The 57671-nt window shown below is 65.9% G+C and carries 49 protein-coding genes and 1 pseudogene (1 of these 50 running past the window's edge); 30 read left to right on the top strand and 20 right to left on the bottom strand.

Annotated elements, in window-relative coordinates; translation table 11 throughout:
* The 3 genes in view from holB to mltG are tightly spaced (each overlapping or abutting the next) and all read right to left on the bottom strand, a layout consistent with a single transcriptional unit that may run on beyond the window.
* A protein-coding gene (gene holB / locus FHP89_RS16225) for a DNA polymerase III subunit delta' (protein WP_144178711.1) crosses the window boundary here: on the bottom strand, window positions 1–551 show its 5' portion. Its footprint begins 496 nt before the window's first position; only the first 551 of its 1047 coding nucleotides appear in the window; it begins with the start codon at window positions 549–551; its stop codon lies beyond the left edge, outside the window.
* Window positions 548–1180: a dTMP kinase gene (gene tmk / locus FHP89_RS16220; protein ID WP_144178710.1), complete on the bottom strand. Its 633-nt coding sequence runs from the start codon at window positions 1178–1180 to the stop codon at window positions 548–550. Before tmk ends, holB begins: the two co-directional genes overlap by 4 nt.
* Window positions 1177–2190: an endolytic transglycosylase MltG gene (gene mltG / locus FHP89_RS16215; protein WP_144178709.1), complete on the bottom strand. Its 1014-nt coding sequence runs from the start codon at window positions 2188–2190 to the stop codon at window positions 1177–1179. The genes tmk and mltG overlap by 4 nt, the downstream gene beginning before the upstream one ends.
* Before the next feature lie 133 nt (window positions 2191–2323).
* Here mltG and ygfZ point away from each other — a divergent pair, with 133 nt between their 5' ends.
* The 3 genes from ygfZ to FHP89_RS16200 are packed head-to-tail and all read left to right on the top strand — an operon-like array spanning window position 2324 to window position 4397.
* A complete protein-coding gene (gene ygfZ / locus FHP89_RS16210) occupies window positions 2324–3370 on the top strand; it encodes a CAF17-like 4Fe-4S cluster assembly/insertion protein YgfZ (protein WP_260851641.1) in 1047 nt (348 codons plus the stop codon).
* Window positions 3367–3645 (top strand): DUF4936 family protein, encoded by a 279-nt coding sequence (locus FHP89_RS16205; RefSeq protein ID WP_144178707.1) that lies wholly within the window; start codon window positions 3367–3369, stop codon window positions 3643–3645. The genes ygfZ and FHP89_RS16205 overlap by 4 nt, the downstream gene beginning before the upstream one ends.
* A complete protein-coding gene (locus FHP89_RS16200) occupies window positions 3636–4397 on the top strand; it encodes an NRDE family protein (RefSeq protein ID WP_144178706.1) in 762 nt (253 codons plus the stop codon). Before FHP89_RS16205 ends, FHP89_RS16200 begins: the two co-directional genes overlap by 10 nt.
* A 4-nt stretch (window positions 4398–4401) precedes the next feature.
* Here FHP89_RS16200 and FHP89_RS16195 read toward each other — a convergent pair whose 3' ends face one another.
* From FHP89_RS16195 to tadA, 3 genes are read right to left on the bottom strand one after another with little or no spacing between them, the layout of a single operon-like run.
* Window positions 4402–4827 (bottom strand): GNAT family N-acetyltransferase, encoded by a 426-nt coding sequence (locus FHP89_RS16195; RefSeq protein WP_144178705.1) that lies wholly within the window; start codon window positions 4825–4827, stop codon window positions 4402–4404.
* On the bottom strand, window positions 4824–5300 hold the full coding sequence (locus FHP89_RS16190) for a L,D-transpeptidase (protein WP_144178704.1): 477 nt from the start codon (window positions 5298–5300) through the stop codon (window positions 4824–4826). Before FHP89_RS16190 ends, FHP89_RS16195 begins: the two co-directional genes overlap by 4 nt.
* A gap of 1 nt (window position 5301) precedes the next feature.
* On the bottom strand, window positions 5302–5769 hold the full coding sequence (gene tadA / locus FHP89_RS16185; protein ID WP_144178703.1) for a tRNA adenosine(34) deaminase TadA: 468 nt from the start codon (window positions 5767–5769) through the stop codon (window positions 5302–5304).
* Between the two features lie 111 nt (window positions 5770–5880).
* Between tadA and FHP89_RS16180 the strand changes: the two genes are divergently transcribed.
* Complete coding sequence (locus FHP89_RS16180; RefSeq protein ID WP_186300335.1) at window positions 5881–8745, top strand: PAS domain S-box protein; 2865 nt, start codon at window positions 5881–5883, stop codon at window positions 8743–8745.
* Window positions 8746–8786: 41 nt separating this feature from the next.
* Here FHP89_RS16180 and FHP89_RS16175 read toward each other — a convergent pair whose 3' ends face one another.
* The 3 genes from FHP89_RS16175 to gcvA form a co-directional block, all read right to left on the bottom strand.
* On the bottom strand, window positions 8787–8990 hold the full coding sequence (locus tag FHP89_RS16175; RefSeq protein ID WP_144178701.1) for a DUF6116 family protein: 204 nt from the start codon (window positions 8988–8990) through the stop codon (window positions 8787–8789).
* A 52-nt stretch (window positions 8991–9042) separates the two neighbouring features.
* Window positions 9043–9336: a hypothetical protein gene (locus FHP89_RS16170; protein ID WP_144178700.1), complete on the bottom strand. Its 294-nt coding sequence runs from the start codon at window positions 9334–9336 to the stop codon at window positions 9043–9045.
* Window positions 9337–9897: 561 nt separating this feature from the next.
* The gene (gene gcvA / locus FHP89_RS16165; protein WP_144178699.1) at window positions 9898–10815 is read right to left on the bottom strand and encodes a transcriptional regulator GcvA; all 918 of its coding nucleotides are present in this window, start codon (window positions 10813–10815) and stop codon (window positions 9898–9900) included.
* A gap of 210 nt (window positions 10816–11025) precedes the next feature.
* Here gcvA and FHP89_RS16160 point away from each other — a divergent pair, with 210 nt between their 5' ends.
* The 12 genes from FHP89_RS16160 to FHP89_RS16105 all read left to right on the top strand — a co-directional run bounded on the left by FHP89_RS16160 (window position 11026) and on the right by FHP89_RS16105 (window position 25233).
* Complete coding sequence (locus FHP89_RS16160; protein ID WP_144178698.1) at window positions 11026–11880, top strand: transketolase; 855 nt, start codon at window positions 11026–11028, stop codon at window positions 11878–11880.
* Window positions 11877–12878, top strand: a complete 1002-nt coding sequence (locus FHP89_RS16155; RefSeq protein WP_144178697.1) for a transketolase family protein — start codon at window positions 11877–11879, stop codon at window positions 12876–12878. Before FHP89_RS16160 ends, FHP89_RS16155 begins: the two co-directional genes overlap by 4 nt.
* A 29-nt stretch (window positions 12879–12907) precedes the next feature.
* Complete coding sequence (locus tag FHP89_RS16150) at window positions 12908–13672, top strand: SDR family NAD(P)-dependent oxidoreductase (RefSeq protein ID WP_144178696.1); 765 nt, start codon at window positions 12908–12910, stop codon at window positions 13670–13672.
* Window positions 13673–13796: 124 nt separating this feature from the next.
* Complete coding sequence (locus FHP89_RS16145; RefSeq protein WP_186300334.1) at window positions 13797–14765, top strand: TRAP transporter substrate-binding protein; 969 nt, start codon at window positions 13797–13799, stop codon at window positions 14763–14765.
* Window positions 14765–15328, top strand: a complete 564-nt coding sequence (locus FHP89_RS16140) for a TRAP transporter small permease (RefSeq protein ID WP_144178694.1) — start codon at window positions 14765–14767, stop codon at window positions 15326–15328. The genes FHP89_RS16145 and FHP89_RS16140 overlap by 1 nt, the downstream gene beginning before the upstream one ends.
* Window positions 15325–16584 (top strand): TRAP transporter large permease, encoded by a 1260-nt coding sequence (locus FHP89_RS16135; protein WP_144178693.1) that lies wholly within the window; start codon window positions 15325–15327, stop codon window positions 16582–16584. Before FHP89_RS16140 ends, FHP89_RS16135 begins: the two co-directional genes overlap by 4 nt.
* A 13-nt stretch (window positions 16585–16597) precedes the next feature.
* Window positions 16598–17476: an NAD(P)-dependent oxidoreductase gene (locus tag FHP89_RS16130; RefSeq protein ID WP_144178692.1), complete on the top strand. Its 879-nt coding sequence runs from the start codon at window positions 16598–16600 to the stop codon at window positions 17474–17476.
* A 99-nt stretch (window positions 17477–17575) separates the two neighbouring features.
* Window positions 17576–19555 (top strand): transketolase, encoded by a 1980-nt coding sequence (tkt, locus tag FHP89_RS16125; protein WP_144178691.1) that lies wholly within the window; start codon window positions 17576–17578, stop codon window positions 19553–19555.
* Between the two features lie 23 nt (window positions 19556–19578).
* Window positions 19579–20544: a D-2-hydroxyacid dehydrogenase gene (locus FHP89_RS16120; RefSeq protein WP_144178690.1), complete on the top strand. Its 966-nt coding sequence runs from the start codon at window positions 19579–19581 to the stop codon at window positions 20542–20544.
* Window positions 20544–21806, top strand: coding sequence for a glycerate kinase type-2 family protein (locus FHP89_RS16115; protein ID WP_144178689.1), 1263 nt, complete (start codon window positions 20544–20546; stop codon window positions 21804–21806). The genes FHP89_RS16120 and FHP89_RS16115 overlap by 1 nt, the downstream gene beginning before the upstream one ends.
* A 400-nt stretch (window positions 21807–22206) precedes the next feature.
* Window positions 22207–24990: a phosphoenolpyruvate carboxylase gene (ppc, locus tag FHP89_RS16110; protein ID WP_144178688.1), complete on the top strand. Its 2784-nt coding sequence runs from the start codon at window positions 22207–22209 to the stop codon at window positions 24988–24990.
* A gap of 33 nt (window positions 24991–25023) precedes the next feature.
* Complete coding sequence (locus FHP89_RS16105; RefSeq protein WP_144178687.1) at window positions 25024–25233, top strand: AEC family transporter; 210 nt, start codon at window positions 25024–25026, stop codon at window positions 25231–25233.
* A 460-nt stretch (window positions 25234–25693) separates the two neighbouring features.
* On the opposite strand, the gene FHP89_RS16100 is transcribed toward FHP89_RS16105, so the two are convergent.
* The 7 genes from FHP89_RS16100 to FHP89_RS16070 form a co-directional block, all read right to left on the bottom strand.
* Window positions 25694–26068 carry a hypothetical protein gene (locus tag FHP89_RS16100; RefSeq protein WP_144178686.1) on the bottom strand — a complete coding sequence of 125 codons (375 nt, stop codon included), beginning with the start codon at window positions 26066–26068 and terminating at the stop codon, window positions 25694–25696.
* Between the two features lie 154 nt (window positions 26069–26222).
* The gene (locus tag FHP89_RS16095; RefSeq protein ID WP_144178685.1) at window positions 26223–27245 is read right to left on the bottom strand and encodes a YeiH family protein; all 1023 of its coding nucleotides are present in this window, start codon (window positions 27243–27245) and stop codon (window positions 26223–26225) included.
* 47 nt (window positions 27246–27292) lie between these two features.
* Complete coding sequence (locus tag FHP89_RS16090) at window positions 27293–29746, bottom strand: efflux RND transporter permease subunit (RefSeq protein ID WP_144178684.1); 2454 nt, start codon at window positions 29744–29746, stop codon at window positions 27293–27295.
* A gap of 21 nt (window positions 29747–29767) precedes the next feature.
* Window positions 29768–30811, bottom strand: coding sequence for a WD40/YVTN/BNR-like repeat-containing protein (locus FHP89_RS16085; RefSeq protein ID WP_144178683.1), 1044 nt, complete (start codon window positions 30809–30811; stop codon window positions 29768–29770).
* Between the two features lie 100 nt (window positions 30812–30911).
* A complete protein-coding gene (locus FHP89_RS16080; protein WP_144178682.1) occupies window positions 30912–32261 on the bottom strand; it encodes a DUF1329 domain-containing protein in 1350 nt (449 codons plus the stop codon).
* Window positions 32262–32275: 14 nt separating this feature from the next.
* Entirely contained in the window at window positions 32276–33967 is a 1692-nt protein-coding gene (locus tag FHP89_RS16075; RefSeq protein ID WP_144178681.1) for a DUF1302 domain-containing protein, read from the bottom strand.
* Window positions 33968–34256: 289 nt separating this feature from the next.
* Window positions 34257–36965, bottom strand: a complete 2709-nt coding sequence (locus tag FHP89_RS16070) for a LuxR C-terminal-related transcriptional regulator (RefSeq protein ID WP_144178680.1) — start codon at window positions 36963–36965, stop codon at window positions 34257–34259.
* Window positions 36966–37240: 275 nt separating this feature from the next.
* On the opposite strand from FHP89_RS16070, the gene FHP89_RS16065 reads away from it, so the two are divergent.
* The 13 genes from FHP89_RS16065 to FHP89_RS16005 all read left to right on the top strand — a co-directional run bounded on the left by FHP89_RS16065 (window position 37241) and on the right by FHP89_RS16005 (window position 53677).
* Window positions 37241–37555, top strand: a complete 315-nt coding sequence (locus tag FHP89_RS16065; RefSeq protein ID WP_144178679.1) for a Rieske (2Fe-2S) protein — start codon at window positions 37241–37243, stop codon at window positions 37553–37555.
* A gap of 31 nt (window positions 37556–37586) precedes the next feature.
* Complete coding sequence (locus FHP89_RS16060; RefSeq protein ID WP_144178678.1) at window positions 37587–38609, top strand: universal stress protein; 1023 nt, start codon at window positions 37587–37589, stop codon at window positions 38607–38609.
* A gap of 42 nt (window positions 38610–38651) precedes the next feature.
* Window positions 38652–39632, top strand: coding sequence for a quinone oxidoreductase family protein (locus FHP89_RS16055; protein WP_144178677.1), 981 nt, complete (start codon window positions 38652–38654; stop codon window positions 39630–39632).
* Window positions 39633–39648: 16 nt separating this feature from the next.
* Window positions 39649–40506, top strand: a complete 858-nt coding sequence (locus FHP89_RS16050; RefSeq protein ID WP_144178676.1) for a TauD/TfdA dioxygenase family protein — start codon at window positions 39649–39651, stop codon at window positions 40504–40506.
* Between the two features lie 84 nt (window positions 40507–40590).
* A complete protein-coding gene (locus FHP89_RS16045) occupies window positions 40591–41649 on the top strand; it encodes a BKACE family enzyme (RefSeq protein WP_144178675.1) in 1059 nt (352 codons plus the stop codon).
* A 137-nt stretch (window positions 41650–41786) separates the two neighbouring features.
* Window positions 41787–43097 (top strand): MFS transporter, encoded by a 1311-nt coding sequence (locus tag FHP89_RS16040; protein ID WP_144178674.1) that lies wholly within the window; start codon window positions 41787–41789, stop codon window positions 43095–43097.
* A 29-nt stretch (window positions 43098–43126) separates the two neighbouring features.
* Window positions 43127–43720, top strand: a complete 594-nt coding sequence (locus tag FHP89_RS16035; RefSeq protein WP_144178673.1) for an RBBP9/YdeN family alpha/beta hydrolase — start codon at window positions 43127–43129, stop codon at window positions 43718–43720.
* The gene (locus tag FHP89_RS16030) at window positions 43717–44358 is read left to right on the top strand and encodes a DsbA family oxidoreductase (RefSeq protein ID WP_144178671.1); all 642 of its coding nucleotides are present in this window, start codon (window positions 43717–43719) and stop codon (window positions 44356–44358) included. Before FHP89_RS16035 ends, FHP89_RS16030 begins: the two co-directional genes overlap by 4 nt.
* An 81-nt stretch (window positions 44359–44439) precedes the next feature.
* Window positions 44440–46452, top strand: coding sequence for an acetoacetate--CoA ligase (locus tag FHP89_RS16025; protein WP_144178669.1), 2013 nt, complete (start codon window positions 44440–44442; stop codon window positions 46450–46452).
* Between the two features lie 119 nt (window positions 46453–46571).
* The gene (locus FHP89_RS16020) at window positions 46572–48221 is read left to right on the top strand and encodes a fatty acid--CoA ligase (RefSeq protein ID WP_144178667.1); all 1650 of its coding nucleotides are present in this window, start codon (window positions 46572–46574) and stop codon (window positions 48219–48221) included.
* Between the two features lie 23 nt (window positions 48222–48244).
* Complete coding sequence (locus FHP89_RS16015; protein ID WP_144178665.1) at window positions 48245–50641, top strand: 3-hydroxyacyl-CoA dehydrogenase/enoyl-CoA hydratase family protein; 2397 nt, start codon at window positions 48245–48247, stop codon at window positions 50639–50641.
* 21 nt (window positions 50642–50662) lie between these two features.
* Entirely contained in the window at window positions 50663–51862 is a 1200-nt protein-coding gene (locus FHP89_RS16010) for an acetyl-CoA C-acyltransferase (protein WP_144178663.1), read from the top strand.
* 12 nt (window positions 51863–51874) lie between these two features.
* Complete coding sequence (locus tag FHP89_RS16005; protein ID WP_144178661.1) at window positions 51875–53677, top strand: acyl-CoA dehydrogenase C-terminal domain-containing protein; 1803 nt, start codon at window positions 51875–51877, stop codon at window positions 53675–53677.
* 147 nt (window positions 53678–53824) lie between these two features.
* Here FHP89_RS16005 and FHP89_RS16000 read toward each other — a convergent pair.
* The 4 genes and pseudogenes from FHP89_RS16000 to FHP89_RS15985 all read right to left on the bottom strand — a co-directional run bounded on the left by FHP89_RS16000 (window position 53825) and on the right by FHP89_RS15985 (window position 56941).
* Window positions 53825–53968 (bottom strand): annotated as a pseudogene (locus FHP89_RS16000) (putative quorum-sensing-regulated virulence factor).
* 470 nt (window positions 53969–54438) lie between these two features.
* Window positions 54439–55077, bottom strand: a complete 639-nt coding sequence (locus FHP89_RS15995) for an SOS response-associated peptidase (protein ID WP_144178655.1) — start codon at window positions 55075–55077, stop codon at window positions 54439–54441.
* Between the two features lie 123 nt (window positions 55078–55200).
* The gene (locus FHP89_RS15990; RefSeq protein ID WP_144178653.1) at window positions 55201–56490 is read right to left on the bottom strand and encodes a Y-family DNA polymerase; all 1290 of its coding nucleotides are present in this window, start codon (window positions 56488–56490) and stop codon (window positions 55201–55203) included.
* 4 nt (window positions 56491–56494) lie between these two features.
* Window positions 56495–56941, bottom strand: coding sequence for a LexA family protein (locus FHP89_RS15985; protein ID WP_144178651.1), 447 nt, complete (start codon window positions 56939–56941; stop codon window positions 56495–56497).
* A gap of 193 nt (window positions 56942–57134) precedes the next feature.
* Between FHP89_RS15985 and FHP89_RS21385 the strand changes: the two genes are divergently transcribed.
* On the top strand, window positions 57135–57374 hold the full coding sequence (locus FHP89_RS21385; RefSeq protein WP_144178647.1) for a helix-turn-helix domain-containing protein: 240 nt from the start codon (window positions 57135–57137) through the stop codon (window positions 57372–57374).
* The last annotated feature ends 297 nt before the right edge of the window (window positions 57375–57671 follow it).

Genomic DNA, 57671 nt, shown 5'->3' with positions numbered 1-57671 from the left:
GCGTCGGCGTCGGGGCGACCGAAATCCCATTGCTGGCAGCGGCTGCGGATGGTGGGCAGCAGACGGCGCGGGGCGGACGAGACCAGCACAAACACCGTGTGCTCGGGCGGCTCTTCAAGCAGCTTGAGCAAGGCATTGGCGGTATTGCCGTTCATGGCTTCGGGCGGGTCGATAATCACCACCCGGTCACCGGACTGATGGCCGGTAACGGTGAGCTGTTCGCGCAACTGGCGCACCTGCTCAATCACGATCTGGGTCGAGGGTTTGGTTTTGCTGGACGAAGTCGTCTCGATCGGCTCGGTCTGATCGGCCTCGGGGATCAGGCGGCGAAGGTCGGGGTGGTTACCCGACAAGCGCAACCGGCAACCGGTGCACTCACCGCAGGCGAAGCCATCGGCGCCGGGCGCGGCACACAGCACATGCGCGGCATAGGCCTCGGCGAACACGCGCTTGCCCTGCCCCGGCAAACCGGCCAGCAAAATGGCGTGCGCCCGGCGCTCATCGGTGGCGACAAGGCGATGCCACAACGCGGTATGCCAGGAATGAATCATGCGAAAAAGCGCTCGGCCAGCGTGGCACCGATCTGGGCGGCGATGTCGGCCGGCGGCCGGCTGGCGTCGATCACGCAAAAGCGCTCGGGCGCCGCCGCGGCGCGTGCCAGATACGCGGCACGTACGCGCTCGAAGAAATCGCGCTGCTCGCGCTCGAACCGATCAGGCGCCGCGCCGGCGCTGGCCACGCGGGCAGCCGCAATGGCCGGATCGAGGTCGAACAGAAAGGTCAGGTCGGGTTGAAAATCCGGATGAACCCAGGCCTCAAGCGCGGCGAATTTCGCCGCATCCAGCCCCCGCCCGCCAACCTGATACGCGTAAGTGGCATCGCTGAAACGATCCGACACCACCCAGCGCCCGGCCGCCAGTGCCGGTGCAATACGCTGCGCCAGATGCTCACGCCGCGCAGCGAACATCAGCATGGCTTCGGTTTCAATATGCATGGCTTCATGCAGCAGCAAGCCACGCAACTGCTCGCCCAGTGGCGTGCCGCCGGGCTCGCGGGTCTGCTCCAGCGAGATGCCGCGCGCTTCGAGCCAGGCGCAGGCACCGGCGATCTGGCTGCTCTTGCCCGCGCCGTCGATGCCTTCAAACGTAAGAAACCGCCCTGGCGCGCTGGCACCGCTCATGAACCCTTCCTTTTCTGTGAGAGTTGAAACTCGCGCACCGCCCGATTGTGTTGCGCCAGATTTTTCGAGAACTCCGAACTGCCGTCGCCACGCGCCACAAAATAGTAGAACTCGGACTCGGCGGGGTTGAGCGCCGCTTCAATGGCTGCGCCGCCGGGCATGGCAATGGGGGTGGGCGGCAAGCCGGCGCGAGTATAGGTGTTGTAGGGTGTGTCGGTTTCAAGGTCGCGCCGGCGCAGATTGCCGTCGAATTTTTCACCCATGCCGTAGATCACGGTCGGATCGGTCTGCAAGAGCATGCCGACGCGCAAGCGGTTGATGAACACCGAAGAAATCAGGGGGCGATCGGCGCCCTGCCCGGTTTCCTTTTCGATAATCGAGGCCAGAATCAAGGCCTCGTAAGGCGACTTGAGCGGCAGGCCTTCGGCCCGCTTCGACCACAGGTCGTTCAGGCGCGATTGCATCTGGCCATAGGCCTGACGCAGCAAATCGAGATCGGAGGTGCCGCGCTCGAAGTGGTAGGTGTCGGGGAAAAACAGACCTTCGGGGTGCGCCTCGGAGGCGCCAATCTGGCGCAGCAACTCGTCCTCATCCATGCCCTTGCTGTCGTGCGTCAGATCGGCATGGCCGTCGAGCAGTGCCCTGACCTGGCGAAATGACCACCCCTCGATCAAGGCCAGGCTTTGCAGCAGCACATCGCCGCGCACCAGTTTTTCGACAATCTGTCGCGGCGAGACGCCGTTCTCGAAAGCGTAGCTGCCGGCCTTGATCCGATTGGCGTGACCGCCGATACGGGCAAACCAATACAGGGTCGAGGGGCTGACCGACACGCCGGCATCGGCCACGGCGTTTGCCGCCTGGCGCATGCTGGCGCCGCGGGGAATCTGGACTTCGACGCGCTGGTTCGCGACAGTCAAGGGCTGGTCAATCAACCAGACAAGGGATGCGGCAGCGGCGGCGATGACCAGCACCGGCAACATCAAGGCCAACAGGATCAGGCGTTTTTTCATTCACGTCTGTCCGGGCATTGCAGCCCCGACTTTTCAAGCACATCAGAAAGGAAAAGCGCGGCGGAAAGATGCCGACGCGCAGTGCGCCCTATAATATCGCATTCATTCCCGCACCGAGCGTATGCAGACCACCATGGACCACTGGACTCAACTTCTCGCAAGTACCGATCTCCACCTCGACGGCACTGTCGTTTGCAGCGCCAAGCCGTCGGTCGATGTGGTGCGCGCACGTGACGGCGACGTCATGGTGCCGATGACCCACCTGGGCCTGATCGACGCCGTCGGCGACGACGCCACGGTGTTCCTGCACAACCTGTTTTCGAACGACGTCAAAAAGCTCGGGCCCGACGCCGCCCACTGGACCAGCTTCAACAGCCCCAAGGGGCGCATGCTGGCGAGCATGCTGCTGTGGCACGGTGAAGCCGGTTACCGCCTTGCGCTGTCGGCCGATCTGCATCCGGCCCTGCTCAAGAAGCTGTCGATGTATGTTTTGCGCAGCAAGGTCAAACTGAGCGACGGTCGTGCGCAACGCGCGCTTATCGGCCTGAGCAGCGCGATGCTGTCGGACCGGCTCGGCGCCGCCAAACTGCCCGTGCCAGCCGCGCCCATGCGCACCGCCAGCCGCGATGGCGTCACGGTCATCCGTCTGGATGCGCGGCGCGCGCTCATCGATGCACCGGTCGATCGACTCGGCGACGTCTGGGGCGCACTCGGCGCTGCCGGCGTGGTACCGGCGGCGACGCAGGCCTGGCAATGGCTCGACGTGCAGGCCGGCATTCCGGTGATCACCGAACTGACGCAGGACGACTTCGTCGCGCAAATGCTCAACTACGAGCTGATCGGTGGCGTGAACTTCCAGAAAGGCTGCTATCCGGGTCAGGAAATCGTCGCGCGCACGCAGTATCTGGGCAAGCTCAAGAAACGCATGTACCGCCTGACCGCTCCCGCCAGCGCCACGCCGAGCATCGGCGACGAACTCTACGCACCGGCCTTTGAAAGCCAGGCCGTCGGCAAGCTGGTGACGGTGGTGCCGTCGCCCAATGGCGGCTTCGAGGCCTTGGCGGTGATGCAGATGCAGGCAGCCGAGGGTGGTGAAATCCACCTCGGCGCCGTCGACGGCCCCAAACTGCGCCTGGCCACCCTGCCCTATGCGCTCGATGTGGCCCAACGGGACGCATGACGGATCTGTATGTGTATTACCGGGTGGCCCGGCCTCGTCTGACTGAGGCCCGGGCTGCCGCGGCCGCTGTACTCGATGCGATGGCCGCGTCCAGCGGCATCACCGGCACGCTGCATCAGCGGGCTGACGATGCGCTCACCTGGATGGAGGCGTATCGGAATATCCCCGACGCGGATTCGTTCCTCGTCACGCTCGATGCCGCTGTCGACATCGCCGGCCTGATGGTCTGCCTCGACGGCGAGCGCCATGTGGAGCGCTTCGTGCCATGTGCCTGATCGCCATCGCCTGGCAACAACACCCCGACTATCCGCTGATCGTCATTGCCAATCGCGATGAGTTTTTTGACCGCCCCGCGGCCCCGGCACACTGGTGGCCGGACCCCGCTGGTTTGCTGGCCGGCCGCGACCTGCGCGGCGGCGGTACCTGGCTTGGCGTGGGCCGCAATGGGCGCTTCGCCGCGCTCACCAATTATCGCGACCCCAAGCAAAACCGTGCGGATGCGCGCAGCCGGGGCGACCTCGTGGTACGCGTGGCCACAAACGACCAGTCGGCCGCTGCCTTCGGCGCGCAGGTCATCGCCGAGCGCGAAGACTACAACCCCTTCAATCTGCTGGTGTCCGACGGCGACGCCCTGGTCGCGGTCGAGAGCGTCACCGGCCAAAGCCATACGCTGCCGCCCGGCGTTCACACCCTGAGCAATCATTTGCTCGACACGCCCTGGCCAAAAGCCCTGGCCGCCCGCCGGGGGCTGGAAGCGGCCATTCGCAGCGAGCCCGACATCGACGCATTGATCAATATCCTGCGCGATGATCGCCCTGCGCCGGACGCCGCACTGCCGGATACCGGCGTGCCGCTGGCGTGGGAGCGGATGCTGTCGAGTTGTTTTATTCGCGCCCCCGGTTATGGCACCCGCTGCACGACCATCGTGATGCGCTCGAATCACGGGCAGATGCGATTCGTCGAAGCGCGCTGGCACACCGATGGCGCGCCAGATGGCCGGACTGACGAGCAGTTCGATATCGCTTAGAAGCTCACGCCGGGCGCAAGACCCGGCGCATGCTCACATGCGGCAAACCCGCCTCCATGAACACCTCGCCGGCTTCGACAAAACCATGGCGACGGTAAAAATCGCAGGCATGCGTTTGCGCGTTCAGGCACACCTCGGCCATCCCGAGGCGCGCGGCCTCGTCCATCAAAGCGGTGAGCACCTGACTCCCCAGGCCCGAACCCCGATGCGCGGCGGCGACCGCCATGCGCCCGATATGGCCATCCGGCAACAGGCGCCCGGTGGCAATCACCTCATCATTCGCGCCATACAACGCGGCATGGCGCGACACCGCATCAAAGGCGTCCCGCTCAATACTGGCGGGCACGCCTTGCTCGACCACAAACACCGCCTCGCGCAACGGCATGACGCGCGCCTGGGCGGCCGTCCAGTCCAGTACGTCGAGTTTCATCGAATATCCACCTCGGTCGACGTATCGACCAGTTCGAACAACTCCACCACATCGCGATTGCGCATCCGCACACAGCCGTGTGAGCGCGGCTCGCCCATCGGCTCGGAATCGGGCGTGCCGTGGATGTAGATGTAGCGCTGCATGCTGTCGACCTCGCCAAGGCGATTGCACCCCGGTTCGAGCCCCGACAACCACAGAATCCGGCTCAGAATCCAGTCCCGCGCCGGCTGCGCCGCCGACAAGGCGTCCGACCAGATTTCACCCGTCGGGCGCCGCCCGACAAACACCGACCGGATCGGCAAGCCGCCACCAATCCGCGCCCGGATGCGGTGACGCCCGCGCGGTGTGCAGCCCGAGTTTTTGCACTCACCGGGACCATTGAGCGCCGTGGACACGCAGTAGCGGCGCAGCACCGTCCCGTCTGCGTCGTGCAGCCTCATGGTCTGGCTGGCCAGGTCGATGACGAGCTTCATCTCACACCTTCTGCCGGGCCATGGCACGGCGCAGCGCAAAAAATTCGGACAACATGCGACTGCACTCATCCGCCAGCACGCCACCTTCGATGCGTGCATGGTGATTGAGGCGAGTCTCTTCGAACAGATCGAGCACGCTGCCCGCGACGCCGGTTTTGGGATCGCGCGCACCATAAACGATACGACCGATGCGCGCATGCATCATCGCGCCCGCGCACATCATGCAGGGCTCCAGCGTCACAAACAGCTCGCAGCCCGGCAGTCGATAGTTGCCCACGCGCGCGGCGGCGTCGCGCAAGGCGACCACCTCGGCGTGTGCGGTGGGATCATGCCGGCCGATCGGCTGATTGAAGCCGCGGCCGACCACTTCGCCCTGACACACGACGATCGCACCGACCGGCACCTCACCCGCATCGGCTGCCTGACGGGCCAGATCCATTGCCATCGCCATGTACGCTTCGTCATGCATTGCTCAAGTTCGCCCCAAATAGTTCGTCATTTTACCCATAGTGCCGCCCGCGCATCCGCGCCTGCGAGGCTACACTGAACCACTTTGGCATGTGTCCACGGTATCGACGCATTGAAAACCTTCGCGCCATTCAATCCATTCGTCGTGCTCGGTCTTGTCTGGGGGCTGTGGCTCGTCGCCCAGCTCCTGCTGCCGCACGCCGCGGGCGTCGCCTTGACGCTGTTGCCCGTTGCGATCTCGTGGCATTGGCTGCGGCCCGATCCGCAACGCGGCGCCAACGCGTCGGCCACAACCGAGTCGTCCGGACCCAACACCGTTCAAGCGGCGCGCGCCGACACCCTGGCCAGGGACGTTGACGAAGCGCTCGCCTGCCGTGGGCATATCCTCTACCGCCTCGACCTGCGCCGAAAAGCCTACGACTATATTTCCCCCAACGTCGAAGCCTTGGTCGGCCAGTCACCCGCGGTACTGACCGACGACGGCGGCTGGTCGCATATTCAAGCACGCATTCCGCCTGGCGACGCGGCACACATCCGCTCGCGCATTCGCACCGCCCTGAGCGAGACACCGACCGGCCCATGCGACATCGAGCTCGAATACCGCCTACGCGATGCCCAAGGGCAAACCCGCTGGCTGCGCGACTCGGTGCGTCTGGTGCGTGATGACAGCGGGCGTGTTTGCCATACCACCGGCGCCGCCATTGAAATCACCGAAACCAAAACCGCCGAACAACGTGTGCTCGTCACCCTGCGCGCCATCGGCGACGCGGTCCTGGCGACCGATATCGAGGGCCGGATTACGCTTTTCAATCCCGGCGCCACCGCGCTGACCGGATGGCAAGAGACCGAAGCCGTCGGCCGCCGCCTCAGTGAGGTACTCGCCTTCGCCCCCACCGTCGACCATCGGCCCGCAGCGCTGCCAGTCGACGCCGTCCTGAAAACCGGCGTTGTCATGCGCTGCCCTGAGGCGATGATGCTGATCGCGCGAAACGGGCGTCGCATCCCGGTGCTCGACAGCACGGCGCCCATCCAGATGGCCGGAGACCCCGCCCCTGTCGGGGTGGTGATCGTGCTGCGCGACGAACGTGCCAGCAGCGAATCGCTGCGCCGGCTCAATGAGAGCGAAGCGCGGTATCGAACCCTGGTCGAGAGCTCGCCGGTCGGCATCTTCCACTTCGACCGCGAGCACCACATCACCTTCGTCAATTCGCGCTTCTCCGACATCCTCGAACGCAGCGCCGAACAATTGATCGGGCTGGACCTGAAAACCCTCGCCGATGAGTCCGTTCTGCCGGCGGTGCGCGCTGCGCTCGAAGGGCATCAAGGCCGGTACGAAGGCCCCTATCACGACCGAGAGAGCGCACGGGACATTCGCTTTTCCATTCGCACCGCGCCGGTGTTTGACACCCCGGGCAATGTCGTCGGCGGGGTCGGCATCGTTGAGGACTACACCGCCCGCTACGATGCCGAGCGCAAGTTACGCGAGAGCGAAACCCGCTACGCGCTCGCCATGCGCGGCACCAATGAGGGCCTGTGGGACTGGAATCCGCTCACCATGGAGCTCTTCCTGTCGTCGCGCCTCATGGCGCTGCTGGGCGAAGCGGCCGAATCGCTGCGCACCACCAGTGACGCCTGGTTGGCCCGCATGCACCCGGACGACCGGGATGTGTATTACCTGCGCATGGTGGCTCATCTCAAAGGCGAAACCCAGCACTTCGAGCTGGAGTTCCGCATGGCCACCCGCGACGGCAGCTACCGCTGGTTCCGCTCGCGCGGCATCGCCCAGCGCGACGAACAGGGCAACGCCTACCGTATGGTCGGCTCGATGGGTGACATCACCGCCCGCAAGCGTGCCGAAATGCAGCTCACCAACGAGCTGGCCTTCTCCCGCACCCTGGTCGACAGCCTGCCGGTCGGGCTATGCGTTGCGCAACGCGACGGCAGCCTGACCCTGCTCAATCCCTATCTATGCCGCATCACGGGCTATACGGCGGACAATCTCGGCGCACTGGCGCTCACCGACCTGATCATCGCCGAAGACCGCCCGGTCATACAGCAACGCCTGGAGCGCGCCTACGACGAAGGCGCTGCCTGGGCCGAGACGCAAGTCGAATCGCGCGATGGTCGCCATCTGCCGGTCAGCTTTCTGGCCCGGCGCGTCACGCTGCACGATGTCGATCAACTGCTGTGCATCACCACCGACATTTCGGAACGCAAAAACGCCGAGCAGCAGATGCGCAATCTCAACCGGGAACTCGAAAGCCGCGTCACCGACCGCACCGCTCAGCTGGCGGCGGCCGTCAAGGAGCTGGAGACCTTCAGCTACTCCGTGTCACACGATCTGCGCTCGCCGCTGCGCGCCATCGACGGCTATGCCCGCATTATTCGCGACGACTACCGCGAAGCCTTCACCCAGGAAGCACATGTCCTGTTCGAGCGCATGCTCGCCGCCGTCGCACGCATGAGCGATCTTATCGACGACCTGCTGGAACTCTCCCACGTGTCGCGGCGACCGCTCAACCGCAATGCCATCGATTTGAGTGCCATGGCCGAACAGGTAGTCGAAACCCTCGCGCAAGCCAACCCCACCCGCCTGGTCAGCATCCATATCGACCCCGGCATGACGCTTTTTGCCGACGCCAAACTGCTGCATATCGCTATTGAGAACCTGCTCGGCAACGCCTGGAAATTTACCGCCAAAGTCGCTGACGCCGAGCTCCGCTTCTTCAGTTTCAAGGAGAACAAAGAGGCTGTTTTCTGCGTCGAAGACAACGGCGCCGGCTTCGACATGCGCTATGCGGACAAACTGTTCGGCCCCTTCCAGCGCCTGCATACCGATCGCGACTTCGAAGGCACCGGCATCGGCCTGGCCACGGTATCGCGCATCATCCAGCGTCATGGCGGCCGAGTGTGGGCGGAAGGTCAGGTGGGGCGCGGAGCACGCTTCTACTTTACCCTCGGCGCCATCGACACCTAAAACGACACCCAGCGGCCGAAGCCCAACGAAAACCCCTGAATTCACCGCCGATCATCGCTGCCGCGGCCTTTGCGCCATAGCCCAAAGAGAATTGTCAGCAAGCCGAAAAGAATCTCGTCGGCAAACGGCAAGGGGTCCGGCACCAAGAGGTCAACAACGAACACCGCCGCCGTCAGCAAAAATATCTGAGGAAAACGTAAACGCGCCACCCGGTTCAGCAGCGCGTCTATGAATGGTGTCTTCATGCTCGGCCAGTGTCATCCGTAAGGTCAGGTAGCGACCCTATCAGACACACCCTCAATCGTCATCGTCACGCATGTTGCGCTGGCCGTCCCGTCGCGTATTTCTCGGCATCGGCCGATCGCCGAACGCCGCCCGAAACACTTCGGCCGCAGTAAAGCGACACTCCGGGTGTTCGGACAGTATGTCCAGCATCGCCGTGTCCGGCTTTGTGCGAATCCCGACCTGCGCCTGAATCTGTGTGCGAATCTGCTCACAAGACGCCATGGACGGCGTTTGCGCCAACGCTGAAGCGGACAGCCCGATGCCCAGACCGACGATGACAAACGACTTGAATGCGAAGGTATTCATGATTGACTCCCGTGCAGTGATTGACGGAAGTACTTTGCGCGCCGGCGCGTGAACCGCGACTGAAGCACGCATTCATCCTGCATTCATCACAAGAAAACCCCCGCTGGCAATGCACCAACGGGGGTTTCGTACTAACAACCCGCGATCAGCGAACGCCTGTGGCGATCATATCGGATGGCTGAAACCCTGCGCAGATGCGGGATTTCTGACTGTCTAGATGCATGTTTGCCGTCACATTTAGCGTCTCAAATTAAGTGTTGTCACTGGCGCTGACAGACGGGGGTCCGGCCTTATGTGGATCAACTCGCCCCATTGATAGCGCATATCACCGCCACATTCGCCGGTCCGGCTCTCTTGGCCGTCCAGGTTTTTGAACGCCCCAACCGAGCGTGATGCTGTCGCGCTCGTTGTCCAAAGCCGGTCAAGCCGCTGCAATATCCGCTGAAACGCCCCAACACTCTCGCCAAACGGCTCTAGTGCCATAACCGAGGGGGAATATGCCGAATCGCCCTTTTTTGTCGGCTCGCAGCGCTCGTGGGTGGAAACGCTCATCGATTCAGCTCAGTTTTGAGGTCCAACGTTCGCACCATCTTCGGCAAGCTCACTAAAGAGCCAATGCTGAAAGCTCCGAATCTTCGGCAGATCGATCTTCGATTTCAGCACGTTGAACGTATAGGCCTGCACTTGCAGACCGACACGGCCAAAGGGTGCAATCAAGCGCCCGCTCTCCAGTTCGCGCTCAACCAGAAGCAGGCTGTCCAGACACACGCCGAGTCCATCCACCGCTGCGCTGATGGACATGAACGAACGATCAAAGCGCAGCCCACGCGAGATATCGAGCTTCACCTTGCGATGCTGCCGCATCCAGTCGCGCCAGGTCACCAGGCAACGCACACTGTGGATCAGCATGTGGTGGCTCAGATCCTCCATGGCGTCGAGGGGCCGCTCCGCAGTGATGAGGCCCGGCGCGCACAACGGCACGATGGTCTCCCGCGGGAGCGGCAGCACCAGGGTGCCGGCCGGCTGCAACTGGCGCATGCCGTAGCGGATGTCCACATCAAACTCTTCCTGCATCAGATCTACCGGTGAGACCGAGGCGTTGAGCCGTACATCCACATCCGGTTGCAGCGCGCTGTAGCGCGCCAGTCGTGGCATCAGCCACTGGGTCGCGAAGCTCGGCGTGCAGTGGATGGCGAGAACGTCGCTTTTCTCCGCGCCCACCACATTGCGCGTCGCCGCGTCGATGCGGGCAAAGGCCGCCGAGATCTCTTCAGCGTACTTGCGGCCGGCGTCGGTGAGCACCACCGCCCGATGTACGCGATGGAACAGCCGCACCCCGACGAGCTCCTCCAGCAACTTCACTTGATGGCTGATCGCCGACGGTGTGACGAACAGATCATCGGCCGCGAGCGCGAAGGATTCGAAGCGCGCTGCGGCTTCAAAAGCCTGTACCGCCTTCAGGGAGATTCGATTGTGCATCGCAACGTATTCATAAATTGAATTCACTCATCTAGCGTTTTTATTCGTTTGAGCGATTTTTTTCAAGCCCGTAAGCTGTTTTCCACTGACCGACGCCACCGAGACCCTCGTGTCTTGCAGGTATCGGCAACCGGGAAAACACCCCGTCAAAGACAAGCCATACCGTGGCGCCGACCTCAGCAGGCCGAGCTTCGGAACAAGGAGAAATGAATGAACACACCCAGCGACACCGGCCGCCAGGCCAAGCTCGCCGAGCACGCCTACCGCCTCCGCCGCTTCGCGCTGCGGATGGGTGAGGTGCAAGGGCAGGGCTATGTGGGGCAGGCCCTCGGCTACGCCGACGTGCTCGCCGTGGCCTACTGCCATGCCATGAACTTGCGCCCCGACACGCCGGAATGGGAAGGCCGCGACCGCTTCCTGCTCTCGCATGGTCACTACGCCATCGCCTTCTACGCGGCCCTGATCGAGGCCGGCATCATCCCCGAAGACGAGCTGGAGACTTACGGTTCCGACGACAGCCGCCTGCCCATGTCCGGCATGGCGACTTACACGCCGGGGATGGAAATCTCGGGCGGCTCGCTGGGGCAGGGTCTGCCGATCGCCGTGGGCATGGCGCTGGGCCTGCGTCTCAAGGGCAACCCGGCCTTTGTCTACAACTCCATGTCCGACGGCGAGTTGGACGAAGGCTCGACCTGGGAAGCGGCCATGGGCGCCGCCCACCACGGCCTGGGCAACCTGATCTGCCTGGTGGACATCAACAACCAACAGGCCGACGGCCCCTCCAGCAAGGTGATGGGCTTCGAGCCGCTGGCCGACAAGTGGGCGTCCTTCGGCTGGCATGTGCAGCGGGTGGACGGCAACGACCTGCCCGCCGTCATCACCGCCTTCGATACCGCCCGCGCGCTGACCGAGGCCAAGCCGCGCGTCATCCTCTTCGACACCCTCATGGGCAAGGGCGTGCCCTTCCTCGAAGCGCGCGAGAAGAACCACTTCATCCGCGTCGATCCGCCCGAGTGGCAGCAGGCCCTCGACATTCTCGACCAAGCGCAGGGAGCCGCCCGATGAGCACCGCCACCGCCAAGAAACCCCGCCTGACCACCTCGGCGATGATCGCCTCGATCGCCTCCGAAGGGCAGCGCACGATCGCCGCCCCCTTCGGCAAGGCCCTCGTCACACTGGCCGAGCAACGCCCCGAGATCGTCGGGCTGACCGCCGACCTGGCCAAGTACACCGACCTGCATCTGTTCGGCCAGGCCTTCCCCGAGCGCTTCTTCCAGATGGGCATGGCCGAGCAGCTGCTGATGGCCGCCGCCGGCGGCATCGCCAAGGAAGGCTTCATGCCCTTCGCCACCACCTACGCGGTATTCGGCACCCGGCGCGCCTTCGACTTCGTACATCAGGTGATCGCTGAGGAGAACCTCAACGTCAAGCTGTGCTGCGCGCTGCCGGGCCTGACCACCGGCTACGGCCCGAGCCACCAGGCCGCGGAAGACCTGGCGCTGGTGCGCGCCATTCCGGGCATGACGGTGATCGACCCGTGCGATGCGCTCGACATCGAGCAGGCTGTGCCGGCCATCGCGGCCCACAACGGCCCGGTCTACATGCGTCTGCTGCGCGGCAACGTGCCGCTGGTGCTCGATGAGTACGACTACAAGTTCGAGCTGGGCAAGGCCAAACTGCTGCGCGGCGGCAACGATGTGCTGCTGATCGCCTCCGGCATCATGACCATGCGCTCGCTCGAGGTTGCCAGCGCGCTCGCCGCCGACCAGGTGGACGTGGCGGTGCTGCATGTGCCCACCATCAAGCCGCTGGACACCGCCACCATCCTCGCCGAAGCGAGCCGCTCGGGCCGGCTGGTGGTCGTCGCCGAGAACCACACCACCGTGGGCGGCCTGGGCGAAGCGGTAGCCACCGCACTGCTGACCGCCGGCGTGAGCCCGCAGTTCCGCCAGATCGCCCTGCCCGACGCCTTCCTCGACGCCGGCGCGCTGCCCACCCTGCACGACCGTTACGGCATCTCGACCGATGCCATGGCCAAGACCATCAAGACGTGGCTGGCCTGACACCCCCGACCCCAACCAAGGACTCCACCATGACTCAACCCCTGCTTCTCCAGGACAAGGTCGCCATCGTCACCGGCGGCGCCGGCCGCAACGGCCTGGGCTACGCTTCGGCCAGGATGATGGCCGCCCACGGCGCCCGTGTCGCGATTCTCGACCTCGAACAGGCCGACCCGGCCGCTGCTGCCGCCGAACTGGGCCCGCAACACATCGGCCTGGTGGCCGACGTGACCAACAAGGCCTCGTGCGTGGCCGCCGCCGGCGAGGTGCTCAAACGCCTGGGCCGCATCGACGTCCTGCTCAACAACGCCGGCATCACCCAACCGATCAAGACCCTCGACATCACCGGTGCCAACTACGATGCGGTGCTCGATGTGAATCTGCGCGGCACGCTGTACATGTCGCAGGCGGCCATCCCGGCCATGCGCGAGCAGAAATCGGGCGCGATCGTGTGCATCTCGTCAGTCTCCGCCCAGCGCGGCGGCGGCATTCTCGGCGGCCCGCACTACTCGGCCGCCAAGGCCGGCGTGCTCGGCCTGGCCAAGGCCATGGCGCGCGAGTTCGGTGCCGACAACATCCGCGTCAACTGCATCACCCCGGGCCTGATCGCCACCGACATCAACAAGGGCAAGATCCCCGAGGACAAGCGCGCCGCCATCCTCGACTCGATCCCGCTGGGCTGCATCGGCGAGCCCAATGACGTGGCCGGTTGCGTGGTGTTCCTCGCCAGCGACCTGTCCAAGTACTGCACCGGCATCACCGTCGACGTCAATGGCGGCATGTTGATTCACGGCTGATGCTGGTCAGCCGGAGACTCTGGCCCCTCCTCCGCCAGAGCCTCCATCCGATCCCAACGGACCAGCAACGGGTCGGCCGGGGCAACAGGTCCGCCACACTTCAGAAAGAGAACGGAGACACATGATGAAAAAAACACTGATCGCACTGGCCGCCACCCTGGCCATGACCTCCTCCGCTGCGTGGTCGCAGACCGTCCTGCGCCTGTCGCACAATGCCGCCCCCGGCAACCCCAAGGCCGAAGCCTCGCTCAAGTTTGCCGAGCTGGTGGCGCAGAAAACCGGCGGCCGGGTGAAGGTCGAGGTGGGAGGCAGCGCGCAGTTCGGTGACGACGCCGAATCCCTCACCAACATGCGCCTGGGCACCATGGCCTTCAGCGCCAACTCCCAGGGCACCACGTCGAACATCGTGCCGGAGTTCGGCCTGCTCGGCCTGCCCTTCCTGTTTCGCGACCTGGAGCATGCCTACAAAGTGGTCGATGGGCCGGTGGGAGAGAAGCTCGGCGAGTACGCCGACAAGAAAGGCCTGGTATTGCTGGCCCTTTGGGACAACGGCATCCGCCAGGTAAGCAACAACACGCGACCGATCACCAAGCCGCAGGACCTCGCCGGCATCAAGCTGCGCACGCCGCCCGACCCCATGACCTTGTCCATCTTCAAGTCGCTGGGCGCCAACCCGGCCCCGCTGGCATTCTCCGAGCTGTACATCGCCCTCCAGCAAGGCGTGTTCGACGGCCAGGAAAACCCGCTGATGAACATCTATTCCTCCAAGCTCTTCGAGGTGCAGAAGTACATCTCCCTGACCGGCCACAAGTACGAGGCGACGCCGCTGCTCGCCAGCAAGATGATCTTCGGCACCCTGTCCAAGGACGACCAGAAGGCGGTACGCGAAGCGGCGATCGAGGCCGGTAAGCTGAACCGGGACATGTCCCTGGCAGCCGATGCCGACCTGCGCAAGAAGCTGGCCGACGCGGGCGTCCAGTTCAACGCGGTCGATCAGGCCCCGTTCGTCGCCCAGACCAAGCCAGTCTATGACGAATGGGCCGCCAAGTTCCCGGACATGGTCAAGCTGATCGTCAGCGAGGCAGCCAAGTAATGGACACCACCCACACGCCGCTGACGGCAGCGCCCGACAGCCCTGCAGTTCAGGTGGTGCGGTGGGTGGACAACACGATCGTGGGCATCAGCACGGTGCTCGCGATCGGCTCTCTGGCCGTCATGTTCGTCTCGCTGATGGCCGAGGTGATTGTCCGCTACCTCACCAATCAGGGCATGGGCTGGCCAACCGAGATGCCCAACATCCTCTTTCCCTGGCTCGTCATGGGCGGGATTGTCATGGCGGCGCAACGCGGCCAGCACATCGCCGTGACCGCTCTGAACGGCATGCTCGGCAAGGGCGGCAACCGGATCCTGCTGGTCTCCCACCAGATTCTCATTGCCGCGACCTTCTTCTACCTCGCCTGGGTCGGTCTGGACGTGATCGAAATCACCGGCAGCGAGGCTTACCCGGTCACCGGCATCTCGGCTCAGTGGGCCTATCTGGCGATGATCTTCGGCTTCGTCGGCCTCGGCATCACCGCACTGACCACCCTCGTGCGCGTGCTGCAATCCCCCGATCCGCTCTCGGTTCGTGTCCATCACATCGAGGAGGACCTATGACTTTGATGATGATCCTTGTTTTCGGCGCCTCGCTGGCGCTGGCCCTGCCAGTCGGCTACGCGCTGATCGTCAGCTCCGGCCTTGCAGCCATCACCGTCGGCGGCATGCCGAGTGTGGCCGCCGTGGTCAAGATCTTCCAGCCCACGCAGAGCTTCCCGCTGCTGGCCATCCCCTTTTTCATGCTCTCGGGCAGCCTGATGATGGGCGGTGAACTGGGCCGCCGGCTGATCAACTTCGCCACATTGCTGGTCGGCCGCTTCCACGGCGGTCTGGGGCAGGTGACGGTGGTCGGCTCCACCGTGTTCGGTGGCGTGTCGGGCTCCGCCGTGGCCGAGGCCTCGGCGCTTGGCTCCATGCTCATTCCCTGGCAGAAGCGTGAGGGCTATCCGGGGGCCTTCGCCGCTGCAGCGACCGCATCGTCCTCCGTCATCGCCGGGCTGATCCCGCCATCGATCCCCCTCATTCTGTACGCCGCGGTGTCCAACGAATCCATCGCCTCGCTATTTCTCGCAGGGGTCGTGCCCGGCCTGCTGCTGTGCGGCGGCTTCATGCTGACCTGCTACCTGTCGGGGCGCCTGCGCGGCTTCAAGCGTCTGGCCCAGACGGTCACGCTGCGCGACATCCTGCGCGCCACACTCACCGCCACGCCCGCCCTGGCCATGCCCGCGTTCATCGTGGTCCTGCTCCGCGCCGGCATCGCCACCCCCACCGAAGTGAGCGTGCTGGCCGTGTTCTATGGCCTGATGGTGGGCCTGTTCGTGTATCGCGACCTGACCTGGCGGCGGTTCTACGATGCACTGGTCCACACCTCGATCACCACCGGCGTGGTCATGCTGGTGATTGCAGCGTCCAACCTGGTCGGCTTCGTACTCACGGTCGAGTCAGTACCCACCGCGGTCGCCAACTGGGCGCTCATCACACTCGAGTCGCCGATCCTGATCATTCTGATGATGAATATCATCATGATCGTGGTTGGCATGTTCCTCGACCTGCCCGCGGCCATTCTCCTGCTGGGCCCGACCTTCGTCGCCATCGGCAACGCCATCGGTCTCGACCTGATCCAGCTGGGCATCATGATGGCGGTGAATCTCAGCCTCGGGCTGTTCACCCCGCCGGTAGGCACCACGCTATTCATCGCCGCGGCGATCTCGCAGGAGCGCGTCGGCGCCATCGCCAAGGAACTGTGGCCCTTCTACCTGGTGGCGCTCATCGTCCTTGGCCTGGTCTCCTACGTACCCGCCACCATCCTCTACTGACATGAGCGCTCACATGAATGACATCGCTTTCGCCGGCCTCGGCGCCATGGGGCTCCCGATGGCCCACAACCTTCTCCGCGCCGGGTTCAAGGTGCGCGGCATCGACCTCAACGAGACCGCCCTGACCGCGCTCGAAGCAGCCGGCGGCACGCGCGCAGCGAGCGCCGCCGAAGGCGCCCGGGGCGCCGACGCGCTGGTCCTGATGGTGGTGAACGCCGCGCAGGCCGAAGCCGTGCTCTTCGGCGCCGGCGCCCTGGCGGCAATGTCGCCGGGTGCGGTCGTGTGCCTCATGGCCACCTGCCCGCCGGGCGCGGTCGCGCGCATCGCCGAACGCGTGACCGAGGCCGGCTACCGCTTCATTGATGCCCCGGTCTCCGGCGGCACCGCCGGCGCCACCGCCGGCTCGCTCACCATCATGGCCGCGGGGGCCGCCGAGGATTACGCGCGCATCCGTCCGGTGTTCGAGGCGCTCGGCCAGCGCCTCTTCCATGTCGGCGAACGGGCCGGCCAGGGCGCCACGGTGAAAACCGTCAATCAACTACTGTGCGGTGTGCATATCGCGGTGGTCGCCGAGGCCTTCGCCCTGGCCGCCAAGGTGGGCGTCGATCTCGACATCCTGCTCGAGATCATGGGCGGCTCGTCCGCCTCGAGCTGGATGCTCAAGGATCGCGGGCCGCGCATGCTGCAGGACGACCCCGAGGTCAGCAGCGCGGTGGACATCTTCGTCAAGGATCTGGGCATCGTGCTCGAGACCGGTCGCGAGACCCAAGCCGCGCTGCCGATCGCAGCGATCGCCCACCAGATGTTCCTCGCCGCCTCAGGCCGCGGCGACGGTCGCGCCGATGACAGCCAGGTAATCCGCAGCTACTACGCGCTCAACGGCGTGGGCTGACCGTCAGCCCCAACCGAACCGACGCCGGGAAACGCCCGGCACCCCCTTTGAACATCATCAAGGCGCCCCCTCGGGGTGGCGCCCAGGAGACCTTTTGCCATGTCCTCCGTCGAACCCCGGCTGCTCGCCAACGCGATCCGCTTTCTTTCCATCGACACCATCGTCCATGCGGGCGAAGGTCACCAGGGCGTGCCGCTCGGCATGGCCGAGATCTCGACCGCGCTGTTCACCCGCCACATGAAGTTCAGCCCGGCTGACCCGACCTGGCCAGACCGTGACCGCTTCGTGCTCTCCAACGGCCACGGCTCGATGCTGCTCTACTCGCTGCTCTATCTCACCGGCTACGAAAAGATCAGCCTCGACCAGGTGAAGACCTTCCGCGAGCTGGGCTCGCACTGCGCGGGGCACCCGGAGATCGATCCAGCCTGCGGCATCGAGGTCACCACCGGCCCGCTCGGCCAGGGCATCGCCAACGCCTTCGGCATGGCCGTTGCCGAGGCCTATCTGGCCGCACGCTTCGGGGCCGATCTGGTCGACCACTACACCTACGCCTTTGTCGGCGATGGCTGCCTGCAAGAGGGTATCGGCCAAGAGATGATCTCGCTTGCCGGTCACCTGAAACTGGGCAAGTTGGTGCTGTTCTGGGACGACAACAAGATCACCGACGACGGCGCCACCGCGCTGTCAATCAGCGAAGACGTCGCCGCCCGCTTCCGCGTCGCCGACTGGCATGTGATCGAGGTCGATGGTCATGACGTCGAAGCGGTGTCCGCCGCGATCTCCCTCGCGAAGCGTGACCCGCGGCCGTCGCTGATCGCCTGCCGCACCATCATCGGCCGCGGCCTGCCCCGGGTGCAGGGACAGCGCGGCGGTCACAGCGCGCGCCTGTTTGCGAAAGACGCCGCGGCCGCGCGCGAACTGCTCGACTGGCCTCACGCGCCCTTCGACATTCCCGATGACACTCTCGCCGCGTGGCGGGCTGCCGGCCATCGCAGCGACGCCGAGCACGCCGCCTGGCGCAAGCGCCTCACCGCCCTGCCCGCCGCCGACCGCGCCGAGTTCGAACGTGTGCAAGCCGGCGAACTGCCCGCCGGCTGGCGCGAAGTCCTGCACACCTACAAACAACGCGCCACCGCCGACAGCGAGCCCAAACCCGGCATCTTCGCCTCGGCCGAGATCAACGACCTGCTGGTCGACATCCTGCCCGAACGCATCGTCGGCTGCGCCGACCTCGAATCACCCACCTCGCACAAGCGCAATCTCGCCGCCTTCACCGCTGCGGACCGCGCTGGCGCCTACGTGCATTGCGGCGTGCGCGAGCATCTCATGGGCGCGATGGCCAATGGCATCGCGGCGCATGGCGGCGCCATCGCGCTGGCCGTGACCTACCTCGCTTTCTCCGACTACGAACGACCGGCCATGCGCATGGCGGCGCTGATGGGCCTGCCGGTCAAGTTCGTGTTCAGCCACGACTCGATCGGCGTGGGCAAGAACGGCCCGACCCATCAGCCGGTCGAGATCCTAGCCGCGCTGCGCGCCATGCCCAACATGCTGGTAATGCGCCCGGCCGATGCGGTCGAAGCGGCCGAATGCTGGGAGGTCGCGCTCGAACAGCGGCGGACGCCGGCGAGCCTGATTTTCGCGCGCCAGGCGCTGCCCACGGTGCGCACCCATCACGGCGACGACAACCTGTCGCGCCGCGGCGCCTATGTCCTCGCCGACCCCGAAGGCGGCCCCCGTGCCGTCACGCTGCTGGCCACCGGCTCGGAGGTCAACGTGGCGCTCGCCGCCCGCCTCCTGCTGCAGGCCGACGGCATTCCGACCGCCGTGGTGTCGATGCCGTGCTGGTCGCTCTTCGATGCGCAGGACGCCGACTACCGCCACGCGGTGCTTGGCGAAGGCACCGTGCGCGTCGGTGTCGAGGCGGCCATGCGCTTCGGCTGGGACCAGTACCTGGGCAGCCATGGCGGCTTTGTCGGCATGACCGGCTTCGGCGCCTCCGGCCCGGTGGATCAATTGTACGAACGCTTCGGCATCACGCCGTCGGCCGTGGCCGCTGAAGCCAAGCGTCACCTCTGACCCCACACAGGAATCTCACGACAATGCACAAGATCGTCTTTCTCGACCGGGCGACCATCGCCCCGCAGATCACCCTGCGCACCCCCGCCTTTGCGCACGAGTTGGTGACCCACGACCACACCCGCCCCGACGAGGTGGTGGCCCGCCTCGCCGGGGCGTCGATCGCGATCACCAACAAGGTGGCGCTGACCGCCGACATGCTCGAACAACTGCCTGACCTGCGCCTGGTCGCGGTCGCCGCGACCGGCACCGATTGTGTCGACAAGGCCGGGTGCCAGCGCCACGAAATCGCGGTCGCGAACATCCGCGGCTATGCGGTCAGCACCGTGCCCGAACATACCTTCGCGCTGATCCTCGCGCTCAGACGCAACATCGTCGCCTACCGCGACGAGGTGATCCGGGGCGAATGGCAAAAGTCGGGGCAGTTCTGCTTTTTCAACCACGCTATCCACGACCTCGCCGGCGCACGCCTGGGCATCATCGGCGAAGGGGTGCTGGGCCAGAGCGTGGCGACCCTCGCGCGCGCCTTCGGCATGGTGCCGCTGTTCGCCGCCCACAAAGGCAAGCGCGGCTTCGGCCAGCTCTACACCCCGTGGGAAGAAGTGCTCGCCACCAGCGACATCATCACCCTCCACAGCCCGCTCACGCCGGAAACACGCGACATGATCGCGATGCCCGAATTCCGCGCCATGACGCGCCGGCCACTGATCGTCAATACCGCCCGCGGCGGGCTGGTCAATGAGGACGCGCTGGTTCAGGCGCTCGATGAAGGCCTGATTAGCGGCGCCGGCTTCGACGTCACCACGGGCGAGCCGCCGGTCGCCGACAGCCCGATGATGCGCATCGCCGCCCGCCCCAATGTGATCCTCACCCCTCATGTCGCCTGGGCCTCGGACGAAGCGCAGCAGACGCTGGCCGACCAGTTGATGGACAACATCGAGAACTTCGTCGCCGGCACGCCGAGCAACCTCGTCAAGGGTGCCTACTGATGAGGCCGGATCCGCGCGAGTTGCTGCGCCGCATGTTCGATGCGGCCATCGCCGCAGCCCAGCCCGCCGGCTGCGTTCCGCCTCATCTGCCCGCGGCGCCGACGGGGCGGCTGGTGGTGATCGGCGCCGGCAAGGCCTCGGCAGCGATGGCGCGCGCGGTCGAAACGCACTGGGCGGGGTCGCTCAGCGGACTGGTCATTACGCGCTACGGCTACACGGTGCCCTGCGAACATATCGAGATCGTCGAAGCGGCCCACCCGGTACCCGATGCCGCCGGCCTCGCCGCGACGACACGCATGCTCGAACTGGTGCGCGGCCTCGGTCCCGACGACCTCGTGCTGTGCCTGATCTCGGGAGGCGGCTCGGCGTTGCTGACCGCTCCGCTGGCCGGCCTGACGCTGGCGGACAAACAGGCGGTCAATCGCGCATTGCTGACCTCCGGCGCAACGATTTCCGAGATGAACTGCATCCGGCGTCATCTCTCCGAGGTCAAGGGCGGTCGCCTCGCCGCGGCCTGCCACCCGGCACGCGTCGTCACGCTGCTGCTCTCCGACGTGCCAGGAGACGATCCGATCAACATCGCCTCCGGCCCCACCGTCCCCGACCCGACCACCTGCGAGGACGCGCTCGCCATCGTCCGCCGCTACGGCATCGCACTGCCGACAGCGGTGCGCGAGGCACTCGAAAGCGGGCGGGGCGAAAGCCTCAAGCCCGGCGATGCGCGCTTCGCGGATCAAGAAACGCACATCGTCACCGCCCCGCAGCGAGCCCTTGAAGCCGCCGCCCAGGTGGCACGTGACGCCGGCCTCGCCGTGCACATCCTCGGCGACAGTCTCGAAGGCGAGGCACGTGACGTGGGTAAGGTGATGGCCGGCATTGCGCGACAAATCGTCCGCCAAGGCCAGCCCTTCGCGCGGCCCTGTGTGCTGCTGTCGGGCGGCGAGACGACGGTGACCGTGCGCGGCACCGGGCGTGGGGGGCGCAACGTCGAATTTCTGCTCGCCCTCGCTCTCGCCCTCGACGGAACGAGCGGCGTTCATGCCCTCGCCGGTGACACCGACGGGGTCGACGGGCAGGAAGACATCGCCGGTGCGATCCTCACACCCGACACGCTGGCCCGGGCCTGGGCGCAAGGGCTGCGCCCAGCCGAGCACCTTGACGACAACGACGCCCATACCTTCTTCGAAGCCCTCGGCGACGCGGTCGTGACCGGGCCGACCCTCACCAATGTGAACGACTTCCGCGCACTCATCATTTTGTGAGCCCGGGCCCCTTGTCGATTCTCACGATGGGTTGCCCCGTCTCCAATCATTAGCCTTGAGGACGGTATGGCCGAGAACGACCTGGATGGATGGACGTGGCTCGCCGGACAGCGGAGCACCCGGGTGCATACCGGTGAGCGACACCCTCTTTGCCGCCCACACCGCGGTCTCCGGGCAGGGTGCATCCGCCGACGGCGGCGCCGTAATCGGTCACCGCTCCGGCGAGATCGGTGATCGAGGTATGCCCGGCCTCTTGGCATGCACCGCGACGACGTCGTTCACGACCGGTTCGCTGCGCGGTAGCGCGGTCGTCCATGGCGACCACAGGGCCTTCCCGATGTCGGCCCGACGCGCCCGGCCCTCTTCTCACTCAACGCATTCGCAGGAAAACCAGACGACCATGACCGATCCGACCCCGCTCCCCGACACCGACCTTGCCTCGTCCGACAAGGACCACCTGCTGCGCGAAGACATCCGTCTGCTCGGCCGACTCCTGGGCGAGACGCTGCGCGAACAGGAGGGCGAGGAAGCCTTCGCCGTGGTCGAGCGCGTGCGCCAGCATGCCAGCCGCTTCAACCGCGAGCAGGACCCGGCCGCCGCCGCGCAGATGGCCGCCGCGCTCGACGACCTGTCGCTCGAGGCCACCGTGCCGGTGGTGCGCGCCTTCACCTACTTCCTGCAACTGGCCAACATCGCCGAGGACCAGCACCATGTGCGCCGCAACCGGGCCCATGCGCGCGCCGGCTCGCGCCCGCGCGAAGGCAGCCTGGCCCATACGCTCGAACGCTTGGCTGACGCCGGCGTCGATGCGGGCGCACTGGCGGAGTGCCTGGCGGTGGCGCGAGTCAGCCCGGTGCTCACCGCCCACCCCACCGAAGTCCAGCGCAAGAGCATCCTCGCCCTGCAGCGCCAGATCGCCGCACGGCTCGCCAGCTGCGACCGGACGGACCTGACCCCGGACGAGGCGGCGGAGATCGACGCCGCCCTCAAGGACGCCATCCTCACCCTGTGGCAGACGCGCATGCTGCGCCCGGTGCGCCTGGCGGTGATCGACGAGGTGAAGAACGGCATCTCCTTTTACGACGACACCTTCTTCGCCGAACTGCCGCGACTATACTGCCGCCTCGAAGACCAGCTGCGCGCCGCATTCCCCGGGCGCGAATGGACGCTGCCGCCCTTCTTCCGCGTCGGCGCCTGGATCGGCGGCGATCGCGACGGCAACCCCTTCGTCACCGCGCCGGTGCTCACCGAGGCGATGCGCCTGCAGTCGGCCGCGGCCTTCGACTTCTATCTCGCCGAGCTGCACACGCTGGGCGCCGAGCTGCCGCTGTCGCAGCGCATGGTGAAGGTCAGCCCGGCGCTCGCCGCCCTGGTCGAGCGCTCCCCGGACCACTCGCCGCACCGCGCCGACGAACCCTACCGGCGCGCACTCTCCGGTCTGTATGCGCGGGTGGCGGCCACCGCCCGGTGCCTCGACGACCATGCCGCGCTGCGCCCGGCGGTGGCCGCCGCCGAGCCCTACGAATCGGGCGAGGCGTTGCGCGCCGACCTGGCGGTGCTGGCCGCCTCGCTGGCAGCCAACGGCAGCGAGCGCCTGGCCGCCGGACGGCTGCGCCGGCTGATCCGTGCGGTGGAAGTGTTCGGCTTCCATCTGGCCCCGATCGACCTGCGCCAGAACTCGGACGTGCATGAACGCACGGTGGCCGAGTTGCTGGCGCGCGCCGGGCGCTGCGCCGACTACCTCGCGCTCAGCGAGGACGCGCGCATCGCGCTGCTCGTCGAGGAGCTGGCCACCGCGCGCCCGCTGCAGTCGCGCTGGATCGACTACTCGGAGGAGAGCGCCGGCGAGCTGGCGATCTTCTTCGCCGCGCGCGAGATCAAGCAGCGCTACGGCGACGGCGCGCTGCCCAACTGCATCATCTCCAAGACCGACGACGCTTCGGACCTGCTCGAAGTCGCGCTGTTGCTCAAGGAAGCCGGCCTGATGCAGCCGGGTGACGCGCCCGCGCTGGCGATGAACATCATCCCGCTGTTCGAGACCATCGACGACCTGCGTGCGGCGCCGGCCACCATGGCGCGCATCCTCGCCCTGCCCGGCTACCGCGCGCTGGTCGCCTCGCGCGGCGACGAGCAGGAGGTGATGCTCGGCTATTCGGATTCGAACAAGGACGGCGGCTTCCTCACCTCGGGCTGGGAGCTTTACAAAGCGGAGATCGAGCTCGCCCGCGTGTTCGCGCGCCACGGCGTGCGCCTGCGCCTGTTCCACGGCCGTGGCGGTTCGGTCGGGCGCGGCGGCGGGCCGTCCTACCAGGCCATCCTGGCCCAGCCGGCCGGCGCCGTGTCGGGGCAGATCCGCATCACCGAGCAGGGCGAAGTCATCGCCTCCAAGTACGGCAACCCCGAGGTCGGGCGGCGCAACCTGGAGATCCTCGCCGCAGCCACGCTGGAGGCCGCCTTGCTCGACAACGAGAACCGACTGGAGAACGCCGAGGCCTTCTACCCGGTGATGGAGCGTCTCTCCGAGCTGGCCTTTGGCGCCTACCGGCGCCTGGTCTACGACACGCCGGGCTTCACCCGGTATTTCCGCGAATCGACGCCGGTCGCCGAGATCGCGCACCTGAACATCGGCAGCCGCCCCGCATCGCGCAAGCCCTCCGAGCGCATCGAGGACCTGCGCGCCATCCCCTGGGTGTTCTCCTGGGCACAGTGCCGTCTGATGCTGCCCGGCTGGTACGGCTTCGGCAGCGCGGTGGGCGAGTGGCTGGCCGAAAACCCGGACGGGCTCGCGCTGTTGCAGCGCATGTACGCGGCCTGGCCGTTCTTCCGCACGCAACTGTCGAATGTGGACATGATCCTCGCCAAGAGCGACCTGGCGATCGCCGCCCGTTACGCCGACCTGGTCACCGACGCCGAGCTGCGCGACAGCGTGTTCGCGCGCATTGAGGCCGAGTGGCACGCCACCCGCAACGCGCTGCGCGACATCTCCGGCGGCGCGGAGCCGCTGGCCGACAACCCGCTGCTCGCCCGCTCGATCCACCACCGCTTCCCCTACCTGGACCCGCTCAACCATCTGCAGGTCGATCTGCTGCGCCGCCACCGCGCCGGCGAGACCGACGAGCGCGTGCGCCGCGGCATCCACCTGACCATCAACGGCGTCGCCGCCGGCCTGCGCAACAGCGGCTGAGGCAATGGCGGCGGCGCCGATCGGAACACGCCCGTGAGCCAGGTCATCGGGGTCATCCTGCCGATGTTCTGCATTCTCGCGCTGGGCGACGCCGCGGCCCGAACGGGCAAGTTTGGCGATACCGCCAATCGCGGCCTGTCGCTGTTCGTGTTCACCTTTGCCTTGCCGCTACTGCTGCTCCAGTCGATCGCCGCGGCCGATCTGCCGCCGCAAGCGCTTGGGCATGGCTCGCCGAGTGCTTAGGCGGCACGCTGCCCAACATGGAACTGGCAGTGCTCGCGAGAAGTCTGTCCTTCGGCCACTGTTTCGAATAGCGGTAGGAGATGTCGCTGGGCGCGGACTTTTCCAGCATCCCAATGCTCGGCGTCCCGCTAACGCTCACCGCCCTTGGGCAAGCAAGCTCATCCTGCTCGCCAGGAGCAGAGCATGTCATCAGCGTCAGCGACCACGCCGCTTGAGTGGCCGAATGTTCCTCTGCAGATTGCCCTCCAAACATCGCCCCATACGTGTTTGGAGAATTCGGGTCAACTCAAAGGCAAACAGTTCAGGGGCTTACACACACAAAAATGAACGCCATTCTCCTCGCAAGTAACGCTCGGAATCTTCAGCACGTTATGGGACGACAAAGAACGGAGGCCCTTGAAAAATCAAGAGCCTCTCGGGATCAATCAGTTGCTGTGGGAGCCAGTAGGATGCTATCGAATCATTCCCACTCGATCATTTCTGATGGCTGAAACCCTGCAAGAATATGGGATTTCTGACTGTCTTGATGAAATTTTACCGTCACTTTTACCGTCAAAAACTGAGCAATGTCCATGGTGCCAGTTTTGAAGTCGCTTTGAAGGACCACTAGTCGGCCACTGCTGCCGGCCAGCCTCCGCCGATCGAGCGGCGGCAGTGCCGCCCAATGCCGCCGCACGGCGCTCTGCGCCGTTGAACGGCAGGTTGAATTGCCCTGCCCCCAGTAGATGCTTTGCAACCCCAAGCTCACAAATGGACAGGAGACGTCATGAGCAGCAAACGATATCCAGAGCAGTTCAAGGTCGAGGCGGTCAAACAGGTCATGGAACGGGGCCATTCGGCGCCGTAAGTGGCTTATCAGCTGGGCGTGCTGTCAATTGCGTGTTTTTCCTACAGTAGCCGCGATGACAGGAACTGAGCCGATCCGATCGGACGGTTGGCGATAAGTCAGCTACAGGTATCTGCACGTCGGCAGACCTAAATCTCGGACATCAAATTGAGCCAATGCCGTACAGACCGGCAATGATCAGGGTGGCCAGGAAGACCGTATTTGCGAGCATCATCAGGACGGGCCGCCAACCCAGTGCTGCGATCTGCTGTAGTGAGGTTTTCACCCCGAGTGCTGCAATAGCCACCACCAGGCACCAACGCGACAGATCCGAGCACACCGAGGAAACCTCCTTGGGTATCAAGCCCGCGCTATTGACCACCATCAACGCAGCGAAAACCACCAGGAACCACGGCAACAAGGGGGGCTTGGCGCCCTGCGTGTTGCCCTTGCGAAACAGTACGGACAACACCAGCACGACGGGCAACAGCATGGCGACCCGCAGGAGTTTCACGAACACGGCGGCGTCACCGACCTCGGGCGAGATCAGGTAGCCGGCTGCCACGACCTGGGCGACATCGTGAATTGATCCGCCAAGGAAGACCGCGGCAGCGTTGCCATCCAGTCCGAGCGCCTTGGCCAGAGACGGATAGACGATCATGGCCACGGTAGACAGCGCAGTCACGCCCACCACGGTAAACAAGGTGAAGCGCTGGTTCTCCTCCGACTTGGGCAGCACCGCCGAAATCGCCAGCGCGGCGGACGCGCCGCAGATCGCCACGGCACCGCCGGTCAAGACGCCTTCAACCAGCGGCCGGCCGAGAAGGCGCCCGATGACGATGCCGAACAGGATGGTGGCGATCAGACCGCCAATGACGAGCAGCACCGACTCCGCGCCCAGCCCGGAGATCTGTTCGAAGGTGATCCGCGCGCCCAGCAAGGCGACGCCGAAGCGCAGCACTTGGCGCGCCGTGAAGTCGATGCCCGCCTTGACCTTGGGGCCGGTCGCGGCAAAGTTGAAGGCCATGCCGAAGAACAGGGCGTATAGCAGCTGCGGCCCGCCCTGATGCTCGGACACGAAGGTGGCGGCCATCGCGATAGTGATGGCGGTCAGTATGCCCGGCCAGAGTTCCACCCATACGTGGGCTTGCAGGCTTGGCGGAAGGCGCAGGGTTGCATGGCGCATGGCGAGATCCAGTTCCTTGTTTGCGTTGCGGTTGTTCTCGGTCAATCTTAGCGGCCGGTGTAGCCGAGCCGGGACGACATACTGAAGGTGGCCGCCTTGGCCGAATCACGGAGCAGGAAGTGGGACAAGGCCGGGATCAGGATCAGCGCGCCGATCATGTTCGACACGAACATGAAGGTCAGCAGGATGCCCATGTCGGCCTGGAATTTGATCGGCGACCAGATCCAGGTCACCACGCCGGCGGCGAGCGTGACGCCGACCAGCGCGACGACCTTGCCGGTAAATTGCAGCGCGCGGCGGTAGGCGTCGGCGAGCGAGGCGCCGGCGCGTTGCTGCGCGAGCTGCGTGGAGAGCAGGTAAAGCGCGTAGTCCACCCCGATGCCCACGCCCAGCGCGATCACTGGCAGCGTGCCGACCTTGACGCCGATACCCAGCAGCACCATCAGCGCCTCGCACAGGATGGAGGTCATCATCAACGGGATCATCGCCACCACCACCGCGCGCCAGCTGCGGAAGGAGATCAGGCACAGCACGATCACCGCCGCATACACATAGAGCAGGATCGCCTGGTTGGCCTCGCGCACCACGATATTGGTCGCGGCGTCGATGCCGGCGGAGCCGGCCGCGAGCAGGAACTGGCGCTCCGGCGTGCTGTGCGCCTCGGCAAAGCCGGCGGCGGCGGCGACCACGCGGTCCAGCGTCTCGGCGCGGTGGTCGGAGAGATAGGCGATCACCGGCATCACCGAGCAGTCGGTGTTGAACAGGTCGGGGTTGTTCACCGAGGCCTGCTGGGCGCCGTAGTTGAGCACGTTCTGGTTGCGCGCGATGGTCAGCCACTTCGGGTTGCCCTCGTACGAACCGGCGGTGATCTGGCGCACCGCGTCACCGAGGAAGACCGTGGTATGTACGCCGGGCACCTGCTGCAAGGCCCAGGCCAGCCGGTCGGCCTCGACCAGGGTTTGATACTTCAGGCAGCCCTCGGCCTCGGTGCGCACCATCACCGCGAACTGGTCGCTGGAGAGCGCATAGTTGGCGTTGATGTAGGCGTTGTCACGGTTGTAACGCGAGTCGGCGCGCAGCTCGGGGGCGCCGGCATCGAGGTCGCCGATCTTGAGCTCGGCACGCAGCATCTGGCCAGCACCGGTCAACACGGCGGCCACCACCAGCGCACCGATCGCCCAGCGCCGCTCGGTAAAGCGGTTGAGCAGACGCCACACGGCGCCCGTCTGGCCATTCACGTCGGTCTCGCGCACACTGCGGCGCGCCGCCGCCGGGCTCACGCCCACGTAGGACAGCAGCACCGGCAGCAGCACCAGGTTGGTGAACACCAGCGCCGCCACGCCGACGCTGGCGGTCACCGCCAGCGCCTGGATCACCGGGATGTCGATCACCATCAGCACCGCGAAGCCAACCGCATCCGACACGATCGCCGTGAGGCCGGCAAGGAACAGGCGACGGAAGGTGAAGCGCGCGGCGACCAGCCGGTGCATGCCGCGGCCGATGTCCTGCACGATGCCGTTCATCTTCTGCGCGCCGTGCGACACGCCGATGGCGAACACCAGGAAGGGCACCAGGATCGAGAACGGGTCGAGCGGGTAGCCGAAGCCGGCGACGATGCCCAGCTGCCACAGCACGGCGGTGGCCGAACAGGCGATCACCAGCAGCGTGCTGCGCAGGCAGCGGCTATAGATCAGGATCACCACGAAGGCGACCAGCGCGGCGAAGGCGAAATAGCTCATCACCTCGCCGACCCCGTCAATCAGGTCGCCGATCAGCTTGGCGAAACCGATGATGTGGATGCGGATCTCGGGGGCGCCGGCCGCACCCGTTTGCTCGAAGCGGGCGCGGATGTTCTCCTCGAGCGTGTGCGACAGCGCGCGGTAGTCGATCGACTCGCCGGTGGCCGGGTCCTTGTCCATGAGCGGCACGAAGATCATGCTCGACTTGAAGTCGTTGCCGACGAAGCGTCCGACGATGCCCGAGCGCGCGATGTTGAGCTTCAACTGCTCGGTCGCCGCCGGTGAGCCGTCGTAGTTGTCGGGCATCACCGGCCCACCCTGGAAACCCTCTTCGGTGATCTCGGTCCAGCGCACCGAGGGCGTCCACAGCGATTTCACCCAGGCGCGGTCAACCCCCGGGGTGAGGATCAGCTCGTCGCTGATCTTCTTCAGGGTGTCCTGGTAGGTCGGGTCGAAGATGTCGCGGTCGGTCGCCACCACGATGCGCAGCGCGTTGCCCAACCCGCGCAGCTCCTGGCGGTTGTCCAGGTAGTTCTTGATGTAGGGGTGGCTCTGCGGCAGCACGCTTTCGAAACTGGCGTTCAGCTCGAGTCGGGTCGCGGCGAGGATCGCCAGCACCACGGTCACCAGGGCGCAAAGCACCATGACCACCACGCGGTGATTGAAGATCGACCGCTCAAGGCGGCTGCCGGAGTTCGGGTTGAACTCGGCCAGGGTGGGCACCTCTGGCGTCGGGTCCTGCGGATCTATGTTGGCGGCCATCGCAACGGTCTCCAGTAATCGTTATTTGAAGGTCTGCACGGCGATACCGCGGGCACCGGCGACGATCACCGCCCCGGACCCGACCGGCTGCACCGCCGAGGCGGGTATCGCGCGATCGAGCTTGACCGGCGCGAAGTGCGCACCGCCGTCACGGCTCATCAACAGCCGGCCAGCCTGGCTCGCCAGCACCACGGCCTGCGCACCGTCCGAGGCGGCCGCGGTCAGCCCTTCTTCCAGGCCGGTGTCGAGCTTGATCCAGTGCTCGCCAAGATCGGTACTACGATAGGCATTGCCGCGCAGGCCGAAGACAATCACCGCGCCGGACGTGCCGGTCAGGCCGAAGTAGCTGCCCTTGTAGGGGGTCTCGACGGCACGGAAACGCGCCTCCGCGGCGTCGAGGCGCAGCACCAGCCCCTGTTCGCCGGTCACCCAGAGTTCGCCCGCCGCGGGGCGGATGGCATACAGATGCAACGCCTGGGGGTTCTCGGTGCGGTCGAGCCAGGGCGTCCAGGTGGCGCCACCATCGGTGGTTTGCAGGATCAGGTTGAAGGCGCCAACGACGAAACCCGTCTGCTCGTCGGCGAACCACACATCGAGGAAGGGGCTCTCGGCGCCCTGGGCGACGAAGCGCTCCGCCTCAGCGGTCCATTGCGCATCACCCTTGGCCTGGTAGTAGGCCAGCATCAACTCGCCGACGCGGTGGCCGTCGAGTTGCGTGTGCCAGGTCGCGCCGGCGTCGGTGGTGGTCAGCACCACGCCATCGTGACCCACGGCCCAACCGCGCTGCGGGCTCGGAAAGCTCACCGCCACCAGGTCAGAGCTGACCGGCACCGTGGCTTGCTGCCAGTTCGCGCCCTGGTCGTCGGAGTAGACGATGTGGCCGCGCTGGCCGACGCCGACGACTCGCTGCCCGGCCAGCGTGAGTCCGTTGATCAGGCCTCTCGTCGCCAGCGGGCTGGTCACGACCGGCGTGTCGAGCACGTCCTGGAAGTCCGCGGCCGGGGCCGTTGTGGGCAGCAGCAGGCAAAGGGCCAGCGCCGCGCTGCCAAATCGATGCACGTTCATGTCTTGCCTCTGTCAGGGTGGGCGCCCGATGCGGCGCGACTACGTGTTTGCGCCGCACCGGATTCCCAGGGGGAGGACCGTGATGTGTTTTTCTGGCGGCTCAGCGAATGCCTGCGCCGGCCAGGGAGTCTGCGCTCCATTCCCGCTCGGAGGCCGGCTCGGTATGGCGCACACCTCCGGTCTCGGCGATGAAGCCGGTCAGTGAGTAGATGCCGGCGACCAGGTCGTAGTGGCCGAACATGTCGGTGTAGGGCGCCGGCAGGTCGTAGCTCGGTGTCATGTAGGCGAAGCCGGCACGATAGAGCTGACCGCGACCGTCGTACTCGTCCGAAGCGAGCGCCGCCCAGGAATCCTCGTCGAGATAGAACACTCGCTTGCCATACACATGGCGCTTACCGTCGCGCAGCGTCGCCTCGACCACCCACACGCGATGCAGCTCCCAACGGACCAGATCCGGGTTCATGTGGTTGGGCTTGAGCAGTTCATCCTGCTTGGCGCCATAGACCGCGGCGTAGTCGTTGTACGGGACGATCATTTCCTTCTTGCCAACGAGCTTGAAGTCGAAGCGGTCCATCGAGCCGTTGAAGATGAAGACATCGTCAAAGGTGTTGCCGCCCGCCGTACCCGGATTGGGGGTGTCGTGCGACAGGTCGGGTGCGACCTTGACACGGCGTTGCCCCGGCAGGTAGGTCCAGGCCCGACGGTCCTTTTCGCCCACATCGAGCGGATCGACGATCAGCAGGCCCTCGCCTGCGCGCCGCGCCGGCCCGGTGTACATCAGCTTGATGCGCCAGTAGGTGTCGGCCGAGTCCTTGCTGGCATCCCAGTACGGAAACTCCTGCACGCTGTTGCCTTCGGTGGCCAGCGTCACCCGACCGCTCGCGTCCACGTTCAGGTTGCGGTACTTCGACTTGTAAGCCTGGCCGTTGAAGCGCACCAGGTGGTTCCACATCGCCTCATAGCCGGTCTTGGGGATCGGGAAGGGGAAGCCGGCGTGGCAGCCTTCCATCGAGCGGCCCTCGTTGTTGGTCTTGGCCGTCACCGCGCACTTGGCGGTGTTGTCGGTGACAAACTTCGGGAAGGCCACGCTGCGTTGCGTGGGGTACACATCGATGCGGAAGCTCGCATATTTCTGCAGCAGCGCCTTGGCACCCTCGGTCAGCTTGTCGGCATGCTGGGCCATGTTCTTGCCATCGATGCTCAGGCGCGGCTTCTCGGCGGCGTACGGGTTGGGCCGGACGCCATCGCCGGCCTTGAAGGCCGCCGGCGCGGTGGTCAGGCCGCCGGCGTAGGCGGGAATCGTACCGTCCTTGTTGGCCGCCTTCTCGGCGCCGATCGCGGTCAGCGTGGCGCCCAGTTGCTTGGCCTCGTCGGGCGTCACCGCGGCCACGGCCGCGCTGCTCAGGGCCAGCGTCAGTGCCGCCGGCAGCAAAGTGTTGGTCAGTTTCATCTCGGTCCTCCTCCTCAGAAGGTGGTCTTGAGTGTCAGGCTCACGAAGCCGCGATCTTTCAGCAGCGTGGTAAAGCCGTTCTGGGTCGTCACGGCGGTGCCGTTGTTGTTGTAGTGGCCGAAGTAATCGACGTACTTCAGCTCGATGCGGTACTTCTGATGCACATCGGCCGACAGGCCGATGCTGTAGTTGCCGTTTTTCTCATTGCCGCCGAACACCGTCGGCGCATTGCCCTTCACGCCAACCGACACCGCCACCGGCGCGGACAGATCAACCCCCGGGAACACCTGATACCAGGTGGGCGTGAAGGCGAAGGCCACGCCCATGTAGTTCTTGGTGGTGCAGCCGTCCCACTTGTCGCGGTTGGTACAGGGGGCGAAGCCTTCGGCGTAGAACAGGTTCTCGCCGCTACGCACCTTGGTCCAGGTGGCATAGGTCATTTCCGCCGCCCAGGTAGCCGAGTCGAAGACCGGGGTCTCGGAGATCAGGCCCAGCGCATTGACCACCGCGTGCCAGGTGTCGCCCCGCGGACCGCTGGTCTCGCCGCGCTCGGGCAGCCCGCTCGTCGAGACACCCAGCACCTGCGCGTTCAGCGGCGTGTTGCGCCGATACGAGACCTCGGCGCCGACGCTCACGCCGCCGATGTTCTTGGCCAGGCTGACACCGAACAGATCGATGTCGTCGGCGTAGATCAGGTTGTAACGGCTCACGCCGGGGCCGACCTGGGTCAGCAGCGCCTGGGGCAGCTTGTCCGCATAGTGGCGGTAGTAGAAGCCGAGCGTGCCGTCGAGCGCCTCAGGCGACCAGCGCAGCGAGACGCCGTACTCGCCGGTGTGCTTCGGTTCGACCGCATGGCCGCGGGTGGCAAAGCCCAGGCCCGCACTCACGAACTGGCGATCCGGCCCGTTGAAGGCAAAATCGACCGGGCCCAGATAAGTGCCCCCTTCCGGATAGCGATAGGCTTCCCAGTCGAGAAAGTACTGGGCCGCCACCGACACCGTGCTGGTCAGCTGCGCCTGGCCGGAGAGCTGGTTCAAGGGGCGGAATAACTCCTTCGCCTCGGCGCCGGGCGTTGCGAAGCCCTTCTGCAGATCGAGCGGCATCTGGGCATAGGAGACGCTATGCAGCGCACCGCCCAGGAACAGCGACTCGCCCCAGAACACGGTGTGCCTGCCAAGCTTCAGACGCACCGGCACGTTGCCGACATCGAAATTGCTGAACACGAAGGCATCGAGCAGCTCGCCCGAGGGGCCGCGGTAGAAGCGCTTGGTGTAGTCGCTGTAGGCGTTGTTCTCGTAGCTCGGAATGCCCGACAAGGGCGCATTCGGGTTCGAGCTGCCCTCATCGCCATAGGCCGCGTCGTACCAGGCCGCCCCGCTCACCCGGAAGCCCATCCGGCCCTGATAGATCACGTCCAGCTCGGTGAGCAAGTCCAGCCGGTTGGCCACCGCGTCGCCGTTATCGAAGCTGTAAGTGCCTTCATCGGTCAGGGCAGAGTTGCCGATCTTGCTGTCGCGGCTCTCGACCCGCGTCGCCACGTTGTAGCGGACGGTGTTGTCCCAGCGGATGCTGAGGTCCTCATTGCCGGTATCGATTTCGAAGGCCAGCGCGCTTCCTGCGCTACCGGCCATCAAGGCCATCAAGGCCATCGCGACAGCGATGGGGCGCACCCGGTTCAGTGGGCTAAGTTGTCTCCTGCTTTTCATGGCTTCCCATCCCTTTTTGTGGTCGTGGAGTTGTGGGTCCGTCAGCCGGGTCATCCCCGTTTCAGTGAGGCCCATTGTCCGCACCGCGCAAAGCGGCACCCCCCCCGCGTTCGGGGGGGAAGGGAGGGATCGGGGGGGTCGATCACCCCCCCTTTTGTGTTCCAGGGAGGGCGCAGATACGAATGAAGTCGGCGCGCGGGATGTCCGCGTCACGTGCCCTGTGCCGCCAAGCCGGGGTCCGCAGCGGCCACCGGTCAGGCCTAAAAAGACAGGGGCGCGGGTGAGCGCCCTACTCCGCGACTTCCAGAAGTCCGAGCAGCTGGGCGCGGCGGACGACGTGCTTGCGGCTGCCGGCGTCAAGCTTGCCGAAGAGGTTCTTGAGATGCCACTTCACCGTCTCTTCGCCCACCGCCATGGCCTGGGCGATCTCCTTGTTGGAGAGGTTGCGCGCCAGCAACTCGAGGACGGCGCGCTCCTTCGGTGTCAGCACCATGCTGGGGACTGCACGCGGCCCCGCCGTGGTGCGTTCCTCCGGGCGGGGAGCGACCCGGGCCACCGCCACGCGATGCGTGGTGTCGCGGCCGCCGGCCTCCTCGTCGGCGACCCGCCGCGCCCAGTCGGCCAGGGCGGGATGGGCATCGACGAAGGTGCGGGCCAGGCCGTAGGTCTGCGCCAGGTTCATGGCTTCGAGCAGCAGCGCGCGGCCATCCAGGCTCTGGCGGTCGAGGGCGAAGGCGCGCAGCGCCATGATCTCGATGCCGACACGACCGAGCTTCAAGGTCTCCACCAGCGGGGCGACCCGGTCGAGCCTCTCGAGCACCATCGGCCAGTCCTGCGCCGCGACGGCGGCATGGACGTGTGCCATGGCCTGCTGCCAGCCGGCCAGGCGGCGCCACAGCGGACCGGACGGCAAATCGTCGCGGGCCAGGATGTCGTCAATGCGCTGCACCAGGGCGCGGCAGGTTTCGGCGCGGAAGCGACCGGCGTGCATGCGCACCTGGTCGGCCAGACTGGACAGGCACAGCCGCGGCAGGCGACGCGCATCGCCGATGGCATGCAGCGCTTCGAGCAGGTCGAGGGCACGATGCTCGACGCCCTGGGCGGCGGCAATGCGTGCCGCCGTGCGGTAGCCGAAGAGCGCGGTCTCCGGGGTGCCGACCCGCTCGAGCATGTCCAGACGGTGCGCCAGCAAGGCAGCCGCCTCGTCCACCCGGTCGCGCTCATAGCATGCCGCCGCCAGCAGCGCGGCCAGCATGCAGGCGAGCGGATGGCGGCGACCGAGGTCGGCGTCGGCGCTGGCCAGAGCCGGCCGCAGCACATTCTCGCTAAGCAGCACCTGGCCTTCCCAGAGGTAGGCCAGGCCGGTCATGAAATCACCCCAGCGCGTGGCGTAATCGTAAGCCTTGCCGTAAGCCCCCCGCGGCACGGCTTGCTGGTGGCGTCGCGCCTGGGCCGGGTCGCCCTGCAGAATGGCCAGCATCGACAGGCGGTTGGCGTGCATCTGCAGCAAGCGCGGATCGCGGGCCGGTGGCGCGTCGATCCACGGCTCGAACAGCGCCACGCAGCGATCCGGCTCGTCCGCATAGTAGGCGCCGCCGCTGACGATCAGCGCGTGTTCGTAGCGCAGCGCGGGGGCCACATCGGCCGCCTCAAGCATGGGCGCCAGCAAGCGCCCGGCTTCCTCATGGCGCTCGCTCAAGGCCAGCGCCCAGGCCGCGGCCAACCGCAGCCGCGGCCGCCGTTCCAGTTCGGCCTCGGGCAGCAGTTCGAGCCAGGCCAGCACCGCTTGCTGATGGCCCTGGACCACGGCGTCATAGAGGCATTGCTCCGCCAGGTCGTAGGCCTTTTCGTGCTGGCCAGCGGCATGGGCATGGCGCGCAGCCTCTTCGACCAAGCCATGATCAACCAGCCAGGTCATGGCGCGGGCGTGAAGTTCCACCTGCTGAGCGGCCGGCAGATCCGCCAGACGCAAGCGAAAGGCGTCCCGCGCGAGCGCGTGCAACCGGCACCAGTCGTTGGCGTCGCTGGCGTCGCTGGTAATGAAGATCGGCGTGTTCTGTATCAGGCGTGCCAGGCGATCCGGGGCGTCGGCCGCGCCAGTGAGCGCGCGACACAGCTCGGGGTGGAACTGATCGACGATGGCGATGCAAGTGAGGAAGCTCACGTCGTCTGCCGCCAACTTTGCGATCAAGCCGCCCAGCAGGTGCTCGCCTCCCTTGCCGGAGTCGGCTGCCAGGGCCTTGATCGCCATCAGCGGATCGCCGCCTTGAGGGATGGCAGCCAGTGCCAGCTGAAGCCCGAGGGGCCAGCCTTCGGTCAGCTCCTGCAATCGTGCGCTGCCCTCGGCATCGACCTTATCGCCGAATCGCTCGCGCACCAAGGCCAGGGTTTCGTCGAGGCCAAAGCGCAGCGTCTCAGCGCCCACCACCAGGCACTGGCCGTAGTCGACCAGATCGGCCACCACCGCATCGACACCGCCGCGCGCGGCAATCACCAGACGCAGATTGGCCGGCAGGTTGTGCACCAGATAGGTCAGCGCCGCGAAGTTGCGCGGCGAGAGGCGCTCCGCCTCGTCGACGATCAGCACCAGGTCCAGGGCGGTCTGCGCCACTTCGGCGAGCCAGGCCGTTACACCGCCCAACTCGCCGGTGGATGCGCCCGTCTCCAGCAACAGCTGGCCGAAGCCCGGTCGCGCGCAGCCGGTGCGCACCGCCAGGGTCAGGCCGTGAAGGAAGCGCTGCGGATCATCGCGCTCGTCGCAGGACATCCAGGCCACGGCCGCGCCGCGCGCCAGAAACTCCCGCCGCCACTGGCCCAGCACGGTGGTCTTGCCGAATCCGGGCGGCGCTTGGACAACGATCACCGCACGATCGGCGAACTGCTCGTGGTCCAGGCCCAGCCGCGGCCGCTGCAGCTGGTGGCGCGGTGGCCGCGGTGGCGACGTCCTGAGGACAAGTTCCGAAAACGCGGTGCCGCTGTCGCTGACTGCGTTGGTCATTAAACACATCCATGGTTTCTCGCCCGCTGTAGCGGGTCGCGCTTTATGTGTCGTGGGGCCCCGTCCGCTACCCGCACGAAAGCCCCCCATCTCCCCTACCCCGCTCCCCGGCGCTAGCGGGCACTGCCGCCACGCGATCAATGATCTGCGCGGCACACAAGCATTTAAGCACGTGGGGGGCGGCATCGGCACCCCCCCCTTTTTCGAGGGGGGCAAGACGACGGGGGGGTGCATACCATTCAATCCACATCAGCACCCTAGGCGAGGAAAAAGCCATGCGTTTCATCGATGTCTGTGCCGTACAGGACGTGACGCCCGACCAGGGCCGGCCTGCCATTGCCGATGGCAAGTCGGTGGCCCTGTTCCAGGTGGGCGGAACCATCCATGCCCTCGACAACGCCTGCCCTCATGGCGGCGCCGCGCTCAGCGGTGGCGCGGTGTGCGGTCGCCATGTCACCTGTCGCGCTCACGGTTGGCGCTTCGACGTGACCACCGGTGAGCTGGCCGTGGCGCCAGCGATCAAGGTCGCGAAGCATCCCGTTCGCATTGATGGTGACCGCGTGCTGGTCGGCATCCACGCGCAGCCCTGACACTTCATTTGCATCCGGACGAGGAGCCACCATGTACCGCCATCTGCTCGTGCCCATTGACGGCACCGATCTCTCCACCGCGACGATCAGCCAGGCCGTCGAGTTTGCGCGGGCGCTGGGCGCACGCATTACTTTCTTCCATGCCCAGCCCGACTTCTCGGCCTCTCTCAGTGGCGACGCCGAGGTGGTGCGGCTCACGGCACCGGCCGACTTTGTCTATGCCTACCAGGGCCGGGCGCGGGAGCTGCTGACCAAGGCCGAGTCGGCGGCGCGGGCCCACGGCGTGCCCTGCGCCTCGTCCAGCGCGGTGAGCGACAACCCGTACAGTGCGATTGTGGCCATGGCCCGAGAGTCGCGCTGTGACCTGATCTACATGGCCTCGCATGGGCGCAAGAGCACCCTCGGCATGCTGCTCGGTTCGCAGACCCTGAAGGTGCTGCTCCATTCGGAGATCCCGGTGCTGGTCGCGGCAACCACGAATCCGCCAGCACCCATCCAGGCCATCGGCATCATCCGCGAAGAACACCGCTCGCTGGCCGCCGTGCTGCACGCCTGGCAGCACCTGCTCAAGCGCGCCAGCGAGGACAACACCACGGCCGACCCGGACCTGATGCGCGCCATGCTCCGCTATATCCAGGCCTTCCCGCTTGCCCTGCACCACCCGAAAGAGGATGAATACCTCTTCCGACTGCTGCGCGAGCGCACCCACACCATGAATGCCGAGCTCGACGAACTCGAACGCCAGCACACACGCGACCACCAGCTGGTGGCCGAGCTGTCCGACACGCTGGAACGCCACATCGCCGGCCAGGCCGCCTTGGCGGACCTGGACCGGACGGTGTCGAGCTACGCCCAATTCATCTGGGAGCACATGGGCCGCGAGGAAGGCGTGATCCTGCCCGCCGCCCAGCGTTACCTGACCGACGCAGACTGGAACGAGATCAACGCCGCGTTCTCGGAGAACCGCGATCCGCGCTTCTCCGGCGACACCGACGCCGAATTCAAGCGCCTGTTCTCGCGCATCGTCAACATCGCGCTGCCAGCTAACCACTGACAACGCAACGAATTACACGACAAGACAAGAGGAGGAGACACCGTGGAACAAACCATTCGCTTCCATGAAACGGGCGGGCCCGAAGTGCTGCGCCGGGAAGAGGTGCTGGTGGGCGAGCCCGGCCCGGGGCAGGTCCGCCTGCGCCACGAGGCCGTCGGCCTGAACTTCGCCGACACCTATTTCCGCAACGGCACCTACCCCATCCCCCTGCCCGCCGGCATGGGCGTGGAAGGCGCGGGCATCGTCGAGGCCGTCGGCCCTGGCGTGACGAACGTGACCGAGGGCGACCGGGTGACATACACCGGCTTCCTCAACACCCTGGGCGCCTACAGCACCGCCCGCCTGATCCCGGCCGAGCCGCTGATCAAGCTGCCCGACGGCATCAGCTGCGAGACCGCCGCCGCGATGACCATGCGCGGCCTCACCTCGGCCTACCTGATGCGCCGCATCCATCCCTTCCAGAAAGGCGACACCGTGCTGCTGCATGCCGCCGCCGGCGGGGTGGGCCTGATCGTGTCGCAATGGGCCAAGCTGCTCGGCCTGACCGTGATCGGCACCGTCTCCAGCGAGGCCAAGGCCGAAGTGGCCCGCGCCCACGGTTGCGACCATGTCATCAACTACAGCCATGAAGACGTGGCCAAGCGGGCGCGCGAGCTGACCGATGGCCTCGGCGTGAATGTGGTCTTCGACAGCGTCGGCAAGAACACCTTCATGGCCTCGCTCGATTCGCTCAAGCGGCGCGGCCTGATGGTCTGCGTGGGCACCGCCTCCGGCACCATCCCGCCCTTCGACCCGCAGCTCCTGGCCATGAAGGGCTCGCTTTACCTGACCCGCCCGGCGCTGGCCGACTACATCGCCGATCCCGCCGAGAAGGCCGAACTGGCCGGCGAGATCTTCGGCCACGTGGCCGCCGGGCGGATCAAGATCGAAATCAACCAGCGCTATGCGCTGGAGGACGCCGTGCAGGCCCACCGTGATCTCGAGTCGCGCAAGACGACCGGATCGTCGGTGTTCGTGATCTAAAAGGAGACCGCAGCAAATGAAGATCGAACCACTGACCTGCGCCATCGGCGCTGAACTGACCGACGTGAACCTGGGTGACGCCGTGCGTGACGACGGTCTGTTCCAGGAAATCTACGCCGCGCTGCTCAAACACAAGGTGCTGTTCCTGCGCGATCAGGATCTGGACAAGCTCTCACGCCGCGATCACATGGCCTTCGCCATGCGCCTGGGTGAGCTGGAAACCCACCCGATGGCCCCCAGCCACCCGGACGCGCCGGGTCTGGTGCAGATCTACAAGACGCCGGACAACCCGCCCGACCGCTACGAAAACGCCTGGCACTGCGACGGCACCTGGCGCGAGACGCCGGCCCTGGGCTGCGTCCTGCGCTGCATCGAGTGCCCGCCGGTGGGCGGCGACACCATGTGGGCCAATATGGTGCTGGCCTACGAGATGCTGCCGGCGCACGTCAAGCAGGAGATCGACGGGCTGATCGCCAGCCACAGCTTCAATGCGTCCTTCGCCGCGGCCATGCCACAGGACAAACGCCTGGCGATGAAAGCGCAATACCCCGACGCCGAGCACCCGGTGGTGCGCACCCATCCGGAAACCGGCGAGAAGGTGCTGTTCGTCAATGCCTTCACCACACACTTGGTCAATTACCACAACGCCAGCCGCGTGCGCTTCGGCCAGGACTTCAACCAGGCCGGCAGCGATCTGCTGCAATACCTGATCCGCCAGGCCTACAACCCCGAGTTCCAGGTGCGTTGGCGCTGGAAGCCCAACAGCGTGGCGATCTGGGACAACCGCGCCACTCAGCATTACGCGGTCATGGACTACGCCCCCTGCCACCGCAAGATGGAACGCGCCGCCATCATCGGCGACAAGCCCTTCTAAGCCACTCGACGCACCGGATGCGTGGCCTGCCCGAGCGGTCGGCCCGCCCAAGCTTTGCCCACTATCTATCCAAGGAGTCACAAAATGAATTTCCTCGACGGTTCCCTCTTCCCCGAAAACCAGCAAAAACTCGTCATCACCTGCGCCCCCTACGGCCCGGAATGGATGCCTTCCGACTTTCCGGAGGACATCCCGGTCACCATGGAAGCGCAGGTCCAGAAAGCCGTGGATTGCTACAACGCCGGCGCCACCGTGCTGCACCTGCATGTGCGCGAGCTGGACGGCAAGGGCTCCAAGCGCCTGTCCAAGTTCAACGAGCTGATCGAAGGCATCCGCGCCCGGGTACCGGAGATGATCATCCAGGTCGGCGGCTCGATCTCCTTCGCGCCGGAAGACGACGGTCAGGTCGCCAAGTGGCTGTCCGACGACACCCGCCACATGCTCGCCGAGCTGAGTCCGAAGCCCGACCAGGTGACCATCGCCATCAACTCGAACCAGATGAATGTGGTCGAGCAGATGTGCGAGGCCGACATCCGCGGCACCAGCCTCGCCACCCCCGAGGGCTACCTGGCCTACCGTGAGATGACCATCCCGGCCGGCCCCGCCTGGGTCGAGGAACACATCCAGCGCCTCTCCGACAACGGCATCCAGACGCACTTCCAGCTCGCCAACATCACCCAGCTGGAAACCGTCGAGCGCATGATGCGACGTAACGTATGCAATGTGCCGCTGATCCTCACCTGGGTGGCCATCGGTGGCGGCTTCGACGCGCCCAACCTCTACAACCTGGCGAACTTCGTGCGCGCCTGCCCGGACGGCTCGGTGCTGACCCTGGAGACCACCATGCTCAACGTGCTGCCGCTCAACATGATGGCCATCGCCATGGGCCTGCATGTGCGCTGCGGCATCGAGGACAATATCTGGACCCAGCGCCGTGACCGCAAGATGGGCAGTGTCGAGCAGATCGAGCAGCTGGTGCGCATCTCCAACGAGTTCGGCCGCGACGTGGCCAATGCCCAGGAGGCCCGGGAAATTTACAAGATCGGCACCTTCTACAAGAATGCCGACGAGACCCTGGCGGCCAATGGCTTCGCCCCGAACCGCCGCGACGGTCAGCAGGGCTTTACGCAGTACGCCGCCTGATAATGGATGCTGCGCCGGTCAGATCGCCGTTCTTTGGGCACCCTCTGACCGGCGACGGCAGCCCGACGAGACAATCACATGACGGACCGACCCGACAGATGGTCGGCCTCAAAAGACACCAGAGGAGACAGACTGCCATGGCCATCCATGCCCCCCATCCAAGCGACGACAGCGCCGCCTTGCGCGTCACACGCCCCTACGCCTGGCTGGTCTTCGCGCTGACCTTCGGCCTGCTGATCTCCGACTACATGTCGCGACAGGTCCTTAACGCGGTGTTCCCACTGCTCAAGGCTGAATGGATGCTGTCCGACAAGCAACTCGGCAGCCTGAGTTCCATCGTTGCCCTGCTGGTCGGCACGCTCACCTTCCCGCTGTCGGTGGTCGCCGACCGCTGGGGCCGGGTCAAGAGCATCATCCTGATGGCCACGCTGTGGAGCGTGGCGACTGCGGCCTGCGCGCTCGCCGCAAGCTTCGACCAGATGTTCTGGGCACGCTTCTTTGTCGGCGTCGGCGAGGCCGCTTACGGCAGCGTCGGCGTGGCGCTGGTGGTGAGCCTCTTCCCGCAGCACCTGCGCGCCACCATCGTATCGGCCTTCATGGCCGGCGGCGCCTTTGGCTCCGTGCTGGGCATGGCCCTGGGCGGCCTGATCGCCGCGCAGTTCGGCTGGCGCTGGGCTTTCGGCGCCATGGCCGGTTTCGGCTGCCTGCTGGTCGTGCTGTACTTCCTGACGGTCTCCGACCGCAAGACCTACGGCACCCGGGCCGACAAGGGCCCCCTGCCCGCCTTCAACCTCAAGGGACTGCTCAAAGACCTGTTCGCTTCGCGCTCAATCATCTGCGCCTATATAGGCAGCGGGCTGCAGCTCTTCGTGCTGGCCTCCTTCATGGCCTGGCTGCCGAGCTTTCTCAACCGCTACTACGCCATGGAGACGGCCCGCGCCGGCGTGGTTGCGGCCATCTTCGTGCTGATCGGCGCGGTCGGCATGATCGTCTGCGGCAACCTCACCGACCGCCTGAGCCAACGCGACCCGGAGCGCAAGTGGTGGGTGGCGATCAGCTATTGCGTAGTGACCTTCGTGCTGATCGGCATCGCACTGAGCCTGCCGGTGGGCACGCCGCAACTCGTCGTGCTCGGCTTCGGGCTGTTCCTGTCGGCCGGCACCACCGGCCCGGCCGGGGCCATCGTCACCAACCTGACGCCCAGCCCCATCCACGCCACCGCCTTTGCCACACTCACCCTGTTCAACAACTTCCTCGGGCTGGCCGCCGGACCCTACATCACCGGCGTGATCGCCGATTCGCTGGACCTGCTGACCGCCCTGCGCGTGGCCGGCGCCATCCCGGTGCTGGCGATTGCCGCCTTTCTCGTCGGCCGCCTGAGCTATCACAAGGACGTCGAAGCCTACCGGGTGCGTCACCCGGCCAACTCGGCGCCCTCGGCCGCCTGACCCCGTTGCCCCCATCGAGGACACTTTCCATGAATCCATCCATCACACCGACCCTCCTGTTCGTCCCCGGCCTGCGGGACCATGTCGAAGACCACTGGCAGACACTCTGCGCCGCCCAACAGCCGGGCTCCCGGACCGTGCCGCCGCTCGAAGCCGACAAGCTCTCCTCCGCCGCGCGCGTCGAGGCATTGCAAACCGCCCTGCAGCAGATCGACGGGCCGGTGGTGCTGGCCGCGCACAGCGCCGGCGTGATGATCGTCGTGCATTGGGTACGCAAGTACGGCGGCACCCGCCCCATCCACGGGGCCCTGCTGGCAGCCCCGGCCGACCTTGAGCGCCCGCTGCCCGAGGGCTACCCCGCCCTCGAGGCCATCGCCGCCAGCGGCTGGTTGCCGATCCCGCGCGATCCCCTGCCCTTCCCGTCGATCCTGGCGGCCAGCACCAACGACCCGCTGGGCAGTCTGGAACGTGTCGAGGGCATGGCCCGCGACTGGGGCAGCCGCCTGGTCAATGTCGGCGCGGTCGGCCATCTCAACCCGGCCGCCGGCTTCGGCGAATGGCCGCAGGCGGCGGAATTTCTGCGGGCGCTGTGCGAGGCCCCCGCCTCCGTGGCGGCGTCATGACGCACACGCTCAACGTCCAGGTGCATTTCGACCTGATCTGCCCCTGGTGCTTCATCGGCAAACGCCATCTCGACACGGCGCTCGCCCGCTTTGCCGAGGCGCGGCCCGAGGTGGCGATCGAGGTGTTGTGGATCGCCCACGAACTGCTGCCCGACACGCCACCCGAGGGCCTGCCCTACCAAGCCTTCTACGAGAAGCGCCTGGGTGGACCAGCGGCCGTCGCGGCGAGGCGGGCGCAGGTGCAGGCGGCGGCCCGCAGCGCCGGCATCCACTTCGCCTTCGATCAGATTGCCTCCATGCCCAACACCCGGCGGGCCCATCGCCTGCTCACGGAGTCCGCCTCATCGGGCAACACCGGGGCGCTGATCGAGCGGCTGTTCACGGCCTGGTTCGTCGAGGGGCAGGACATCGGCGACTCCGAGGTCCTGAGCCGCCTGGCCTGCGCCGCCCCTGCCGACCGCAGCGCCACGGACCTCCGCCAGCGGGTGGTGTTGGCAGAACGCACGACGACGACCGGCGTACCGCTGTTCGTCTTCAACGAGCGCGTGACGCTCTCCGGCGCCCAGCCGCCGGACGCCCTGCTGGACGGCATGTACCGCGCCACGGGGGCATTGCCGCTGGCCGCGGCACCGACCTGACACCGCCCTGAGAAACAGAGCATCGATAGACATCCCCACGCGCGGGGAGGGGCCCGTTCGGCCCGAAAAAGGAGACAGACCATGCAAGCGAGCACCGCCGTCTGGCAGCCCACCACCGAGACCATCCGTAAAGCCCAGGTCACCGCCTTCACGAACTGGCTGGCCCGCGAGCGGGGTCTTCACTTCACCGACTACGACGCCTTGTGGCAGTGGTCCGTCACCGAGATCGACGCGTTCTGGCGTGCCGTCTGGGATTACTTCGACATCCGCGCGCTCGGCGAGCCCGACTGCGCCTTGGCCGACGCCCGCATGCCGGGCGCCAAGTGGTTTCCCGGCGTGCACCTGAACTACGTCGAGCAGGTCTTCCGCCACGCCACTGCGGCGCACCCGGCCATCGTCTTCCGCAACGAATCCGGCGAGAATCGTGAGCTGTCCTGGGCCGAGCTCCAGCGCCAGGTCGCCGCCCTCGCCGCCACCTTGCGTGGCTTCGGTGTGCGGCCCGGCGACCGGGTGTGCGCCTTCATGCCCAACCTGCCCGAGACGGTGGTGGCCTTCCTCGCCGTCGCCAGTCTTGGCGCGGTGTGGTCAGTGTGCTCACCGGACATGGGCAAGGTCGCAGTGGTGGACCGCTTCTCGCAGATCCAGCCCAAGGTGATGATTGCCGTCGATGGCTATCGCTACGGCGGCAAGACGCACGACCGGCGGCCCCTGATCAGCGAACTGCTGGATGCCCTGCCCAGCGTCGACAAGCTGATCCTGCTGCCGACCATCGACCCGACCGCAGCCGGCGCCGGCTTCGAGCGAGGCATCGACTGGGCCGACGCGACCGCCGGCGATGCCCCCCTGCAGGTCGCGCATGTCCCCTTCGACCATCCCCTGTGGGTGGTGTATTCCTCTGGCACCACCGGCCTGCCCAAGCCCATCGTGCATGGCCAGGGCGGGGTGATCATCGAGCACCTGAAGGCGCTCAACTTCCATCTCGACCTCGACGCCGGCGACCGCTTCCACTGGTTTAGCGCCACCGGCTGGATGATGTGGAACTTCCAGGTCGGCGGCCTGCTGCTCGGCTGCACGATCTGCCTGTTCGACGGCAACCCGGGCTATCCCGATCTGAACGCGCTGTGGCGCTTCGTCGGTGAAGCGCAGGTGGATTTCTTCGGCGCCGGCGCGGCCTTCTTCGCCTCCTGCCAGAAGGCGGACATCGCACCCACACAGGCGGCCAATCTCGAGCGCCTGCGCGGCCTCGGTTCCACCGGCTCGCCCTTGTCGCCCGAGACCTTCCGCTGGCTGCAGGACCATGTGCGCGACGACCTGTGGATCAACCCGATCTGCGGCGGCACGGATCTGGTCAGCGCCTTCATCGGCGGCATTCCGACCCTGCCGGTGTATTCGGGCGAAATGCAGTGCCGCTGTCTGGGCGCCCGCGTGGAGGCCTTCGACGACAACGCGCAGCCGGTCATCGACGCGGTGGGCGAGCTGGTGTGCACCGCGCCCATGCCGTCCATGCCCCTGTACTTCTGGAACGACACCGGCAACCAGCGCTACCACGACAGCTACTTCGATTCCTGGCCCGGCGTCTGGCGCCACGGCGACTGGGTGCAGATCACCCCGCGCGGCGGCGCCATCATCTATGGCCGTTCCGATGCCACCATCAACCGCCACGGCATCCGCATGGGCACCAGCGAGCTGTACCGCGCGGTGGAGGATCTGCCGGAGATCATGGACAGCCTGGTGGTGGACCTCGAGTACCTGGGCAAGGACTCCTACCTGCCGCTGTTCCTTGTGCTGCGCGAGGGGCACAGCCTGACGCCGGCGCTGGTGACGCAGATCCGCGAGCGCATCAAGGTCGCGCTGTCCGCCCGCCACGTGCCCAACGACATCTTCCAGGTGCCAGCCATCCCACGCACGCTGTCGGGCAAGAAGATGGAGTTGCCGATGAAGAAGCTGCTGCTCGGCCAGCCGCTGGAGAAGATCGCCAACCCTGACACCATGGCCAACCCGGACAGTCTCCCGTGGTTCCAGCAATTCGCCGCCGCCTACCTCGCCAAGCAGGCGCCGCGCGCAGGCCGGCAAGCGGAAGATCCGGCACCATAAGCCGTACCAGAAACACCCGGCGGGATGCCGCCCCCCCATCGCGGGGAGGGAGAAAACCCGCCGGCCCAACTACGCTCGAGATCAATCAAGACACATCCATCCCCGCGAGGAGAACGCTCATGAATCAGGACATCGACACCCGCATCACCGTGACCCCCTCGGCCTACGCCTATCCCCTGCTCATCAAGCAGTTGCTGCATACGCCGCGCACCGTGGCCGCCGACCAGGAGATCGTCTATCAAGACCGCCGCCTGCGCTACCGGGATCTGTTCGAGCGCATCGGGCGCCTCGCCAACACCCTGGCCGGCCAGGGCGTCCAGCCCGGCCAGACCGTGGCCATGATGGACTGGGACAGCCACCGCTACCTGGAATGCTTCTTCGCCGTTCCGATGATGGGCGCGGTGCTGCAGACGGTTAACGTCCGGCTCTCGCCGGAGCAGATCGCCTACACCCTCAACCATGCCCGGGCCGACATCGTGCTGGTCAATGCCGAGTTCCTCGCCCTGCTCGAAGGCATCAAGGACCAGCTGGAAACGGTAAAGCAGTTCGTGCTGATCAACGACGAGCCCACGGCGCCGGCGACCACCCTGAACTTCGCCGGCGAATACGAAACCCTGCTGGCCGCGGCCTCGACCGACTACGACTTCCCGGACTTCGACGAGAACACCCGCGCCACCACCTTCTACACCACCGGCACCACCGGCCTGCCCAAGGGCGTGTATTTCAGCCACCGTCAGCTCGTGCTCCACACCCTGGCGGTGGCCGCCCAGCTCGGCTCCGCACCGACGCAGGGTCGCTTCCATCGCGATGACGTATACATGCCGATCACGCCCATGTTCCATGTCCACGCCTGGGGCCTGCCCTATGTCGCCACCCTGCTCGGCGTCAAGCAGGTGTACCCCGGCCGCTACCAGCCGGACACCCTCGTCAAGCTCATCAGTGACGAGAAGGTCAGCTTCTCCCACTGCGTGCCGACCATCCTGCACATGCTGCTCACCAACGACAGCACGAAGAATGTGGACCTCTCGGGCTGGAAGGTGATCATCGGCGGCTCGGCGCTGCCCAAGGGCCTGGCCGCGGCCGCCCTCGAGCGCGGCATCGATGTCTTCGCCGGCTACGGCATGTCCGAGACCTGCCCCATCCTGACGCTGGCCCAGGTGAGCGCGTCGGTGGCCGCCGACGACCACGTCGCGCAGGCCAACGAGCGCGTGCGCACCGGCTACCCGATTCCGCTGGTGGACATCCACACCGTCGATGGCGACATGGCCGACACCGCGCGCGACGGCAAGAGCCCCGGCGAGATCGTCGTCCGCGCACCCTGGCTCACCCAGGGCTACCTGCACAACCCGGACGCGTCCGAAGGCCTGTGGGACGGCGGCTACCTGCACACCGGCGACATCGGCACCCTCGATGCAGCCGGCTGCCTGCAAGTCACCGACCGCCTCAAGGATGTCGTCAAGACCGGCGGCGAGTGGGTCTCCTCGCTCGACCTGGAAAGCATCATCTCCCAGCATCCGGCGGTCAGCGAGTCGGCCGTCATCGGCGTCAAGGACGACAAATGGGGCGAGCGCCCGATGGCGCTGGTGGTGTTGAAGCCCGGCCAGAGCGCCACCGCCGAGCAGATCAAGTCGCATGTCCAGACGTTTGCCGACGAAGGCCATATCTCCCGCTACGCGATCCCCGACCAAGTGCGCTTCGTCGAGTCGCTGACCCGCACCAGCGTGGGCAAGATCAACAAGATGGCCCTGCGCCAACAATTCACCGCGTGAAGCGGCCATCGCAGGAGAACAAGGTGACGACGTTGCACGTAAGAAAGGCCGCGGTGCTCGGCGCCGGCGTGATGGGCGCGCAGATCGCCGCGCACCTGGCCAACGCCGGTGTCCAGGTGGTGCTGTTCGACCTCGCCAGCACGGAAGGCGACCGCAACGGCATCGTCAACACCGCGCTGGCCGGGCTGAAGAAGCTGCAGCCCGCGCCGCTGGCGAGCAAGGCGCGGCTCATGCACATCGAGGCCGCCAACTACGACGATCATCTCGCACAGCTGGCCGACTGCGATCTGGTGATCGAGGCCATCGCCGAGCGCATGGACTGGAAGCACGCGCTCTACGACAAGATCACCCCGCATCTGTCGCCCGCCGCCATCCTGGCCTCCAACACCTCGGGCCTGTCGATCGAAGCCCTCGGTGCAGCGCTCCCCGCGGCGCTGCGTCCGCGCTTCTGCGGCATCCACTTCTTCAACCCGCCGCGCTATATGCCCCTGGTGGAGATCATCGCGACCGCCGCCACCGAGGCCGCCACCCTCGACAGCCTGGAGACCTGGCTCACCACGCGGCTGGGCAAGGGCGTGATCCGCGCGCGCGACACGCCCAACTTCGTGGCCAACCGCGTCGGCGTGTTTTCCCTGTTGGCGGTGGCACACCACACCGCCGCCTTCGGCCTGGGTTTCGACGCGGTCGATGCCCTCACCGGCCCCGCCATCGGCCGCCCGCGCAGCGCCACCTACCGCACTCTCGACGTGGTCGGCCTCGACACCTTTGCCCATGTGGTGCGCACCATGCAGCGCACCCTCGGTGACGACCCCTGGCATCGCCTGTTCGACGCACCGGCCTGGCTCGACGCGCTGATCGAGCGCGGCGCGCTGGGCCAGAAGGCCAAGGCCGGCATCTTCCGCAAGGCGGGCAAGACGGTCGAGGTTTTCGATCCCGCCACGCTGAACTACCGCGCCACGAACGCTGCGATCGCCGACGAAGTGGCGGCGATCCTCGCCATCGAGCCGGCGGCCGAGCGCTTCACCATGCTGCGCCAGAGCCCCCACCCCCAGGCACGCTTCCTGTGGGCGATCTTCCGTGACCTCTTCCACTACTGCGCGGTGCAGCTGGCGCACATCGCCGACAACGCCCGCGACGTGGATCTGGCGCTGCGCTGGGGTTTCGGCTGGCGACAAGGCCCGTTCGAAACTTGGCAGGGCGCCGGCTGGCGGGACATCGCCGAGGCGGTGGCCGCCGATATCGCGGCCGGCGAGGCCTTGAGCGACACCCCGCTGCCCGCCTGGGTCTTCGATGGCCGCGACGGCGTCCATACCCCGGAGGGCTCGTGGTCGCCACGCAAGGGCGGCCCTGTGCCGCGCACCACGCTGCCGGTCTACCGCCGCCAGCGCTTTCCCGACGGCCTGCTGGGCGAATGCCTGCCCACCCCGGCGCGCGACGGCGAAACCCTGTTCGACAACGCGGCGGTGCGCCTGTGGCGCCTGCCAGAGCGGGACAGCCGCATCGGCATCCTTTCCTTCAAGAGCAAGCAGCACGCCATCGGCCGCGAGGTGGTCGAGGGCCTGCGCTCGGCCATCGCCTGCGCAGAGCGCGAGCTCGACGGCCTGGTACTGTGGCATGAGGCGCCCTTTGCGGTGGGCGCCGATCTGCAGGAGCTCGCCGATGCCTGCAGCGCCGGGCGCTTCGAACAGATTGAGGCCATGGTGAGTGACTTCCAGGCCGCGTCCCTGGCGCTCAAGTACGCCCGGGTGCCGACCGTCGCCGCCGTGCAGGGCCTGGCCCTGGGCGGCGGCTGCGAATTCGCCATGCATGCCACGGCGCGGGTGCTGGCCCTGGAGGTCCATATCGGCCTGGTCGAAGCCGGTGTGGGGCTCATTCCCGCCGGCGGCGGCTGCACCGCGCTCGCCCTGCGCGCGGCGGAACTCGCCCGCCACAGCGCCACGCCCACCGAGGTGATGCCCTTCCTGCAAAACGTGTTCATGGCCGTCGCCACGGCCAAGGTCTCGGGCAGCGCGCTGGAGGCGCAGGAACTCGGTTTCATGAGCGACCACGACACCGTCCTCTTCCACGCCGGGGAGCTGCTCCATGTGGCCCTCGGCCAGGCCCGGGCGCTGGCCGAGGGCGGCCATGTACCGCCCCTGCCGCCGCGCGGCATCCCGGTCGCCGGCCGGAACGGGATCGCGGCGCTGGAGATGAGCCTGGTGAATATGCGCGACGGCGCCATGATCTCCGCCCACGACTACCGGGTGGCGCGTGCCGCCGCGGTCGCCCTGTGCGGCGGCGAGGTGGACGCCGGCAGCCGGGTCGACGAGGCCTGGCTCCTCGGCGTCGAGCGCCGCCTCTTCATCGAGTTGCTCAAGACCCCCGAAACCCAGGCGCGGATCCGTCACATGCTCGATACCGGCAAGCCGCTGCGCAACTGATCCGCCCGAGGACACCAGACCATGAGCAAACAGATTCAGGACGCCTATATCGTTGCCGCCACCCGCCTGCCGGTGGGCAAGAAGGGCGGCATGTTCAAGCACACCCGCCCCGACGACCTGCTGGCCCACGCCCTCAAGGCGGTGGTGGCCCTGGTGCCGCAGCTTGATCCGGCACGCATCGGCGACGTCATCGTCGGCTGCGCCATGCCAGAAGCCGAACAGGGCATGAACGTGGCGCGCATCGGCGTGCTGCTGGCCGGGCTCCCCAACGCCGTGCCCGGCTATACCCTCAACCGCTTCTGCGCCTCCGGCCTGCAGGCGGTGGCCGACGCGGCCCGCCAGATCCAGCTGGGACTGGCCGACGTGATGATCGGCGCTGGCGTCGAGTCGATGAGCGTGATGCCGAACATGATGGGCAACAAGCTCAGCCCCAACCCGGCCATTTTCGCTGACGACGCGCACCGGGGCATCGCCTACGGCATGGGCCTCACCGCCGAGAAGGTGGCGAGCCAGTGGCAGATCGGCCGCGAGGCGCAGGATGCCTTCGCCGTGGCCTCCCATCAGAAGGCCTGCGCCGCGATTGCCGCCGGCCACTTCGCGGCCGAGATCAGCCCCTACGCGGTGCGTCAGCATCAGCCGGATCTCACCCGTGGCGAGGTGCAGCTGCGCGAGCGCGTCATGGCAACCGACGAAGGTCCGCGCGCCGACGCCAGCGCGCAGCGACTCGCCAGATTGCGCCCGGTGTTCCACGCCACCGGCTCGGTCACCGCCGGCAACGCCTCGCAGATGTCCGACGGTGCCGCCGCGGTGATGCTGGTCTCGGAAAAGGTGCTGAAGGAGCACAACCTCACGCCGCTCGCCCGCTTCGTGAGCTATGCCGTGGCCGGCGTGCCACCGGAAATCATGGGCATTGGCCCGATCGCCGCGATCCCGAAGGCGCTGCAGCAAGCAGGAATTCGTCAGGACGAGCTGGACTGGATCGAGCTGAACGAAGCCTTCGCCGCCCAGGCGCTGGCCGTGCAGCGCGATCTGGACCTCGATCCCGACACCATCAACCCCCTGGGCGGCGCCATCGCCCTGGGCCACCCCCTCGGCGCCACCGGCGCCATCCGCACCGCCACCGTGGTCCATGGCCTCGCCCGCACCGCCGGCCGTTACGGCATGGTCAGCATGTGCATCGGCACCGGCATGGGTGCCGCCGGCATCATTGAAAGAATCTAAGGAGAACCCCCCGTGAGCGATTACCGCGCCCCCCTCAGCGACATGCGCTTCGTCATGGACAAGCTGGCCGGCTTTGCCGAACTGAGCAGCCAGGTCCCGGCCTTTGCCGAGGCCACCCCCGACATGGCCGACGCCATTCTCGACGAGGCCGCGAAATTCACCGAACAGGTGCTGGCACCCCTCAATGCCGTCGGCGACAAGGAAGGCTGCCAGCTCACCGAGCACGGCGTGACCACACCGACCGGCTGGAAGGCCGCCTACCAGAACTTTTGCGACGCCGGCTGGAACGGCATCACCGGCCCGGCCGATTTCGAAGGCCACGGCCAGCCCGACACGCTGGGCGTGGCGGTCAGGGAAATGGTGGCCTCGGCCAACCTCTCGTTCTCGCTCTGCCCGATGCTGACCTTCGGCGCCGTGCAGGCGCTGATCACCTGCGCCAGCGACGAGTTGAAGGCCACCTATCTGGCCAGGATGGTGACCGGCGAGTGGACCGGCACCATGAACCTCACCGAACCCCAGGCCGGCTCCGACCTGGCCCTGATCCGCAGCCGCGCCGAACCCCAACCCGACGGCAGCTACCGTGTCTTCGGCCAGAAGATCTTCATCACCTACGGCGACCACGACCTGACGGACAACATCGTCCATCTGGTGCTGGCGCGCCTGCCCGATGCCCCGCCGGGGGTGCGCGGCATCTCGCTCTTCCTGGTACCGAAGTTTCTGGTCAATGACGACGGGTCGCTGGGCGAGCGCAACGACGCGCAATGCGTCTCGATCGAGCACAAACTGGGCATCCACGCCAGCCCCACCTGCGTGCTGGCCTTTGGCGACAACGGCGGCGCCGTAGGTTATCTGCTGGGCGAAGCCAATCGCGGCCTCGAATACATGTTCGTGATGATGAACGAGGCCCGCCTGGGCGTCGGCCTGCAAGGCGTGGCGCTGGGCGAGCGCGCCTACCAGCTTGCGCTCGCCTACGCCCGCGAGCGCAAGCAGGGCCGCGACGCGGTGACCGGAGACGCCTTGGTCACCCTCGACAAACATCCCGACATCCGCCGAATGCTGATGTTGATGAAGAGCCGCGTGGAAGCGAGCCGCGCGCTCGCCTATGTGGCCGCCGGCATGCTGGACCGCGCCCATGCCCATCCCGACCCCGAGACACGCAAACACAACCTGATGCTGGCCGAATTCATGATTCCGCTGGTCAAGGGCGGCGCTACCGAGATGAGCATCGACGTCACTTCCCTGGGCATCCAGGTGCACGGTGGCATGGGCTTCATCGAAGAGACCGGCGCCGCCCAGCACTGGCGCGATGCCCGCATCACTACCATCTACGAAGGCACTACCGGCATCCAGGCCAACGACCTCATCTTTCGCAAGCTCATGCGCGACGGCGGCGCCACCGCGCACGCCGTCTTCGCGCAGATCAGCGAAACGGCCGAGGCGCTGCGTTCATCTCCCCGTCCGGACTTGCAGGCCATCGGAAACCGCCTGCAACAAGCCCTGAACGACTGGACGGAAGCCACCGCATGGGTACTGGCCCGCATCAAAGAAGACACCGCCGGCGTGCTGAGCGCAGCGGTACCCTACCTCCACCTCGCGGCCAGCGTCTGCGGCGGATGGCAACTGGGTCGGGCGGCGCAGATCGCAGCACACATGCTCGCGCAGGACACGGGCGATACAAGATTCCTGCGAGCGAAAATCGCCACCGCGCACTTCTATGCCGACCATGTTCTATCTCAGGCAATCGGGCTCAAGCACAGCGTGTGCGCCGGGGGTGACGCGCTGGCAGGGCTGAGTGCTGACATGCTGGACGTATAGGTAAGCTGCGCGCATGCCGCCACCGGGTTCAGTATCAGTAACAAATTTCTGAACTGCCCCGGGGCGTGGTGGAAGCTGGACTGCCCATCACGCCTCAACGGGTTAGCCGCAACGGGTCAAGCAAGCAAACCAATTGTTGTGGTCAAGCTAGTACATGAGCGCCATTCGCAGCCCCAACTAGCCCGCGAGAAAGGCCTCTCTGGCAAACCATGCGAGGTTGTGTCCCGGAAGGTCCGCAATGACGCGCCCTTTGTACTTGCCGAAGGTCTGTTCGTCTGCCCATCCACGCATGCGTCACCCGGTCGTGGGAGTCATCGACGATACTGATGTCTTGGTTGGTTCTGACGCCTTGGCGTTTGGCCACCCAGTTCCGAGTTGGGTTACCCTTGACGACTTTGTCGTAGGCTTTTGCTCGGATGTCGGTCAGAGCAATCTTGTCGTTGCAATGTGAGGGAAGTCAGGTTGTTGACCTTGCCATTCTTTTCGTAGAGCCCCTTCTCGATGCGGTATTCAGCATCGTTCAGTTTCTTGCCGCTGATGCCAAATTTCGGCGGCTAGCGTGTCGGTTTGACGTTCTGATTAATAGAGATTGGTCTATTCAGTGGTGCAACCCGCGCAATTCGGAGTAGCCCGCGATCCGATGTTCGGCAGCGGGAAGCATCAAATGTCGACCGATCGTCTCCTTGCGGCCACCCACCCTGAGTCATCCCAACAGCAACAAAGGCCGATCTATTGCCGGTGACCGATCCGAATTTCTCGGGTTACGGGCCAAGACGACCGGGCGCTGTAGTCAGCAGGTCAGGATCGCAAGGGCGAAGAAGCTCCCTCATTTGGGCTTCGCTGGACGCACTCAACCAGCGCTCGATCTGGGCTCCATCCAGAATGACCGTCGTTCGTTTTTCGTCGGAAGGCTTGTGAAACCGGCCCATCACCGGATGATCGTTCGCGTTGACCGTTAGCATGGTGAACGACCAACTGGGCATTTCTTCTCCCCAGGCTTTTCGCTCCCAGAGGCCGGCCAGCGCCATTGGCATCCCATCGGCACGTTGGATCGCCCACCAGACCGCTTTGCCAGTTTCATAGCAGGGCTCATAGATGGACATTGCCGGAACGATACACAGCTGGCGTTTTCTCCAAGCGTTGCGAAATGACGGTTTATCGGCAACGGTTTCAGAACGCGCGTTGTATGTCCGCCTGGCTAGGCTTTGCTCCTTGGCCCAAAAGGGAAGAAGACCGAACGTGCCCATGACTGCAGCACGCGGCGCGTTGTCGCCGGGGAGGTAGATGAGCGGCGCGGCGCTCCCTGGGTAGACGTCGCCCGCCGGCGTGTCGCCTTCAATAGACGACACATCAAAGAAAGGCAGATCCTTGTTTCCGACAGGGCGATAGTTTGAGCACATGGATCAAGCATACCGGGCCTTAGGCGCGATTTCATTCGCCACAAGTCTGGCGTTCGTCGCTCCTGACCCACGCGCTATTTCGCAATCGTCCCGCCTGCGCGCCGCAGATGCCCGTGACCGGCCTTAGCTGACGATAGGTAGCTCATCCCACCGAGTGGTGAACCGCGGCGAACGATTTTCTGCGCGCATGCTCCATCGCCGGCGGGTTCCGCTGGCCCCGGAGCGCAACATGCCACTACCAAAGAGCCGATTGACCTCATCCATGGCGGACATCAGCGCGGCTGAACGCGCCTGATGCGCGGGGGCGTCAAACAGCGCCCCCTGCTGCACGCGCTTGTCAGAGAGAAGCGTAAGCATCACGCCGGCTTTCTTGTATCGGAATCCGGGTCGATATATCGCCTTCAGGCCTCGCAGCGCCGCTGCGGTCAGCGCTATGGTGTCGTCGCTCGGGGAGATCAATGCCACCGTCGTCCCCGCGTTGTTTTGTGGCTCTTCAGGCCGAAAAGCATTGCACTGCACGAAGACATGCACGGCCGCACAAACCGAACCTTGCTGCCTCAGCTTTTCCGCCGCTGTCGCAACATACGAGGCTACCGCTTCGCGCAGCTCATCCAGTGCCTCGACGCTGCGACCGAAGCTTCTCGAAGACATGATCTGTTGTTTGGAGGGTGCGACTTGCTCCAGTTCCAAGCAGGAAATGCCGCGAAGCTCGCTGCACACCCGCTCCATGACGACGCCAAAGTGCGTACGCAGCGTTTTGGGTGAGGCATTGCGAAGATCGAGCACCGATCGAATACCTATCGCCTTGAGTCGTGGCGCAAGTCTTGGGCCGACGCCCCACACCTCACCGACATCGATATCTGCCATATAGCTCAGGCGCTCTGGCCGGCTGAGAGCATGAAGATCACAGACACCGTCGAATTCAGGACGCTTCTTCGCCATGTGGTTTGCGAGCTTGGCCAATGTCTTGGTTGGCGCTACGCCGACACACACCGGCAATCCAGTCCACCGCTTCACCCGTTGACGGATCTGCTGGCCCATTGCCAAAGCTCCGCCGTAGAGCTGAACAACGGTCTCGATACGCAGGAACGCCTCGTCGATGCTGTAGATCTCAATTTCCGGTGAAAAGTCCTGGAGCACCAGCGCCACCCGATTGCTCATGTCGCCATACAGGGTGTAGTTCGATGAGAAGGCGCGGATGCCGTGCTGCTGCGCCAGGTCTTTCATCTTGAACCATGGCACACCCATCCGGACGCCGAGCGATTTGACTTCATTGCTGCGGGCGACCGCGCAACCATCATTGTTCGACAGCACCACCAAGGGGGTAGTGGCGAGCTCAGGCTGAAAGACGCGCTCACATGAGACGTAGAAATTGTTTACGTCGACCAATGCGAATTGCTGTGGTGCGCTCATCGCCTTAGCGCTTGGCGGGGTAGCGCCGGACGACGCCGACGACCACACCCCACACTTCGAGCTCCTGCCCCTCTGCGAATCGGATCGCAGAAAACGCCGCGTTCTCCGGGCGCAATTCAATTGCGCCATCACGCATGAAAAGGCGCTTGATCGTGTACTCGCTATCGACGACGGCCACCACGATGTCATTGTGCTGCGGCGCCAGTGAGCGATCGACGACAACTTTGTCCCCATCTTCGATGGCGGCACCAATCATCGAGTCACCTTTAACCGTGAACATGAAGGTGGCCGGCTTGTTGCGCACCAGGTAATCATTCAGATCGAGACCGTCGTCGACGTAGTCACTCGCCGGAGATGGGAAGCCAGCGCTAAGACGATGCGAAATCAGTCGGACTTCCGAAGCCGGAGCGTCCTGTGGCAGCGTGACTGGGGTCTGGGTAAGCGTTCGCATGGGATCGACGGATCGGGCGCTTGTTGCACGAAATGGGGGGCCGCCATTATCTCACCTCGAGATCACACCGGGCCCACTTGAGGTAGGTCTACGCGTGGGATCAGGCGATGGGCCTGCGTTCAAGCGCCTCGGATGTCGATCTGACGGGCAGGCTAGCCTATACTTCCCCGATTGCTCAATATGGATTTGATGCATGCGCAAAACCCCGAAGTTGCCATATCGCACGCCAGAAGAAATCAAAGCCTTGCGGAAGAGAGTCGACATGGTTCAGACAGAGTTCTGGGCGCCTCTGGGTGTCACGCAGTCAGGCGGCAGTCGCTATGAGGCTGGCCGAAAAATCCCACGGTCAGTGCAGCTCTTGCTGGCCGTAACTTACGGATCGTCGGCGCAGAGTCAAGCGGCTATCGACTATCTGAGAAGCTGGAAGGCTTAGATTACAGGTCCGAAGCAGCCATCGAAATGGCAGTGCCAAGGCCACAATCTATATGACACTCGGCGCAATGATGCCGAAGCCGGCATGAACTGCTGGTCTGATGGGGGGAAAGCTGGTTCTTTGAATGCGGGTTTAGCATCGAACGCCAGGCAGTACTGTTGATTGGGGGTGGCTCACAGTGTCTACTTACGGCTAGAAGCCGTCAAAGGGTAGCCGAAAATACCTCGCGTCGAACGGCAGTTAATCCCAACCGAAGCCGACTTTCTGTTCCCCACGTCGTCGGACAGCTGGTCGGCC

The sequence above is a fragment of the Denitromonas ohlonensis genome (assembly GCF_007625205.1).
Lineage (GTDB): Bacteria > Pseudomonadota > Gammaproteobacteria > Burkholderiales > Rhodocyclaceae > Nitrogeniibacter > Nitrogeniibacter ohlonensis.
This window is presented reverse-complemented; position numbering and strand designations above follow the sequence as displayed.

Bases quoted from the DNA above. Each gene is read 5' to 3' on its own strand.
- tmk (WP_144178710.1), bottom strand. From the start codon at position 1,180: ATGAGCGGTGCCAGCGCGCCAGGGCGGTTTCTTACGTTTGAAGGCATC.
- mltG (WP_144178709.1), bottom strand. From the start codon at position 2,190: ATGAAAAAACGCCTGATCCTGTTGGCCTTGATGTTGCCGGTGCTGGTC.
- ygfZ (WP_260851641.1), top strand. From the start codon at position 2,324: ATGGACCACTGGACTCAACTTCTCGCAAGTACCGATCTCCACCTCGAC.
- FHP89_RS16205 (WP_144178707.1), top strand. From the start codon at position 3,367: ATGACGGATCTGTATGTGTATTACCGGGTGGCCCGGCCTCGTCTGACT.
- FHP89_RS16200 (WP_144178706.1), top strand. From the start codon at position 3,636: ATGTGCCTGATCGCCATCGCCTGGCAACAACACCCCGACTATCCGCTG.
- FHP89_RS16195 (WP_144178705.1), bottom strand. From the start codon at position 4,827: ATGAAACTCGACGTACTGGACTGGACGGCCGCCCAGGCGCGCGTCATG.
- FHP89_RS16190 (WP_144178704.1), bottom strand. From the start codon at position 5,300: ATGAAGCTCGTCATCGACCTGGCCAGCCAGACCATGAGGCTGCACGAC.
- tadA (WP_144178703.1), bottom strand. From the start codon at position 5,769: ATGCATGACGAAGCGTACATGGCGATGGCAATGGATCTGGCCCGTCAG.
- FHP89_RS16175 (WP_144178701.1), bottom strand. From the start codon at position 8,990: ATGAAGACACCATTCATAGACGCGCTGCTGAACCGGGTGGCGCGTTTA.
- FHP89_RS16170 (WP_144178700.1), bottom strand. From the start codon at position 9,336: ATGAATACCTTCGCATTCAAGTCGTTTGTCATCGTCGGTCTGGGCATC.
- gcvA (WP_144178699.1), bottom strand. From the start codon at position 10,815: ATGCACAATCGAATCTCCCTGAAGGCGGTACAGGCTTTTGAAGCCGCA.
- FHP89_RS16160 (WP_144178698.1), top strand. From the start codon at position 11,026: ATGAACACACCCAGCGACACCGGCCGCCAGGCCAAGCTCGCCGAGCAC.
- FHP89_RS16155 (WP_144178697.1), top strand. From the start codon at position 11,877: ATGAGCACCGCCACCGCCAAGAAACCCCGCCTGACCACCTCGGCGATG.
- FHP89_RS16150 (WP_144178696.1), top strand. From the start codon at position 12,908: ATGACTCAACCCCTGCTTCTCCAGGACAAGGTCGCCATCGTCACCGGC.
- FHP89_RS16145 (WP_186300334.1), top strand. From the start codon at position 13,797: ATGAAAAAAACACTGATCGCACTGGCCGCCACCCTGGCCATGACCTCC.
- FHP89_RS16140 (WP_144178694.1), top strand. From the start codon at position 14,765: ATGGACACCACCCACACGCCGCTGACGGCAGCGCCCGACAGCCCTGCA.
- FHP89_RS16135 (WP_144178693.1), top strand. From the start codon at position 15,325: ATGACTTTGATGATGATCCTTGTTTTCGGCGCCTCGCTGGCGCTGGCC.
- FHP89_RS16130 (WP_144178692.1), top strand. From the start codon at position 16,598: ATGAATGACATCGCTTTCGCCGGCCTCGGCGCCATGGGGCTCCCGATG.
- tkt (WP_144178691.1), top strand. From the start codon at position 17,576: ATGTCCTCCGTCGAACCCCGGCTGCTCGCCAACGCGATCCGCTTTCTT.
- FHP89_RS16120 (WP_144178690.1), top strand. From the start codon at position 19,579: ATGCACAAGATCGTCTTTCTCGACCGGGCGACCATCGCCCCGCAGATC.
- FHP89_RS16115 (WP_144178689.1), top strand. From the start codon at position 20,544: ATGAGGCCGGATCCGCGCGAGTTGCTGCGCCGCATGTTCGATGCGGCC.
- ppc (WP_144178688.1), top strand. From the start codon at position 22,207: ATGACCGATCCGACCCCGCTCCCCGACACCGACCTTGCCTCGTCCGAC.
- FHP89_RS16100 (WP_144178686.1), bottom strand. From the start codon at position 26,068: ATGGCCCCGTTCCATGACCTGTTTGACCGCCTCGACCTTGAACTGCTC.
- FHP89_RS16095 (WP_144178685.1), bottom strand. From the start codon at position 27,245: ATGCGCCATGCAACCCTGCGCCTTCCGCCAAGCCTGCAAGCCCACGTA.
- FHP89_RS16090 (WP_144178684.1), bottom strand. From the start codon at position 29,746: ATGGCCGCCAACATAGATCCGCAGGACCCGACGCCAGAGGTGCCCACC.
- FHP89_RS16085 (WP_144178683.1), bottom strand. From the start codon at position 30,811: ATGAACGTGCATCGATTTGGCAGCGCGGCGCTGGCCCTTTGCCTGCTG.
- FHP89_RS16080 (WP_144178682.1), bottom strand. From the start codon at position 32,261: ATGAAACTGACCAACACTTTGCTGCCGGCGGCACTGACGCTGGCCCTG.
- FHP89_RS16075 (WP_144178681.1), bottom strand. From the start codon at position 33,967: ATGAAAAGCAGGAGACAACTTAGCCCACTGAACCGGGTGCGCCCCATC.
- FHP89_RS16070 (WP_144178680.1), bottom strand. From the start codon at position 36,965: ATGACCAACGCAGTCAGCGACAGCGGCACCGCGTTTTCGGAACTTGTC.
- FHP89_RS16065 (WP_144178679.1), top strand. From the start codon at position 37,241: ATGCGTTTCATCGATGTCTGTGCCGTACAGGACGTGACGCCCGACCAG.
- FHP89_RS16060 (WP_144178678.1), top strand. From the start codon at position 37,587: ATGTACCGCCATCTGCTCGTGCCCATTGACGGCACCGATCTCTCCACC.
- FHP89_RS16050 (WP_144178676.1), top strand. From the start codon at position 39,649: ATGAAGATCGAACCACTGACCTGCGCCATCGGCGCTGAACTGACCGAC.
- FHP89_RS16045 (WP_144178675.1), top strand. From the start codon at position 40,591: ATGAATTTCCTCGACGGTTCCCTCTTCCCCGAAAACCAGCAAAAACTC.
- FHP89_RS16040 (WP_144178674.1), top strand. From the start codon at position 41,787: ATGGCCATCCATGCCCCCCATCCAAGCGACGACAGCGCCGCCTTGCGC.
- FHP89_RS16035 (WP_144178673.1), top strand. From the start codon at position 43,127: ATGAATCCATCCATCACACCGACCCTCCTGTTCGTCCCCGGCCTGCGG.
- FHP89_RS16030 (WP_144178671.1), top strand. From the start codon at position 43,717: ATGACGCACACGCTCAACGTCCAGGTGCATTTCGACCTGATCTGCCCC.
- FHP89_RS16025 (WP_144178669.1), top strand. From the start codon at position 44,440: ATGCAAGCGAGCACCGCCGTCTGGCAGCCCACCACCGAGACCATCCGT.
- FHP89_RS16020 (WP_144178667.1), top strand. From the start codon at position 46,572: ATGAATCAGGACATCGACACCCGCATCACCGTGACCCCCTCGGCCTAC.
- FHP89_RS16010 (WP_144178663.1), top strand. From the start codon at position 50,663: ATGAGCAAACAGATTCAGGACGCCTATATCGTTGCCGCCACCCGCCTG.
- FHP89_RS15995 (WP_144178655.1), bottom strand. From the start codon at position 55,077: ATGTGCTCAAACTATCGCCCTGTCGGAAACAAGGATCTGCCTTTCTTT.
- FHP89_RS15990 (WP_144178653.1), bottom strand. From the start codon at position 56,490: ATGAGCGCACCACAGCAATTCGCATTGGTCGACGTAAACAATTTCTAC.
- FHP89_RS15985 (WP_144178651.1), bottom strand. From the start codon at position 56,941: ATGCGAACGCTTACCCAGACCCCAGTCACGCTGCCACAGGACGCTCCG.
- FHP89_RS21385 (WP_144178647.1), top strand. From the start codon at position 57,135: ATGCGCAAAACCCCGAAGTTGCCATATCGCACGCCAGAAGAAATCAAA.